Origin of the sequence: Mammaliicoccus sp. RAM2 (assembly GCF_045897195.1) — a bacterium.
GTDB lineage: Bacteria > Bacillota > Bacilli > Staphylococcales > Staphylococcaceae > Mammaliicoccus > Mammaliicoccus sciuri.
The window spans coordinates 230,687-288,357 of record NZ_JBJNWI010000002.1 but is presented as its reverse complement, the minus strand read 5'-3'; the positions used below and the strand labels follow the sequence as shown (position 1 = coordinate 288,357).

The following is a 57,671-nucleotide window of genomic DNA, read 5'->3' as shown; positions in this document are numbered from 1 at the left end:
GTATCGCTCAATTTCAGTCCATAGTTTAATTAATAACAGTTGATAATAATCTTCGTAACCATATTTGATTTGATATCGATGCAGTAAATAATGAATCATATTTTTATATTGCTTATAATAATGTTCAAATTTGTGTTGTTTCATGTTGTCCTCTTTGGTGAGCATGCACACGGTTATTTCCGGATAAACGCATTGTAAATAATAAATAAGCACTTTAAAAATCAGTTATATATTAAAAAAATGGACAAACTTTAAAATAGAACATAATTTATGAGATTATTTTGAAAAAATAAAGACTTTTTCTCGAAAATATCTTATAAAAACATAGATTGAAATGATTTACATTTTCGCTTCAAACGTGTATATTTGGTTATATATATGGACATATGTTTTATTGGGGCAAAGATTAGGAGGCTCATCATATGGATTACGAACATCTAAATTTAGAACACTTTTTTGCAAGAAATAATGACTTGAATACGATAAGAGATAACGCAGATTTTGTAATGATTAACAACGTAAACAGATTTATGAATTATAGAAATGGCGAAGAAGAGGGTACAATCAATTTAAGCCACTATAACTATAAGAATAGATCAGCGGCAATGTCATTTATATTTATGAATTATTCAACTTATAAATAAGCAAACATACTTTCAAAGCATGTTTGCTTTTTTTGTTGAAATATAATAGTAATTAAAACGTAACATTCTTATTTTTGAATAATAAGCTCTTATCCTATAGAATATAAAGAGTAAACTTTAATACAATTGTAAAAATTAGGTAATAAATTATGATTGATGGTGGTTTACAAATTTAGAGGTGAAACGATGAAAAATGCCAGGCTAGAAACCATTAAAAATTTAGTCATATTATCAATAGTCTTGTTAGTTATTGTTGGCCTGTTTTATTATTTGATTTCAGATCATTTAAAATTTTATGAAGTAGATAAACAAGAAGATAATGTAGAAGTTCCATTAACTTTAAGTAAAGCAGTAAATAAACAATATAAAAATGATACGAAAATGCAAGTAGCAACAGAGTCAGGCAATTGGAAAAATGCAACACGAAGCGAAATTTATGAAGTGATGGATGTAGAAAAAATCTTAAATGATAAAAAACAAGTATATCAATTCTTGAACTTATCAGAGTATCAAGGAATTGAAGAAAAACGAATTCATCATATGTTAAGAAAACAAGAAGTATTAGAAAATTATACAACAGAATTTTTAAATGCTGCTAAGAAAGAGCATGTTAATGAAGTGTATTTAATTTCTCACGCTATATTAGAAACAGGTAATAACAAAAGTGAGTTAGCAAATGGTGTCATGTTAACCGACAAAGGGAAAGTAACGAAATCTAAAGAAGAATCTGATGGTAAAAAGTATTATAACTTTTATGGTGTCGGTGCCTTAGACAGTGATCCTATCGGAACTGGCGCAAATTATGCTAAAAAAAGAGGCTGGGATACACCTCAAAAAGCCATATCAGGTGGCGCGAAGTTTATACATGATCATTATTTATCAAACCCAGAGCAAAATACATTATATAGTATGAGATGGAACCCAGAGAAACCTGGCGTACATCAATACGCAACAGATATCAAATGGGCACAAAGTAATGCACGTATAATAGCAGATTTCTATAACGAACTTAAAACAGAAGGAAAGTACTATATCGTATATAAATACCAAGATACAGATAAGTCACTTTCAATCAAAGCATTAGATGAAAAATTAGATAAACAAGAAGAAAAATAGTAATTAAGAAGACTCGAGACACTTGTCTCGAGTCTTTTTTGTGAAATGAGTATAGAAGTAGTCGTAATGGAAGACTGTTATAAGCAGATTTGGTGAGAAGTGTAAATACTGAGTGTGTTAGTAACACTTCAGTCGAGTTTTGTAATTAAGGCCATCCGTAGTAACAGTTCAGCTTACTTTTGTAACTATAACGGTCCGTAGTAACACTTCGGCTGACTTTTGTAACTAACACCCCTGTTATGAACAAGTTTGGCGAGAAGTGTTCACAAGGCACCCGTTACGAACAAGTATAGCGAAAACTGTTCATAAGGCACTCGTTATAAACAAGTTTAGCGAAATATGTTCACAACACACCTGTCCAAATCAAAAAAGACTCGAGGCATTTACCTCGAGTCTTTACTAATTATGATGCTTTATCTGAACTGTTAGATGAACTACTGCTTGATGAGCTAGATGATCCGCCTTGTAAATCTTCTATCTTTTTAGCGTCTTTTGCTTCATCTGGAATCTTAATTTCATCAATTTCGTTTAACTTATTATAAGTGACGTTTGTCTTCATATCAGCAGTTTCGTCATCTTTAGTTAATTTAGCATTTAATTTGTATGAATCAATTTGATTATCTTTATTTACTTTCAATATAGCGTTACCTTTAACTTTATCAACTTGTGATTCAAATTGCTCTAGTTGATCTTTGTTACCTGAGGCGTTTGCTAATTTAGTGAAATCTTCTTTGTTTTTGATGTCATATGTAAGTTCATATCCATCGTCAACTTTCTTAGCTTTCGCATCTTTAAAAGCATTTAAAGTTTTAGCGTATTTTTCATAATTTAATTGATCTAGAGAACTATCGATATTCATATTTTCTACTTGAGAAGATAAGTCTACCCATTGGTCATCTACTTTAGCAATCATTTTATCGCCTTGTACATAAATTGACATTTTCTGACCAGCTTGGTCCATATCTAATTTTGCTGTTTCTTTTTCATCAACATCCATGCCAACTTCTACAGTTTGACTATCTTCGCCTTTAGCAGAAACTTCGATTTTGTTATCAGTGTGATAGCTTTTAACATCTTTAGCATTGCTTTGTAAGTCTTTTACGACTTGACTAGAACTTTTAGTGTCATCTTTCTTTTCTGATTTTGTATCAGAATCTGAACTGTCTGATCCATTTCCACATGCTGCTAAAATAAGTGTTGATGATAAAAATAAACTTCCAAGTATTCTATATTTCATATTACTTCCTCCTTTGTTTTAACTATACTAACACTATGCAATTCATAATAGCAAAAATTATATAATTACATAAGTTATTAATGTAAATTATTTAAGTTTTTTCTTAGGTGAAAGTATTAAAATAACAATAGTTGATACAATTACTTTTAATATAAATTTCATTTAATATCACTCCGAAAGTGTTTGAGGTTGTGGACCTTTTTGCTTTCTCTTTGTTGGGTCTAATTTCTTTTCAATAAAGCCTAATATTAAATCACTTAGTACTGCTAGTAAAGCGGTAGGGATTGCACCGGCTAAAATAAGTGATGTACCATCAGTAGCGTTTGTACCTCTAATAATGATATCACCAAGTGTAGAAGATCCAATAAATGATCCGATTGCAGTAACACCAATTGCAATAACGAATGCGATTCTTATACCCCCAATCATTACTGATAACGAAAGGGGAAGTTCAACCATCGTTAAGATTTGACGGGATGTCATACCCATACCTTTACCAGCATCTTTAATACTAGAACTTACGTTATTAATACCCGTATACGTATTTTTGATAATCGGTAACAACGCGTATAAGAATACTGTCATTACAACAGTGTTTGAACCAAGTCCCATCACAAGCATTAATATCGCAAGTAGGGCAAGTGCTGGGATTGTTTGAATAATATTAGCTAGCGAAATGACAAAGCCAGATAATTTAGAATATCTAGCAATGAAAATGCCTATTGGTATACCTATTATAACCGCAAATAACACACCATAAACAGAAATAAGTAAATGAGTTAGAAAAAGTTGAAATATATATCCACCATTTGTTGCGTAATAATCGACTAATTGTGACCATACATGATTATCAACCACTATTTCTCACCATCCTTTTCATCGTCAAAATAATTGTGCTTTTTAAGGAATTCCTCAGCTACTACAGCAGGTTCTTTAAGGTTATTATCTGCTTCGTAGTTTAATTTTTGCATTTGTTCTGTAGAGATTTTTCCTCTTAATTTATTCATTGCGCGATCAACGTAAGGTTTTTCTTTAATTAAAGATTTTGTAACTAATGGACTTGCATCGTAAGGAGGGAAGAAATTCAAGTCATCTTCAAGCACAACTAAATCATAGCTCGCAATTCTTCCGTCTGTTGTATAACCTAAAACAACGTCCATTTTACCTGTGTTTAACGCATCATATACAAGGCCAATTTGCATTGGACGAGTACGTTTAAAATCGAAACCATATTTTTCTTTAAATGCTGGGTATCCATCTCCAGGACGTTTCATCCAAGATGAGTCAACGCCAGCTTCTAATTTATTTGCTACTTTTTTCATGTCTGAAACTTTTTTCAGATTGTATTTCTTAGCTGTTTCTTTCGTAACCATCATGGCATAAGTATTTTCGAAACCATATGAACCATACCATTTTTGATCATAATCTTTATTGAACGATTCTCTTACTACTTTTAAAGCTTTTTTAGGATCAGTGATAGGGTCTTTACCCAATGCACCCGTTAAATCAGTTCCCGTATATCTAGCACTTGAAATGTTAACATCTCCACTATTTTGAGCATTAAATGTAACAGTTGATGATCCTAAATTATTGATAAGCTGTATATTATTTTCTTTTACGTTATCTTTTTTAGCTTCATGTTCTATCATCAATTTATCAATATGTCCCATAATTTGTGATTCACTTGTATTTTGCATACCTATTTTTATTGAGTTTTCATCACCTGAAGCGCCAAGAAAAGGTAATGAACATCCAGATAAAATGACAGATAAAGCCATGATAGGCAATAACAGTTTAAAATATCTATTCATGTTTATATTTCCTCCTTATCTTGAAACTTTTAACCCTTTAGGTGTAACCCATAGTTCAACTTTAGAAAGTACAAAGTCCATAATAAGCGCGATTAATGTAACACTTATGGCACCGCCAATAATTAAATCAGGTTGGTATAAGTTCAAACCATTAAAGATAAAGTCACCTAAACCACCAGCACCAATGAAACTTGCTAATGTTGCCCAACTGATTGCATAAACACTTGATAAACGAACGCCACTCATAATGACTGATATAGCAAGTGGTAATTCAATCATGAACATTTCTTGGAATTTTGTCATACCCATACTTAGTCCGGCTGCTTTAACATTTTTATCAACATTATTAATGCCGATATATGTGTTGTTTAAAATCGGTAATAAGATATAAATAAATAATGCTAAAATGGCAGGTAATTTACCAACACCTAAGAAAGGAATCATAAGTGCTAATACTGCTAATGACGGAACGGTTTGTAGAACACTTGCAATAGATAATACAACTTTGGCTAACTTTTTAGTTCGTGTTAATAAAATGCCAAGCGGTATCGCTACGATCATTGCTAAAAGTAAAGCTAATAATGAAATATAGAAGTGTTCCAGTGTCTTCTGAAGTAGTTCGTTTCCGTTAACTTGTAAGAATTCAATCACTATTTTTCACTCCTTATTTGATATCACTTTTTTCAGTTGCTTCTGTTTCCTCGGTTTGTCCCCATATAGAATCGTAAACAATATCTACTAAGCTTGCTCTTGTTATAACACCTTTTATGTAATATTGTTCATCAACAACAGGGATTAATCTCACATTTCGTTTTAAAATTGTACGAACAGAGTCTTGAAGCATCGTACCTGTCTTAACTGTATAAATATCTCGATGCATAATATCGATAATGTCTGATTTTTTACGATATCCTTCGTTTAAATCTTCAATATCAATATATCCAACAAGTTTACCTTTTACATTTGTAATAAATAGGGTATCTACGCGTCGCTCTCTCATAATTGAAACAGCTTCGTCTATTGTCTTCTCAGAAGTGATGGCAATTGGATCTTTCATTGCATCATCAACAACACGTATGTTAGGTCTATCTTGAATAAGTCTGTTTTGACCGATAAACTCGCGTACAAAATCATTAGCTGGATTTTTTAAAATATTGTTTGGTGAATCAAATTGAATGATTTCACCTTGAGACATAATACAAATTCTATCTGCCAATTTAATCGCTTCATCCATATCGTGCGTTACAAATATAATGGTTTTACCAAGTTTTTGTTGTAGTGTCTTTACAAGGTCTTGCAATGTATCTCTTGTAATAGGGTCTAAAGCACCAAATGGTTCGTCCATTAAAATGATATCTTGGTCTGCTGCAAGTGCTCTTACAACACCAATACGTTGTTGTTGTCCACCAGATAATTGAGATGGATATAAATCTAAATATGATTCTGGTAAGTCTACTAATTTGATAAGTTCTTTAGCTTTTTTCTCTTTTTCTTCTTTAGTCCATTTAAGTAATTTAGGTACTAAAACGATATTTTCACGTATCGTCATATGTGGCATTAAACCAATTTGTTGAATGACATAACCTATATTTCTTCTTAAATTAACTGGATTCATCTTGCTTAAATCTTTCCCGTCAAGCGTAATTGTCCCGCTAGTTGGCTCTATCATGCGGTTAATCATTCTTAAAGCAGTTGTCTTCCCGCTACCACTCGTACCTATAAAAGCGATAAATTCACCAGATTCAATTTTCATATTGATGCTGTCTACGGCTTTTTTTCCGCCACGATAAACTTTAGTTAAGTCTTGGATTGATAACATAATACTTCTCCTTTTTTTGAAATTTATAATAATGACGTTTATTATTATAACACAATAGTTGCATAATTATGAAAATCGCCCAAATCGTGTAATTTATGTTTATTGTTATTTAAAAAAAGGAATAAATAAAAAAAAGTGTGAATGAGACTAATGTTATATATAAAGACATGTTATGTTTTTCACATGTATAATAGATTTATAAAATTGAATGATTTTTGCATATTATGCATCGAGAGATTTGGAGGGGTTCAATTTGAAAGTAGCAATAATAGGAATGGGAACTGCTGGTGTTAGTACATTAAACCAATTAGCAAAACATAAAAAATTCAAAAAAATTACGGTAGATATATTTGATAGTGTCGAAGATATGGGTATGGGTAAGCCATTTCAAAATGATAGTGATCGATTACTCATTAACTTACCAGCTAATCAAATGTCTTTAAGTCCAGATGATACGAAAGATTTTAAGAAATGGTATAAGAAAAATGATGATTTTGACTATGGTAAAGCGAAATATTTACCAAGATTAGTATTTGGCCATTATATGAAGTCTATTTTAAATGACTTATTAAATAAACACGATAATATATTCGTACATAAGCATAAAGTTGATAGTTGCTATGTCGAAGAAATTAAAGATGAAAGAGGACAATATAAAATAGATGTCTGCTATATAGAAGATGATGAAGCGGTATGCCAAAAGTATGACTATGTCTTTTTGACTATTGGTACTTTACCTTATAAAGATCCGTACAATTTATCTGGATTAAAAGGGTATATTGAATCACCATATCCAACAATTAAAGCATTACGTGATGTTAAAGAAAATGATGATATTGCGATAATTGGAACAGGACTTAGTTCAATAGATGTCATTAGATTTGTAATGGAAAATCATAAACAACTTCCAATAACTGTAGCTTCAAGACATGCTCAATTTCCGACAGTTAGAGGTATTAAACATGAAATCAATTTGAAGTATATTACGAAAGATTCAATAGAAAAGTTAAAAAAGACGCATAAAGGTATCGCACCATTAAAAGAAATAGAAAACCTCTTTGCGAAAGAATGTGAATATCAAAATATTAACTTGAAAAAAATGCTTTATCGATTTAAAAAAGATAATGTAGCGAATATGAAATATGATTTAAGACATGAAGATGAAGTAGGGCATTTTCAATCATTTGTTGAAGAAGTAAAACATCATATGATTCCAGTATGGAATGCCATGACAATCGATGATAAAACGACATTTTTAGAAAAGTATGGGCATCACTTTAAACGTAATGCGAATCCAATGCCTCAATCATCAGCTAAGCAATTAATCGAATGGATTGAAAATGGAGACATTGTCGTTAAAGAAGGATTAGAAAATGTACGAAAATATTACGGTAAATTTAGAATTAAATATGAAGGCGAACAAGAAGAAGCAAGTTATCATTATGTTATTAATGCGACTGGTCCTAAAAAACATTTATCAGAATTGACAGAAGAAGAGCATTTTATTAAAGGATTAGAGAACAAGCAAATTATAGCTGCACATCCATTTGGAGGGATTCTAGTAATGCCATATTCAAATGAAGTTATTAGCCCTAAATTCGGTACAATGCCTAATTTAAAAGTGATTGGACAATTAACAAGTGGTGTTAATTTTGATGTAAATGGCGTTTCATTATTAGTCGATCAATCCGTAAGAGCCGTAAATGATTTATACGTTGAATTAGAAGAAAGAAAAAAAGTTAAAAAGGCGAAATCTAAAAAGAAATAGTATAGAGGAAGTTGAAATGTAAGCTTGAGACAGTGTTTAATGTCTCAAGCTTCATTTTATGTACGGATGATTGGGTAGTTAGAAGCAGTTTTGGTACAAAGTGCAAATACTGGTGTCGTTATCAGCATTTTAAAACCATCACACAAATACAAACTATATAAATTTAACTTCTTCATTTGTAATTCTTAGTGAAATGGTATAGAATGATGTCATCAGTGATTACTGATATATAATTTAATAATATATTCTTTCGGGGCAGGGTGAAATTCCCAACCGGCGGTATAATAGCCCGCGACCCATAAGTGAATTTTCATTTATGGCTGATTCAGTAACATTCTGAAGCCGACAGTATAGTCTGGATGGGAGAAAGAATAGACGACAGCGTATGCTATACGCTTATTTCGTTATACTTAAAATGTTAAAGTCTTTTTTCATAAAAGGCTTATTTCGTGATACATTTTTACTCCCAACCACCGAAAAGTGATTTTCGGTGGTTTTTATTTTTAGGAGGTAAAGAAATGAATCAATATTTAGATTTTGCAATTGATTTAGCTGAACGTGTACAAGGACAGACGGGTACGAATCCTTCTGTTGGTGCAGTTATTGTTAAAAATCATAAAATCATAGGTTTTGGTGCACATTTAAAAAAAGGTGAAGCACATGCTGAAATACAAGCTTTAAAAATGGCAGGTGAAGAAGCTCAAGGTGCAACAATATATGTTTCTTTAGAACCTTGTTCACACTATGGTTTAACACCACCATGTGCTAAAGCGATTATCGACAACGGTATTCAATCAGTTGTATATGCAGTCAAAGATGGTTCTCTTAAAAATAGTGGTCATGAAATGTTGTACGAAGCTGGAATAGATGTAAAACATGAGCCTTCTAAAAGAGCAGAAGACTTATATGAGGCATTTTTTCATCAACAACAAACGAATTTACCATTTATTACTTTGAAAATTTCTACGAGTCTAGATGGTAAAGTTGCGACAGATTACAAAGAAAGTAAATGGATTACATCTAAAGAAGTTAAACAAGATGTATTAAAATTGCGCTCACAACATGATGCAATTATTACAGGTGGGATGACAGTTCGTGAAGATAATCCATTATTAACTACTCGTAATTCCAATTTAAGTAATCCAACTAGAATTGTTTTAACAGAGCAATCACACTTTGGTGGTGATTATGAAATATTCAAAGATGAAGATAATCCTGTTATTGTTGTAACGAGTTCGGAATCATTTCACACGTACGAGTACCAGCATATTAAAGTTAAGAACAGTGATTTATCAAATTTAAAAACGATTATAAAAGATTTATATGAAGATGGATATGCTCAAGTGATGGTTGAAGCAGGTCCTAAACTTGTAAGTCAGTTTATTGAACAAGACTTAGTAGACCAATTAATTATTTATCAAGCCCCGAAGATGATTGGTGGTCAAGGAAAATATCAATATTATCAAACGCAAGATGTCGTTCCTTTATCCAATAGTAAATTATTTCAAATTATATCAACAGAAATCATTGGTGGAGATCTTAAAATAACATTAAGAAAGAAGTGACAAGATGTTCACAGGACTCATTGAAACAGTTGGTGTAATCAAGAATACAAGCACAAACCAAGGCGTTAAAACATTAACAATTGAAGCCACTGAAATAATGGATGATTTATCTTTAGGTGATTCCGTTGCTGTTAATGGTGTTTGTCTGACCGTTACTGAGAAAGCAAGTTCTACTTTTAAAGTGGAAGTGATTACTGGAACAATCTCAGTAACTTATTTAGAACATTTGAAAATGAATGACAAAGTAAATCTTGAAAGAGCGATGTTAGCAAATGGAAGATTTGGTGGTCATTTTGTAAGTGGGCATGTAGATGGTCAAGGCATTATTAAACATATTTCAAGGAGACAAGATGAATGGATTATTGAAATATCTACAGAAGCGCATTTATTAAATCAAATGATTGATAAAGGATCTATCACAGTTGATGGTGTTAGTTTGACAATTTTTAAATTATATCCTCAAAAATTTGAAATTCATTTAATCCCTGAAACGAGAGATCGAACAATCTTTGTTAATAAGAAACAAGGTGACAGCGTACATGTTGAAACGGATTTGTTATTTAAATATGTGCAGAAAGCAACAGGACAAAATCATTCAAATTTATCCGAAGAGAAATTACTTAATCTAGGATTTTAGGAGGCTATAACATGTTTGATAACGTAGAAGATGCCATACAAGAACTTAAAAGTGGTAAACCGATTATTGTAGTAGATGATGAAGATAGAGAAAATGAAGGTGACCTCGTCGCAATTTCTGAGTATTTAACAGCTGAAACGATTAATTTTATGGCTACACATGCGAGAGGTTTAATCTGTGCACCGATAAGCAGCGAAATTGCCCAACAATTTGGTTTGAAATTGATGACTGAAACGGGTGATAAATATAAGACTGCATTTACTGTAAGTATTGATCATGCATCAAGTACGACAGGTATAAGTGCTTTTGAAAGAGCGGATACGATTAAAGCATTAATTAATGAAACGTCACCAACAGCATTCGTTCAACCAGGTCATGTATTTCCATTAATAGCTAAAGACAATGGTGTTCTTGAAAGAATAGGTCATACAGAAGCTTGTGTAGATTTAGCGAAACTTTCTGGAGCGAAACCAGCTGGTGCTATTTGTGAAATTATGAATGATGATGGCACGATGGCTCGTAGAGATGATTTATATCAATTTAAACGTAAACATGGTTTATTAATGATAACAATTGATAAACTTGTAAAGTATAGAAAACGTCATGATCAAATTATTCATCTTGAATCTAAAGTTAAGTTGCCAACTTCATATGGTGAATTTGATATGTATGGCTTTACATCGCAATTAGATGATAAAGAATATATTGTCATTAGTTCAGGAGAAATTAAAGAAGGTATGAATGTACGTATTCATTCTGAATGTGTGACAGGTGATATTTTCCATAGTGCTAGATGCGATTGTGGAGAACAGCTTGAATATTCAATGAAATACATTCAAGAACATGGTGGCATGATTTTATACTTACCTCAAGAAGGTAGAGGAATAGGACTGATCAATAAACTTAAAGCATATGAACTTATTGAACAAGGTTATGATACGATTACAGCAAATGAAGCTTTAGGCTTTGAAGCGGATTTAAGAGATTATACTGAAGCGAGTCAAATTTTGAAATACTTTAATATAGAAGAAATTCAACTCATCAGTAATAATCCAGATAAATTTAATCAATTACAAGATTTAGGTATACGTGTTTCTAATAGAGTTCCAGTTGTCATTGAACCGAATGAAACAAATGCATCATATATCAATACTAAAAAGCATGAAATGGGTCATTTAATATAAAATAGAATGGAGTTTTTAAAATGAAATTTGAAGGTAAAATGGATGGATCACAATTAAAAGTAGCAATCGTCGTGAGTAGATTTAACGATTTTATAACAGGTCGTTTATTAGATGGTGCTAAAGATACTTTAATTAGACATAACGTGGATGAAGAAAATGTTCATGTAGCATATGTACCAGGCGCGTATGAAATTCCTTTAGTAGCTAAAAAATTAGCGAAGTCAGGGAAATACGATGCGGTCGTAACATTAGGCTGTGTAATTAGAGGGGCGACTACACATTATGATTATGTATGTAATGAAGTTGCTAAAGGTATTTCTAAAGTAAATGATGAAACAGATGTACCTGTAATATTTGGAATCGTAACAACAGAAACAATTGAACAAGCGATTGAAAGAGCAGGAACAAAAGCAGGTAATAAAGGTGGAGATGCTGCCTTAGCTGCAATTGAAATGGCAAACTTACTTAAAAATATTGAAACACAAATATAAAAACAAAGAAGCCAGGACAAGCGTTCTGGCTTCTTATGTATTATTTTTTCTTCGCTTTAGCGATTCCGCCTATACTTAATAAGGTTAAGCCAGCTATTACACTAGCTCCGATAGCGATTTTTCCTTTATTCTTTTCACTAAAGATATCTAATAACATTAAATTAATATTTTGTGGTCTTTCTGCTAATCTTCTCATGAAGTAACCGAACCAATCTTCCCCAAATGGTACGTACATACAGAAATTATAGCCTTCATTAGCGATTTGATATGCATAATCTGTTCTAAAACCATATAACATTTGGAATTCAAATGAATCTCTTGAGATGTTATGATCTTTAACAAATTGTTTAACATGATTAATAACATTATGATCGTGTGTTGCAATTGAAGTGAATGCTTTAGCAGTTAATAATCTTTTTTCAATCAATGCTATATAATTTTTGTCAATTTCTTCTTTAGTTTGATAAGCAATATGAGGTGCTTCCTTATATGCACCTTTAACTAATCGTAATCGCACATCATCGTATTTATCCATAATATTCATAGCATCAAATAAGTATGCTTGAATAACAGTCCCTACATTTTTGAATTCACCCTTAAGTTTATCAACTATTTCCGTAATACCAACTAAATCTTCATATTTTTCAGCATCTATGTTCACAAATGTATTTCCGTATTCATGAGCTTTTAACAAAATTTCTCTCGTATTTTGATAAGCAAACTCTCTATCAATATTGAGACCTAATTGTGTAAGCTTAATCGAAACATGCGCATCAATATTAGCATTGTAGTTTCTTCGCATAATTTCAACAATATTTTGTTGAGCTTCTAAAGCTTCTTGACGTGATGTTACGAATTCCCCTAAATTATCTAACGTACATGAAATTCCCTTCATATTTAATCTTTCAACTGTATCGATTGTTGAATCAATATCAACGCCCGCTACGACCTTGTTTGCACCTAGTGCAGGACCCATTTTCTTAGCTGATTCATTCATGAATTTGTTGTTAGATAATGCAATAAAAAAATCTTTTACGACAGGCATAGCAAGTCCTCCTTAAATATATTTATTCATTTAATTTATTTTATCATGGAAATACAAATTTAGTTAAGCGTTTACATTTTTAATATAATGTAAAATTATACTAATTATGAATTCTGACACGAAAAAGAACGCCCCCGTAAGGCGTTCCATAATATTGACAATATTTTGTCCGAAATTAAAAATTATATACATGTATATTATTGTAGTTTAATTGGATTTGTATAATGCCTTTGAACAATTAAATCTTAAACGTATTTAGGATTTTCTCCATATTTGTTTGGTGCTTTATGTCCGTCACCACATGCCATAAGTAGAATTCAAGATTTAAAAATAAACAAATAATCAATAAGACGGCATATAGTACAGTCATAGAAGTACTTGTAACTGAATCTTTAAATAAACTATATAAAATATCTAAAATAAAAGTAAGTGCATATGTAATAGTAAAAAAGAAACTGATTGGGAAAATCAGTTTCTTTTTTAATTCATTATTATTTAAATTTTTTTAATATTGCTTATTATGGTTTAGGGGGTTGATTGATTGACTTGCTCATAGTTTGGTGAAATGGGTTCTGCTGCTATGCTAATTGCATGTGGTAGAAATGTGAATATAAACAAAGAAATAATTATTTTTTTAAAGAAATGCATTTTATCATGCTCCTTTAAAGGCGTCTTATGTTACATCTTTAAAGTAACACGACAATATGAATTGATTGCTAATTCAATGTAAAGATTTAATGGCTATTAATGTTAATTTTATGTTAAGGAAAGCAATGAATCTTTATAATATCTTAATAATTATAGCTGGTTTATCGTGATACAATTAATGTATTAGAAATGACTGTAAAGGAGAAATCGGGATGTTTAGGGATATGGCATTTTATATGTTTGGGAAACCTTTAGATAGTTTCGTGCAATTGTTTATTTTTGAGCCAATTGTGATTGGTATTATAGCAATTTTAGTGGCGATGATTACTAAAAAGTCATGGACAGTTTTTGTTACAATCATTGCTTTAAATATTATTGATAATTTCTTACTCGTTAACTACCACTTTAGTGGGGCAGGTATAGGCACAATATTAGTTCAGAATGTTGTCTTCTTCTTTGAGAAGTTCTTCTCAATGTTTTATGAAATTATTATCGCTTATATCGTTGTAAAATTACCGTTTATGCATAGCAAATTTAAAATAGCGTAACAAAAAAGGATTGGGACATTGCGTCTCAATCCTTTTTATTATTTATTGATCTGCTTTATAAATCTCAGCTTTTTCAATATAAGATGCATTGATTCTTTTTAATTCATTATAGTCATCTTCTGTCAATTCTCTAATGACTTTTGCAGGACGACCAAATGCTAACGTATGTGGTGGGATTTTCTTTCCTGTTGGAACGAGTGATCCAGCACCGATAAATGCATATTCTCCAATTTCTGCACCGTCAAGAATAGTTGAATCCATTCCGATTAACGCGTGCTTGCGAATAATACTAGAATGTAATGTCACTTTATGACCAACTGTTACAAAATCTTCTATTATAAGTGGTTGATTAGGGCTTTGGTGTAAACAACATAAATCTTGGATATTAACACCTTCACCTATAATTGTAGGGGCAACATCACCTCTAATAACTGAGTTGAACCATACTGAGCTTTTAGGACCGATTGTAATATCACCAATTAAAGTTGCATTTTCAGCAATATAACAGCTTTGATCGATTTGTGGTTTTTGACCTTTAAAAGATTTAATCATTCAAGATTCTCCATTCTTTTGAAAAATTTTGTTATACTAAGTTTAACAAAAAAGTAGCTATATAGGTAAAAGGAGTAATATATTATGTGGAAATGGGAAACTGAGAAAGAAGCTAAAGGAATTGTAGTAATTGTACATAATATGCTAGAACATACAGGAAGATACGCATACGTAATCACTAAGCTACGACGAGAAGGTTACCATGTTATTATGGGTGACTTAAAAGGACAAGGACAAACTTCCCGTGTACATAGAGGACATGTTGATAAATTTGAAGAATACCATGAACAAGTACTTGAATGGATATCTATTGCAGAAGAATATCACTTACCAGTATTTACGTTAGGTGTTGGTTTAGGTGGACTTATTCTACTTAATTTATTAGAAAAAGTAGATTTAAAAGTAGAAGGCGTACTATTGATTTCACCATTAGTTGCTTTTCAACAAAATATTTCAACAAGACGTAATTTCTTAGCTTCAAGTTTCGGTACAGTTGCGAAAGATGCTAAGTTTGATACGGGCATTAAAGTAGAAAGCTTAACAAGAAACAAAGAAGTAATAGATGATACGAATAAAGATGCTTTAATGTTAAATAAAGTGAGTTACCACTGGTACAAGACTATCTTAGAAACAATGAAAGCAACAATGGAAAATATTCACCACATATCTCCAATTCCTACATTACTTATGCTAGGTACAGAAGATAAAATAGTAGATACAGAATCAATTCGTCAAATCGGTAAAACAATCAATACTAACGAATTATATTTTAAAGCTTGGCACGGACTTAATCATGAAGTACATAATGAACCAGAACGCGAAAATGTAATGAAATATATCATATCATTTATGAATAATCGCATTCACTACGTAGGATTACTTATTGATGATGAAACTGAATAATTTATAAAATATAATGCAAACAAGCTTAAACGATACTATATCGGGTATATAACCCATATAGAGAGCGTTGGAGGCGAGTTTATGACAGAAAAAGTAAATAACGTAAGTGATTTAATTTTATTAGATGATATCCAAAAAAATATAAATATTATTTTTTATAAAATTGAAGAAAAGTTTGATATAGAAAAAGAAGAGTTTCTTACATTAATCATGTTATGGAATAACGGATCGATGAGTTTGAAAGAGTTGGATGGTTATATAGATATTAAGCCATACAAACGAACAAGATTATACAATAACCTTGTGAAAAAAGGATGGATTAAGAAAGTGCGCCCAGAGAATGATGAAAGAACTGTAATTGTTGAAGTGAATAAAGACTTCGAAGACAAGAAAGATGCAATTATCGATTTCGCTTGTGAAGAAATCAAAAATAGAAAAGAACATTTTGAAAAACAATTTGAGTCAATCGTTAATACTTGTAATATTTAATTAAAACGCAAACCTGTTGAGTAGGTTTGCGTTTTGTCATTAGATTGAGAAACATGTGAGTTAAAGAGGGAATAAACACACGAGATTGTGAAAGATGTGAGTTAAAGGTGAAGTAAGCACACGAGTCGTGGCTTAAGTATTGAATAAAGCCAAGAGATGAACCAAGTCATGGCTTAAGTGCTGAATAAAGCCAAGAGATGAACCAAGTCATGGCTTAAGTCGAGAGTAAAGCCAAGAGATCGACCAAGTCGTGGCTTAAGTCGAGAGTAAAGCCAAGAGATTGACCAAGTCGTGGCTTAAGTCGAGAGTAAAGCCAAGAGATGAACCAAGTCATGTCTAAAGTGATGAGTAAACCCAAGAGATCGACCAAGTCATGGCTTAAGTACCGAATAAAGCTAAGAGATGATCCAAGTCATACCTTAACCACCGGATATATCCAAAAACCTCCAATATCACATAAAAAACGCAAACCCATTCCCAAGGTTTGCGTTCTGTCATTTCACTCATTTTTATCTTTTTTCAATTGCTATTATATATGGTGGATTGTTTTTTTGATTTATAAATTGATAGTGGAGCACGTGTGCTGATTGTTGATCTATTGAACTAACATGATTGATGACTTCGTTAGATTCTATCTGTCCTTCTGGGTGTCCTGGATATACGACTAATACGATGATGCCATTTTTACTTGTCATTTCGAATAGACTTTCAATTGCTTTAATTGTTGTCGGTGCATTCGTTGTAATATGTTTATCGCCTTTTGGTAAATAGCCTAAATTAAATATTGATGCGTCTATTTGCTCATGACGTTCTTTTATTATAGGTGCTGCATTTTCGTGACCTGTTTGATAATAATGAATATTACTATATGCTTCTGTTTTGATTTTAGTATTATTAATGGCTTCTTCTTGTATATCGAACGCGTATACTTCGCCGTTTGGAACTTGATTAGCAAGGAAAAGTGTATCGTTGCCATTCCCACATGTTGCATCAACTACGATACTTTTATCCGTTATATGTGTTGCTATTAAATCTCTTGCGAATGGTAAAATTCCTTGAACAATCATTTTTGAACTTGTTCTGCTTTCTTGAATTTAGATCCTTGCATTGTGCCGCGTTCTTTAAGTTCATTGTCTATAGCATTAAGGACTTCCCATTTATTTACACTCCACATAGGTCCAACCATTAAATCGATAGGGCCATCACCTGTAATACGATGAATGATCATTTCTTCTGGTAAAATTTCTAATTGGTCACAAACGAGTTGCGTATAATTATCTTGAGTCATGAATTCAAGCATACCTTTTTCGTATTGTTTAACCATTGGTGTACCTTTAAGTAGGTGTAACAAATGAATTTTAATCCCTTGAACGTCCATTTGTGCGACTTCTTTTGCTGTTTCCATCATCATATTGTAATCTTCACCAGGTAAACCATTAATGATATGTGTACATATATTGATATTGTGTTTTCTTAATTTAGCAATACCTTCGTAATAGCATTTCATATCATGTGCACGGTTAATTAAATCTGAAGTTTCTTGGTGAACGGTTTGTAATCCAAGTTCTACCCATAAATATGTTCTTTCATTTAATTCTGCTAAGTATTCTACAACATCATCTGGTAGGCAGTCTGGTCTTGTTGCAATTGATAGTCCAACTACATTTTCTTCTGATAAAGCAGCTTCGTATTTTTCTCTTAATACTTCAACTGGCGCATGCGTATTTGTAAAAGCTTGAAAATAAGCGATATATTTTCCTTCGGACCATTTTTCATGCATTTTGTCTTTAATTTCTTTAAATTGTACATGGATTGGTTCTGCACGGTTACCTGCAAAGTCTCCACTCCCGGCTGCTGAACAAAATGTACAACCCCCATGTGCTACTGTGCCGTCACGGTTTGGACAATCAAATCCACCATCTAATGCTATTTTAAAAATCTTCTCACCAAATTTATTTCTTAAATGATAATTCCATGTATGATATCTTTTGTTATCAAATGCATAACGGAATTGTTCTGTCATTATATTTCACATCCTGTTCTACAAACTTATCTAAAGCATTTTAACATATAATATTGAACTTTTGCAGAAAAAGGTTTAGACTATTAAAATTGACAAAATTTGAGAGGAGGTTGAAATCCTTGAGAATGCCGAAAATTGTTAAAATGCTCATCATAGGAATGGCGATCAATATTACAGGATCAAGTTTCTTATGGCCACTTAATACAATATATATGAATGAAGAATTAGGTAAGAGTTTAAGTACAGCTGGTATCGTTTTAATGATTAATGCATTCGGGAGTGTAATCGGGAATTTATTAGGCGGAAGTTTATTCGACAAAATTGGTGGGTTTCGTTCTATAATTTTTGCCTCTATTTTAAATATTTTAAGTTTAATCGGGTTAAACTTTTTAAATGATTGGCCATGGTATCCGTTTTGGCTTGTGATACTTGGTTTCGGTGGAGGCGTGATTGTGCCAGCTATTTATGCAATGGCTGCTGCAAGTTGGCCAAACGGAGGACGCACAACATTTAATGCAATTTATCTTGCTCAAAACTTAGGTGTTTCTATTGGAGCTGCAGCAGGTGGGTTTGTAGCGGACTTTAGCTTTAATTATATTTTTATGGCGAACTTACTACTATATGTCTTATTTATCATAATTGCTTTAAAATATTACAACATAGATTTAGATATTCATTTGAAAAATGATGAAGGCATCACGAGTGCTATGCAAGTTAAAGATAAAAGTAAATTTACTGCACTTATACTTCTATGTGTTATGTTTAGTTTATGTTGGATTGGTTATGTTCAGTGGCAAACGACAATTGCGACTTATACACAATCAGTTGGTATATCCTTGAAACAATATAGTTTCCTTTGGACAATAAATGGTGTATTGATTTTAGCAGGACAACCTTTAATTGCACCGTTTATCAATAGATTCAAAGAGAAATTGAAATTACAAATGTTTATAGGGCTAACGATTTTTATTTTAAGTTATGTGATTACAAGCTTTGCTGAACAATTTACAATGTTTGTTGTAGGGATGGTTATTTTAACATTTGGAGAAATGTTTGTATGGCCAGCAGTACCTGCAATTGCAAATAAATTAGCACCTAAAGGCAGAATGGGTGCATATCAAGGTATTGTAAACGCATCTTCAACAATAGGAAAAGCATTTGGGCCAGTTATAGGTGGCGTAATAGTTGATATGTTTGATATGAAAATGATGTTTTACAGTATGATATTACTTATTTTAATAGGTTATTACTTTTTATACATTTATGATAGAGGTATTTCAAAGCAAGATACATGATATTAACAAATAAGACTTGCAAAATATATTGAAATTGCATAATATTAGGTTGTATATAAGAAAAGTAGCTTTAATGCGAATCTTAAGAGAGTCAGTGGTGCTGAGAACTGATGATATCCATTAAGTGAACTTATGAACGATTCATTATTTATTAAAAGCAATCTTAAACCATATAAATGAAGCGCACTTAATTGTGAATTCTGGGTGGTACCGCGGCATATTTATTCAAGTCGTCCCAACTGTTATGATGGTTGGGATGGCTTTTTTTTATTTTATAGGAGGAACGAACAAATGAATTATAATCATCAACAAATCGAAAAGAAATGGCAAGATTTTTGGGCAGCTAACAAAACATTTAAAGCTAACGATAATCTTGGACAAAAGAAATTTTACGCTTTAGATATGTTTCCATATCCATCTGGCGCTGGTTTACATGTAGGACATCCTGAAGGTTATACTGCTACAGATATCGTCTCAAGATATAAAAGAATGCAAGGGTATAATGTACTTCACCCAATGGGATGGGATGCATTTGGTTTACCAGCTGAGCAGTATGCTATTGATACAGGGAATGATCCTAAAGAATTTACAGCTAAAAATATAGCGACTTTTAAAAGACAAATTCAAGAGCTAGGTTTCTCATATGACTGGGATAGAGAAGTGAATACAACTGACCCAGATTACTATAAATGGACACAATGGATTTTCATTCAATTATATAATAAAGGATTAGCATATGTTGATGAAGTAGCTGTAAACTGGTGCCCAGCGCTAGGTACAGTGTTATCTAATGAAGAAATTGTTGATGGTGTTTCAGAACGTGGAGGACATCCAGTTGTTCGCAAACCTATGAGACAATGGGTATTAAAAATCACTGAATATGCGGATCGTCTATTAGAAGATTTAGATGAATTAGATTGGCCAGAATCTATTAAAGATATGCAAAGAAACTGGATTGGTAGATCTGAAGGTGCTGAATTAAAATTTAATATTGATAATACAGATTTATCATTTGAAGTATTCACAACTCGTCCAGATACGATTTACGGTGCAACTTTTGCTGTACTATCACCAGAACATCCTTTAGTAGATTTAATTACGACTGAAGATGAAAAAGAAGCGGTTGAAGCATATAAATTAGCAGCTTCTCGTAAATCTGACTTAGAAAGGACAGATTTAGCAAAAGATAAAAGTGGTGTATTCACTGGAGCATTTACGACAAACCCATTCACTGGCAAAAAAATGCCGATTTGGGTTGCAGATTATGTGTTAATTAGTTATGGAACAGGTGCTGTTATGGCAGTTCCAGCACATGATGAAAGAGATGCTGAGTTTGCAGAGAAATTCAATTTAGATATCATCACTGTATATGATGATGATGGTAAAATGATTGATTCAGATGCATTAAATGGCTTAACAAAAGAAGAAGCAGTACCTAAAGCGATTGAATTACTTGAAGAAAAAGGTATCGGTCATAAAAAAGTAAGCTATAAATTAAGAGATTGGTTATTTAGTAGACAACGTTATTGGGGTGAACCAATTCCAGTTATACATTGGGAAGACGGTACAATGACAACAGTTCCTGAAGAAGAACTTCCACTAATTCTACCTGAAACAGATCAAGTTAAACCATCAGGTACAGGAGAATCACCTTTAGCTAATATTGATGAATTTATTAATGTTGTAGATCCTAAGACAGGTATGAAAGGGCGTCGTGAAACGAATACGATGCCACAATGGGCAGGTAGCTGTTGGTATTATTTAAGATATATCGACCCACATAACGATGAACAATTAGCTGATCCTGAAAAACTTAAACACTGGTTACCAGTTGATTTATATATCGGTGGTGTAGAACATGCAGTGCTTCATCTATTATATTCAAGATTCTGGCATAAAGTGTTATACGATATCGGTGTAGTTCCAACTAAAGAGCCTTTCCAAAAATTATTTAACCAAGGTATGATTCTTGGTGAAGGTAATGAAAAAATGAGTAAATCAAAAGGTAATGTCGTTAACCCTGATGATATTGTACGTTCTCATGGTGCTGACACATTACGTCTATATGAAATGTTCATGGGACCTTTAGATGCTGCAATTGCATGGAGTGAAAATGGACTAGACGGTTCACGTCGTTTCTTAGATAGAGTATGGCGTTTATTTGTTACAGAAGAAGGGAAAATTACGGATAAGGTCGTTGAAAACGAAACACCAGACCTAGATAAAGTCTATAACCAAACAGTTAAAAAAGTAACTGAAGACTTCGATACACTAAACTTCAATACTGCAATCAGTCAAATGATGGTATTCATCAATGATTGTTATAAACAAGATCAAATCAGCAAAGCATATGCTGAAGGTTTTGTAAAAATGTTATCACCAATTGCGCCACACATTTCTGAAGAATTATGGCAAAAACTTGGTCATAACGATTCTTTATCTTATGAAGAATGGCCAACATTTGATGAGTCACTACTAGTAGATAACGAAATAGAAATTGTTATCCAAGTTAACGGTAAACTAAAAGACAAAATCAAAATTTCTAAAGATTTAACTAAAAATGAAATGGAAGCAGTAGCAATGGATAATGAAAAAATCAAAGAAGCGATTGAAGGTAAAACAATCCGTAAAGTGATTGCAGTTCCACAAAAGTTAGTTAATATCGTAGCAAATTAATCAATTAGGAGTGTTCTAGTTATGAAAGAAATTACAGTAACAGAATTAGCAAACAAAATTACATCTAATAATCCAATTAATATAGTTGATGTGAGAGAAGATCATGAAGTAGCATTAGGTGTAATCCCTGGCGCTAAGCATATTCCAATGGGAGAAATTCCAAATGAATTAAATCATTTCTCTAAAGACCAAACATATTATATTGTTTGTGCAGGTGGCGTTAGAAGTGCTCGAGTAGTTGATTATTTAAATGACCACGACATTGATGCAGTAAACGTAGAAGGCGGCATGAATGAGTGGGGCGACGATGGTTTAGAAAACAAAAGAGTTTAATGAAGAAATAAATAAGGCTGAGACATTTAAAATGTCTCAGCCTTAAATAATGTGTGAATATAATATAGGTTAAAGTTAGTAACAATTCCAAGTAGTTTTGTAAATAAGGAGGCCACATAACAAACACCAAACTATATACATTCTATAGAATTTTAATCATTAAATTGTGCGGCATTATAGCCTGCTACATACCCAGTGACAAGAGCGCTCGTAATATTATAGCCACCTGTATACCCATGGATATCTAGTACTTCACCTGAGAAGTAAAGCCCAGCACATATTTTGGATGCCATTGTATTGGGTTCGATTTCTTTAATATTAACACCACCACCTGTTACAAAAGCTTTATCAAGTGGGAGTGTACCATTTACTGTGAATGTAAATGATTTAAGGTTTTCCACGAATGTTCGGATGGCTTGTTGGGATAGGTGATGGTATGTCACATCTAAATCAATACTTGACTGTTGTACGATAAAATGTAAATATCTTTCTTGGACTAGTCCTTTTAGTGCATTTTTAATCGCTTTATTTGGTTCGTCTTTTAGTTTTTTTACAATTTGTTGTTCTAAGTCATGTGTTTTGATTTCTGGAAAGGCATCTATAGACACCTGTATGTCTGTTTTCTTTTGAGATTTTTGTTCTTTATACACAAATTGACTACATCTTAATGCTGCAGGTCCTGAAATACCAAAATGTGTAAATAACATGTCCATTTGATGTGTGATTCTAGGTTTACCATTTTTTTTGAGTACGGATAGTCCAACATTTTGTAAACTTAATCCTTGTAGTGTTTTGTTTTTAATGAATGGTTCACTTGATTTGATCGGTACTTCTGTTGGAAATAGTTCTGTTATAGAATGTCCTAAATTCTCAGCGAATTTATACCCATCTCCTGTCGAACCAGTATGTGGCACACTGCAACCACCTGATGCGATGATAACAGCCTTTGAAGGAATAAATGTACCATCTTGTAGTGTGACGCCTGTTATTCGTTGATTTTCACTTTCAATAGATGATACTGTAGTTTCTTGGCGTATTTCTACACCATTTTGTTTAATGGAATCAACTAGTGCATCAACAACATCTTGAGCGCGATTAGAAACAGGGAACATTCGACCGTGATCTTCTTCTTTTAATTGTACAGATCTAGATTCAAAAAATTGTATAATAGATTCATTGTCGAATGTTGAAAATGGACTATATAAGAATTTTCCATTACCAGGAATGTTTTTTATAATTTCTTCATAAGGTAAGCGGTTCGTAACATTACATCTACCGCCACCAGATATGCGGAGCTTTCGTCCTAAGCCTTTTTTCTTTTCGAGTAGCAAGACGTTTTTACCATTTGAACTTGCACTATATGCGGCCATTAAACCACTAGGTCCAGCGCCGATAATTATTGTATGATACATAAGTTACCTCCATAAATCGATGTAATAATATTTTAACGAATAATGTGTCTTTAAAAAAGTAGTAGAATAGAAATAAACCTGTTATTATTAAATTTAAAAGTAAATTAGATAGGGATGAAATTATGTCAGAAAGTAAAGCGCTAGTAAGGGGAACCTTCCTGCTTACTGCAAGTATTTTAATAACAAAAGTAATTGGTATTCTTTATTTAATACCTTTTTACGCTATTATAGGCGATGAAAAAAATCTTGCCCCATTTACATATGCTTATCAACCATACACAATCATGATAACAATAGCAACTGCGGGCGTTCCTTTAGCAGCTGCGAAATATGTATCTAAATATAACGCATTAGGTGCTTATAAAGTAAGTAGAAAATTATACCGGTCAAGCTTTTTAGTTATGACAGTATCTGGATTTATCGGATTTTTATTACTTTATTTCTTATCACCAACTATTGCTCAATTAACATTAGCAAATAAAGGTGGCATAGAAGGCGGTTGGAGTATAGAAGATATTACAACTGTTATTAGAACAATTAGTTTTGTTGTATTATTTATTCCATTACTTGCAACATGGAGAGGTATCTTCCAAGGATTTAATTCAATGGGTCCAACAGCTGTATCTGAAGTAACTGAACAAGTAGCGCGTATCGCATTTATACTTGGCGGAAGTTATATTGTATTAAATGTAATGGACGGTTCTGTGTTAATGGCCAACCAAGTTGCAACATTTGCTGCAGGTATCGGTGCAATTATTGCATTATTGACTTTACTTTATTTTTGGATGAAGAGAAGACATTTAATAAAAGCAGAAGTTGAACAAGATACAAGTGATATTGATGTTTCGTATATCAAAATATATAAAGAAATCATTAAATACAGTATACCATTTGTAATTGTAAGTTTATGTTTCCCGATTATAAACTTAATCGACCAATTTACACATAATACTGGATTAGCGATGGCAGGTGTAGGTAGTGAATTACAAGATATTTATTTCACAATGCTGAGCATGACAACTAATAAAATTGTTATGATTCCAACATCTCTTGCAGCAGGATTTGCAGTGAGTTTAGTTCCATTTATTACGAACACATATAATTCAGGTAGAATTGATGCAATGCATCATCAAATTAGAAAATCATTAGGCGTATTGCTATATTTAACAGTTCCAGCATCACTTGGCATTATGGTATTAGCACAGCCTTTATATAATGTGTTCTATAGTTATAATCCAATGGGTACAGAAATATTATTCTGGTATGCACCAGTTAGTATTTTAATTGCATTATTATCAGTAACAGCTTCAATGTTACAAGGTATTGATAAACAAGCTTTAACAGTTTGGATCGTTATTGCTTCATTAGTCATCAAAGCAGTTATAAACTTACCACTAATTATGGTATTTCATACATTAGGTGCTGTCATCGGTACGGCAATCGCATTACTAGTAGCTGTTATATTAAATTGTGTCGTCCTATATAAATATGCAGACTTTAAATTTAATATCACAATTTACCATACGTTAAGAATTACTTTCTATACTATAATCATGGTATTATTCGTTGAGTTAAGTTTCTTTATTGTGTCACTAATCATTGATCCAACATCAAAATTAGGTGCGCTGATTACGTTAATTGTCGGTGGATGTGTAGGTGTAATTGTATATGGTTATTTAACAATGCGTTCACGTCTAGCGGATGAATTTTTAGGTGATTTGACTGCTAAAATTAGACGCAAAATTAAGTGGGTGTAAATGATGAGATTAGATAAATTTTTAGCAAATTCAGGTATCGGAACAAGAAAAGAAGTTAAAAAGTTTCTAAAGAAAAATCTTGTTTCCGTTAATGATGAGATCGTTAAGAAACCTGAAATGCATATTAATCCAGAAGATGATGTTATAACATTTGATGATATCCCGATAGAATATGAACCAGTTGTATATTTAATGATGAATAAGCCAGCTGGATTTGTTTCAGCGACAGAAGATGATGAACATGAAACAGTCATTGATATTGTCCCAGAATATATGCACTTAGATTTATTTCCGGTTGGTCGTTTAGATAAAGATACAGAAGGTTTATTACTTCTAACAAACGATGGTAAATTCTCGCATCAACTTATGAGTCCAAAACAAAAAGTTGCTAAAAAGTATTATGTTGAAGTGTCTGCTCACATTTCAGATGATGCAATAGATATTTTTAAAGCAGGAATAGATTTAGGTGACTTTACATCTTCTCCAAGTGAATTAGAAATTGTAGAAAATGGAGAAGAGTCTATAGCTTATGTTACGATTTATGAAGGTAAATTCCACCAAGTTAAGAGAATGTTTCATGCGATTGGTTGTGAAGTAACGTATTTAAAACGTGTTCAAATAGCTGATTTAGAACTTGATGAACGTTTAGAACTTGGTGAGTATAGGCATTTGTTAGAAGAAGATTTTAAACTTTTAAATTTATCTGTTTAAAATGTTTAGAAAGATTTTCTCGGGGTATTATAATAACTATTAATTAAATAGAGGTGGATACAAATGGCTAAAAAAGCAGGATTATTTAGAACGTTAGTAGTATTAGGTGGAACTGCAGCAGCAGTTGTCTTATCTAAAAAAGAAAATAGAGATAAATTAAAAAATGAATACGGGAAATATAAAGAAGATCCAGAGAACTACAAAGAAAATGCTAAGCAAAAAGCAAACGAACTAAAAGGTAAAGCACAAGACGAGTACTCTAAATATAAAGAAGATCCAACTTCTTATAAAGAGTCAGCTAAAGAAAAAGCGAAAAATGAATTCCAAAAAGCAAAAGAAGATCCAAAAGGTTATGCATCAAATGCTAAATCTCGTCTAAAAAAAGAAGATGAAGATCCAACTGAACAAAGAGAAGCTAAATTTGATGATGAAGGCGGAACTGCAAACAACAATTTAAGAGTTGTTACAGAAGAAGATTTGAAGAAATAATTTCTCCTTATGTTCAATATTGACTAAAACTAGGGCAACTTATTTGTCCTAGTTTTTTTGTTAACAACTTTCATCTTGTCGGGAAATAATAAGATTCAAAAAAATATTTTTATATAAGACTTTAGTCGTACGTAAAAGGAAATAACTTTATGTATAAAAAAATAAAAATTTATCGGTAATTCTATTTCATATTTACAAAAATATCATGTATTATATAGATAACTATTCAAGTTAAGAAAGAGATGATTTTCGATGTGGAGAAATAAAATTAAAGAATATGAACAAGATATTATAAATGATTTAAAGGGGCTATTAAGCATCGAAAGTGTTAGAAATGATGCAGCAAGTACATACGATGCGCCAGTTGGACCAGGTCCAAAAGAAGCGTTAAATTATATGTACAAGTTAGGAGAAAGAGATGGATTTTCTCATGTTGATATAGATAATATTGCAGGTAGAATTGAAGCGGGTAAAGGTGATGATTTATTAGGTATACTTTGCCATGTTGATGTTGTGCCAGCAGGTGCTGGATGGGATTCTAATCCGTTTGAACCTGTAGAAACTGAAGATGCAATCATTGCAAGAGGTACACTTGATGACAAAGGACCAACAATTGCAGCATACTATGCCGTTAAGATACTTGAAGATATGAAAGTCGAATGGAAAAAAAGAATACATATTATTGTAGGTACTGACGAAGAATCTGATTGGAAATGTACAGATCGTTATTTTGAAACAGAAGAAATGCCTTCTGTAGGTTTTGCACCAGATGCAGAATTCCCTTTAATTCATGGAGAAAAAGGGATTGTAACATTCAACATCACTCAATCTGGATATGTGGAAGATAATGATGAGCCTGAAGTAGAGCTCAAAGCATTCTTCTCAGGTGAAAGATTAAATATGGTACCAGATACTGCTCAAGCTAAATTACTTATAAAAGAACAAATGACGAATGTTGTTCAGAAATTCGAATCATTTTTAAATGAACATGAGATTGAAGGCGAAACGACAATTGATGAAGGTTTCTTAAACATCGTTGTTCACGGTAAATCAGCTCATGGTATGGATCCTACATTAGGAGTGAATGCTGGCTTATATCTTATTCAATTCTTAAATGAATTAAATTTAGATAAATACGCGAGCTCATATGTGAAATTTGCAAATGAATATTTAGTTGATTCTCCAAAAGGTGAAAAAATGGGTATGAAGTTTGCTACGGAAGAAATGGGGGAAGTGACGACTAATACAGGTATTATGAGTTATACAGATGTAGATGGTGGTCAATTTGGTATTAATTTAAGATATCCCGAAGGCTTTAATTTCGACCAATCAATGTCTCGTTTTTCTGAAGAAGTGAAAGAAAAAGGCTTCGAAATTGAAATGGATAAACACCAAGTTCCGCATTATGTAGATAAAAACGATCCATTTATCGAAAAACTATTATCAGCATATCGCAATCAAACAGGTGATCAGTCCGAGCCATTTACAATCGGTGGGGGGACATATGCTAGAAACTTAGATAAAGGTGTGGCATTTGGTGCCATGTTTAAAGAATCTGAAGATTTAATGCACCAAAAAAATGAATATATCACGAAAAAACAATTATTTAATGCAACTGCAATTTATTTAGAAGCTATATACAATGTCTGTGTAAAGGGTGATGATGAATGAATTATATTTATATAAATGATGAGTTTGTTGATGAATCTGAAGGTAAGATTAGCTATTCTGATAGAGGTTATAACTTTGGTGATGGCATATATGAATACATACGTATATATGAAGGCAAGGTATTCACATCTAAAGAGCACTATGAAAGATTATTTAGAAGTGCCAAAGAAATTGGACTTAATTTAGACGCATACTCTGTTGAAGGTTTAACAGAAGTGACGAAAGAATTAGCAGCAAAGAATAATGTTGTAAATGGTGGCGTGTATATTCAAGTGACACGTGGTGTTGCGCCTCGAAATCACCCGTTTCCTGATGCTAGTACAAAACCTGTATTCTCAGCTTTTTCTAAAAGCTATGACAGACCATACGACGAATTAGAAAATGGCGTTAAAACTATAACAGTTGAAGATATCAGATGGTTAAGATGTGATATTAAGAGTTTGAACTTATTAGGTAACGTGTTAGCAAAAGAGAAAGCTACACAAAATGATGCAGCTGAAGCGATCATGCATAGAGGTGAAACAGTTACTGAAGGTAGTTCAAGCAATGTTTATGCGATCAAAGGTGGCAAAATTTATACACATCCTGCAAATAATTTAATTCTTAATGGTATTACTAGACGTGTTATAAAAGAATTAGCTGACGATTTAAATATTCCATTTATTGAAGAATCATTTACATTAGATTTCTTAAATGATGCTGATGAAGTGATTATTTCAAGTACATCTATTGAAGTAATGCCAGTTGTGCAAGTAAATGATCAAAAAATAGGTGACGGAAAAGTCGGACAAATTACGAAGCAATTACAAAATGCATTTAATAATTATATAGAGTCAAAATCATAAAAATTTTTTAGTGTAATTTTAATATCTTAAGTAATTCAAGTGGATACTGAATTTATAAGACTTATTGTATATGAATAGGTTCAAAATACTCCAAAGTTTTCATTTATGAGGTTGAAATCTTAACCGAAAGATAATAAAATTTATATCAAGCGCACTAAAATTACAAAAATAAAACAAAAATTTTTAAGATTAAAATATGACTCTTGAAAAACAATATTCTTGAGTCTTTTTCTTTTTCTTTAATTGAAAGTGAGGTGGATAGGTTGGAACATTTTTATCAGTTAGGATGGACATTAGACTCAGCAGGTGGTGCATCTGGTGAAGCATATATGGCAGAACAAGATGGCCGCAAGCTCTTCCTAAAACGTAATTCAAGTCCTTTCTTAACAGCGTTATCTGCTGAAGGTATCGTACCAAAATTAGTTTGGACTAAAAGAATCGAAACAGGAGAAGTTGTGACTGCACAACATTGGAAAAATGGTAGAGAGTTAGTCCAAGATGAAATGAATTCTAACCGTGTTGCCAAACTTCTGAAAAAAATACATTCTTCTAAACAATTATTAAATATGCTTAAACGTATGGAAATGAAACCTATGCATCCAGAGATTTTATTTAATAAAATTAACAGCTCATTGTCACGACATGTATTGTCTAATCGCACTGTGAGAAAGGCATTGTTATATCTAGAAGATAACATGCCAACATTAGACAGTAGATTCTATACAGTCATACATGGAGATGTAAATCACAATAATTGGCTTTTATCTGATCAAGACGAACTTTTCTTAGTAGATTGGGAAGGTGCAATGATTGCTGATCCTGCTATTGATATCGGAATGATATTATATACTTATGTTGATGAGAAAGATTGGTCAGATTGGCTAAGTATGTATGGCATTAATGATACGCACGATTTAAAGAAACGTATGAAGTGGTATACATTAATTCAAGCTATCGCAATGGTAGAGTGGTATGAAGAGAAAAAACGTTATAAAGATATGAATGATTGGTTACACTTCTTAAATGAAGTGATGACAAGAAATGTATTTATATAAGGAGTAACTTTGAATGAGAATGAGAAATAAACCTTGGGCTGACGATTTCTTAAAGGATCATCCCAATATAGTAGATGTAGATCTTAATCATCAATATAAGATGGCAGAATGGTTTGATAAAGATCAACCCATTCATATTGAAGTCGGAACTGGTATGGGTAGATTTATTACTGAGACTGCTAAACAGAATCCTAATATCAATTACGTAGCAATTGAAAAAGATAAAAATGTTATGGTCCGTGTTCTTGAAAAAGTTAAAGAAATGGAATTAAACAATATTAAATTGATTAATCAAGATGCTAAATTATTAACAGAGTATTTTGTTGAGAATGAAGTTTCTAGAATTTATTTGAATTTTTCTGATCCATGGCCTAAGACAAGACATGCTAAAAGAAGATTAACTTTTTCTAGCTTTTTAGAAATTTATCAACACATTTTGAATAAAGATGGGCAAATACATTTCAAAACAGATAATCAAGGGTTATTTGAGTATAGTTTAGAAAGTATGTCTCAATATGGTATGTCATTTGATTATATTAATTTGAATTTACATGAAGATGAGCCTGAAGATAATATCCGTACTGAATATGAAGATAAATTCTCTAGTAGAGGCTTTAGAATCTATCGTATGGAAGCAAGTTTTAAATAAGGAAGTTGGAATCGCTTTTGATTCTAACTTCTTTTTTTACGTCTTTTTTAACTAATGTGTTGTAGTAATCATGAAAGATGTTCATTACTCTAATTAGTGATAAAATAATAATAAATGATTGGAGGGGAATTTCTTGTTAAATATAGGTGAATTTAAATTATATCCATTACAAGGTGGTATTACTCAAATGGATGGTGGTGCAATGTTTGGTGTGGTCCCAAAAGCGTTGTGGAGTAAAAAATACCCACCTAATGAACTTAATCAAATACCTCTCGTAACACATCCAATATTCGTTCAAACAGATGAACACAATATAATAATTGATGCTGGGATAGGTAATGGTAAATTAACGGACAAACAAAAAAGAAACTATGGTACAACTTATGAAAGTGATATAAGTAACTCATTAAAGCAATTTAATTTGACCATTGATGATATTGATATAGTTTTAATGTCTCATATGCATTTTGATCATGCTTGTGGCCTGACAACTACAGATGGTCAATCAGTATTTAAAAATGCAACAATTTATACAACACAAATTGAATGGAATGAATTGAGAGCCCCAAATATAAGAAGTAGCGCTACATATTGGGAACAAAATTATAAAGGTATTGAACATCAAGTCGTAACATTTGTGGATTCGATGGAAATCGTTCCAGGTATTAAAATGATACATACTGGTGGTCATAGTGCTGGTCATAGTGTCATTGAAATTGAAAGTAATGATATGAAAGCTGTGCATATGGCTGATATCTTGCCTACATTAGCTCATCTTAATCCTTTATGGGTTACAGCCTATGATGATTATCCAATGGATTCCATAAATGCTAAGGAGAGACTTTTACAAAGATATATTAAAGAAGATTATTGGTTCGTGTTCTATCATGATGCCAATTATTTTGCGCTCAAACTTGATGAACAAACGAAGGGAATTAAAAAAGAAATGAGAAGGGATGATTTAATTGAAATATAATTTTGATGAAGTGATTGATAGAAGGGGAACAGCAACAGTAGCATATGATGGACAACGTAAAGTTTATGATTATGAGAACTTAGAACCATTTTGGATTGCAGATATGGATATTAAGACACCTGATTTTATTATCAACCATTTGAAAAACAAATTAGATCAAGCACATTTCGGGTATTTAGTGTGGAAACAAGAAGCATACTTAAGTGCGATTAAAAATTGGTACAAAACGAGATTCTCTGTAAATATCCAAAAGAATGATATATATTATGTTCCGAGTATTTTGTTTACTGTAACTGAAGTTATACGTGAGTTTACGAAAGAAGGTGAAGGTGTGTTAATACATACACCTTCATATAATGCCTTTTTAAATTTAATTGAAGGTAATAAAAGAGTGGCCGTTGAATCTCCATTAGTTGCAACGGATAATGGTTATGAGCTAGATAAAAAACAATTTGAAGAAATGGCAGCACGTGATGATGTTAAAGTGTTAGTACTGTGTAGCCCTCATAATCCAACAGGTAAAGTTTGGACGAAAGAAGAATGTGCATTTATGAAAGATGTGTGTGAAAGATATGGTGTCTTTATTGTTTCTGATGAAATTCATATGGATTTTGTGAGAAGTGAAAATGGATTCTATTCCATGACAAATGAAATGACTTTAGATTCTCCAATTCTTGTTGTCACTGGTTTAGGTAAAACATTTAATTTAGCAAGTTTAGCAAGTAGCTATATGATTACAAAACATCGTTATTTCACATTACAATTCAATCGTAAATTGGCTACATATTATGGATTGTCAGCTGCAAATACATTGGCTGTTGAAGCAGTTAAAGTAGCCTATAATGAAGCAAGTGAATGGGTAGATCAATTAAATAATCATATTGAAAAAAATATGACTATCTTAGATGAATTTATTAAAAGTGAAATGTCTGATCAGTTATCGTTTATCAAACCTGAATCGACATATTTAGCTTGGGTAGACTTTTCTAAAAGTGGTTACATAGAAAGTGATGTTCAAAAAGCATTGCAATCTGTAGGGAAACTTGCAACAGGGATCGGCCATTCCTACGAGCTCGGAGAAAGTCATCATTTCAGAATGAATTTAGCTTGTAGCGAAGAAAAATTAAGAAGTGGTTTAGAATCTATTAAAAAATCATTCGATGCACTAGATCACGGTGAAGTTGAATAATTTTCAGTTAAAAAAAGAGTCTGAGGTTTAAATTAATCACTCAGACTCATCTTTTTAAGCTTATTAAATTTCAAATATATCAATAACTTGGCCATTAAAGGCATCGGCGATAAATTCATAGTGAACTTGTTTACCATCATTATTAACGGTAATACCACCATGTACAACTTTAGTTTCAATGCCGAATTTTTGGTAGGTCTTTGGGATATGTAATATATAAGAGGCTTCAACATTATTAAATTGTGCTTTGACTTGTTTAAGGATTTCTTCACAACTATATGGCTTATATTGCTTAGCATATAGGATAGAAGCAACAATACCTATACCAGTAAAAACGGACAATAATAAAATGAAAAAGCGTAACTTATTGTTCTGCATGACCATGCCTCCTTCTATTTAAGTTAAGTTTAACACAAAGACTGAATGATAGATAAATATTTCAATAAGGAGATTTACAATGACACAAATTAGACAAGAAACACTTAATAGAATGAAAGTATTAACAGAATTACATGCTGTACCTGGATTTGAAAATGAAGTACGTGAATATTTAAAAGAAAAAATGGCACCATTTGTTGATGAAATTATCGGTGATAATATGGGCAGTATTTATGGTGTGAAAAAATCTAAAAAAGAAAATGCTCCTAAAGTATTAGTAGCAGCTCATATGGATGAAATTGGCTTTATGGTTACTGAAATGACAAAAGAGGGTATGTTAAAGTTCACACCACTTGGCGGTGTGTCATCAGATGTATGGTTATCACAAACACTACAGTTAAAAACTCGTGACGGTAAATACTATAACGGCGTAGTTGGCAGTATCCCTAAACATTTTAGAACTGGTAAAGAGTCAGGTGTATCTATTGAAGATATGCTTTTAGATGTTGGCGCAGAAAGCATTGATCAATTAAAAGAAATGGGCATTAAAATTGGTGATACAATTGTTCCAAGTACGAATTTTGAACAACTTACAGAGAATAGAATACTCGCTAAAGCATGGGACAATAGATATGGTTGTTTAGTTGGATTAGAGTTATTGGAAGCCATTAAAGATGAAGAGCTTGATGTCGATTTATATGTAGGTGCAAATGTTCAGGAAGAAGTTGGTTTAAGAGGTGCTTCAGCAAGTGTGAATTTAATCAAACCAGATTTAGCATTAGTTGTGGATTGTTCACCTGCAAATGATATGAAAGGACATGTCGGCTTATCTGGTGCTTTAGGAAAAGGTGTATTAATTAGAATATTAGATCGTACGATGATTTTATCTGAAAGAATGAGAGATTATTTAATTGAAATGGTTGAAGAAAAAGAAATTAATCATCAATACTTCCAATCACCAGGTGGTACTGATGGTGGAGAAATTCATAAAGCTCTAACAGGTATCCCAACTGCGGTAATAGGTGTTTGTGCTAGATATATCCATACAAGTAAAGCTATTTACGATGCAAGAGATTATGAAAGTGCAAAATTATTACTTAATGAAATCGTGTTAAATTTAAGTTCAGAAAAGATTGAATATTTGAAATTTAAATAGTCCAGATTTTAGTAATTGACAGTAGTTGTAATTCGGTCTAAAATATGTTTATTCCGATTTGGATACTAAGAATAGAGGGATGTATATATGAAAAAGGGTATATTTTTAATTATTGCATTAATTGTTGTGTTAGCTGCATGTGGAAACAGCAACGACAAGAAAGAAAGTAGTAAGAAAGATGATAAAACAATTGTAGTAGGTACAGAAGGAACGTATTCTCCATTTAGCTTTCATGACAAAAATGATAAGTTAACTGGATATGATGTAGAAGTAACAAAAGCAGTTGCTAAAGAAATGGGATACAAAGTTGAATTTAAAGAAACACAATGGGATTCAATGTTTGCTGGGTTAGATTCAGGACGTTTTGACATGATTGCTAACCAAGTTGGTATCAACGATGAAAGAAAAGCAAAATATAAATTCTCAGATCCATACACTTATTCAAAAGGTGTATTAGTAGTAAATGAGAATAATAAAGACATTAAATCATTCGACGACGTTAAAGGTAAAAAATTAGCACAAACTTTAACATCTAACTATGGTAAACTTGCAAAGTCTAAAGGTGCAGATATTACTAAAGTAGACGGCTTCAACCAAGCGATGGATTTATTACAATCAAATCGTGTTGAAGGTACTTTCAATGATAATGTTTCGTATTTAGATTATAAAAAGCAAAAACCTAACGCTAAAATAAAAGCAATTCAAGGTGATGCAGAACAAAGTCAATCTGCATTTACATTTAGTAAAAAAGAAGATGACAAAGTGATTAAAGATTTTAATAAAGGACTAAAAACTTTAAAAGATAATGGCGAATTAGAAAAAATAAGTAAGAAATGGTTTGGCGCTAATGTTTCAGAGCCTAAATGATGAGCAACTTCATGCATTAAATGCTGCCAAACAAGCATTTCTACCGATGTTAGAGGGTCTAGTTAAATATTCTATTCCTATTACTTTAGTTACTTTTGTGCTTGGTTTAATCTTGGCATTAGTTACAGCATTAATGCGTATATCAAGTAGTAAAGTCCTAAAAGGGATTGCACGTTTTTATGTTTCAATCATTCGTGGTACACCTATGATTGTTCAATTATTCATTATCTTTTACGGAATCCCTGAGATTGGTAGATTGGCAACAGGAAATGCAGACAATCAATTGACTTTGTCACCTGTCATAGCTGCGATAATTGGCCTTTCTCTTAATGTAGGTGCATACGCATCTGAGATTTTAAGGGGTGGAATTATGTCTATTCCGAAAGGTCAAACTGAAGCTGCCTACTCGATTGGTATGAATTATAAACAAACTGTACAAAGAATCATATTACCTCAAGCAATTAGAGTTTCAGTACCTGCATTAGGTAATACATTCTTAAGCTTAATTAAAGATACGTCTTTACTTGGGTTTATTTTAGTAGCAGAAATGTTTAGAAAAGCGCAAGAAGTAGCATCTACAACATATGAATTCTTAACGATTTATTTACTAGTAGCGATATTATATTGGATTGTATGTTTTATCATATCAATCGTTCAATCTTACTATGAATCTTATATTGAAAGAGGGTATCGATCATGATTGAACTTCAAAATATTAAAAAATCATTTAATGATAAAGAAGTCATCAAAGGGATTAATCTTTCAGTAGATAAAGGTGAAGTGATTACTTTAATTGGAAGATCAGGTTCTGGTAAGACAACTTTATTGAGAATGATGAATGCATTGGAAATTCCGACTGAAGGTACTGTAGTTGTTAATGGCGAAACGTACACAGCAGATAATAAGAAGTCACAAATTAAAGTACGTAAACAATCAGGTATGGTGTTTCAAAATTACAACTTGTTTCCACATAAAACAGCAATTGAAAATGTTATGGAAGGTTTAATTACTGTTAAAAAAGTAAATAAGCAAAAAGCATATGACGAAGCACTTCAACTTTTAGAAAAAGTAGGATTAGAAAGTGTTAAAGATCAAAGACCTCATGCTTTATCTGGTGGTCAACAACAACGTGTGGCGATTGCTAGAGCATTGGCAATGAATCCTAAAGTCATGTTGTTTGACGAACCGACATCAGCATTAGACCCAGAGTTAGTGAATGATGTATTAAAAGTTATTAAAGATTTAGCTAATGAAGGTATGACGATGGTCATTGTTACACATGAAATGAGATTTGCAAGAGAAGTTTCTGATAGAATGATTTTTATTCATGATGGTTTAATTGGTGAAGAAGGTAAACCGGAAGAGATGTTTACTCAACCGAAGACAGACGCATTGAAGAAATTTCTAAATGTTATAGAAGTATAAAGTTTCTAAATACACATGTTATTATTTTAATTTAAATAATGACACGTGTATTTTTTATTGTATAATCCATTTAAGGAGTGTGAATAAATGGAACGCGTAAAATCTTTTTTTAATCGAACAATTATAGATGGTTTAAGTTATATGGCTTTAGGTTTGTTTAGTACATTAATTGTTGGACTTATTATTGAAACTTTAGGCCAATCATTAAATACATATTTTGATACATCAATTATGATAGAAATAGGCAAGTTAGCTCAAACTTTAACAGGTGCTGGGGTAGGGGTAGCAGTTAGTTATGGTTTAGGCGCATCACCACTCATTATATTTACAACTGCAGTAACAGGCATGTATGGATATGAACAAGGTGGCGCTGTAGGAAGTTATTTATCTTCAGTATTTGCGAGTGAACTCGGAAGATTATATTCAGGCAAAACTAAAATAGATATTATTTTATCACCGATTTTAACGTTATTTATAGGTGCAGCTATTGCAAAGTTTATAGCGCCTTTTATCGATGCATTTATGAAAGCATTAGGAAATTGGATACAATTAAGTACTGATCAACAACCTTTATTAATGGGGATATTCGTTAGTCTTATTGTTGGTCTTACACTAAGTAGTCCAATCTCAAGTGCGGCTTTAGCGTTAATGCTCGGCTTAAGTGGAACAGCGGCAGCAGCAGCTACGATAGGTGGATGTTGTCATATGATCGGATTTGCAGTAACAAGCTATAAGGATAATGGTATTTCAGGCGTTATTGCACATGGTATTGGTACAAGTAAACTTCAAATTCCAAATTATTTAAAGCGACCCTTTATATTAATACCACCAGTCGTAGCAAGTATTGTTGTAGCACCAATTATGACAGTCTTTTGGCCAATGGAAAATAATGCTGCTGGTGCTGGAATGGGTTCAAGTGGACTTGTAGGGCAAATTATGACGATTAAAACAATGGGTAGTACGACAGAAGTATACTTACAAATTGCTTTCTTCCATTTCTTATTACCTGCAGTAATCAGTTTATTTGTTTATCATTTGTTGAAGAAGTATCATATAATTAAAGATGGTCAACAAACATTAATGATAGGAAGTGCAAAGAAATGAAACAATTAACGTCAATCGAAGAATACAAATCATTGATTAACGAACCCACAATATTTATGTTCACAGCATCTTGGTGTCCGGATTGTCATTTTATAGATCCTGATTTACCTGGACTTGAAGAGAAATACAATCAATATCAATTCGTATCAGTTGATCGTGATGAATTTATTGATTTATGTCAAGAAGTTGATGTTATGGGTATTCCAAGTTTTATTGCTTATAACAACGGTCAAGAACTTGGTAGATACGTTGGTAAAGAAAGAAAAACAATTCCACAAATTAGCGCATTTATTGATGGATTAAATAATTAAAATTATATAAAAAAAGCAGGTCGAAAAAAGTTTCTTTTATTTTCGAATTACCTGCTTTTTTATTTTATTTAACTTCATTTAAATATGTTTATCACTGTTACATAACTGCGATTTGTTGTAAACTATATAGAGGTATAAAAATAGGAGTGTTAAGTATGAATGTCTTTCAAATGAGAGATTTATTAAAAGACCGATTGAAAACTTTAGATGCAAATTTTAAGTTTGATAGGGAAAATGAAAGTTTAAGAATTGAACGTACTGATAATCAAAAAGGGCTTTCAGTTAAATTAGCTCCGATTATTGCTAAATATAAAAATAACGGTAATAAAACAATTGACGAAATTGTTTATTACGTCACTGAAACAATAAATGCAATGCAAGATGAATCCAATAAAGAAATTAATAAAATTGAAATCTTGCCTGTCATAAGGTCTACTAGTTTTCATAAAGAAACGAAAGAAGCTACACCTTTTGTCATTGATGAACATACAGCTGAAACAAATATATATTATGCGCTTGATTTAGGTAATACTTATAGACTAATAGATGAGTCTATGCTCAGTGAACTTAATTTAACGAAAGAACAAATTAAAGAGCAAGCGTTATTCAATATTAAAAAGAGAAAAACAACTTACAAGTCTGATGAAGTTCAAGGCAATACATTCTATTTCATTAATACGAATGACGGATATGATGCTTCACGTATTCTCAATCAGACATTCCTAAAAGATGTTTATCAAAATATTGAAGGGGAAATGTTATTAGCTACACCTCACCAAGATGTACTGGTGATTTGTGATATTAAAAATGAAATTGGGTATGATATTGTAGCGCAAATGACGATGCAATTCTTCCAAAATGGCTTAGTGCCAATAACATCATTATCATTCTCTTATACACCTGATAAACCTTTGGAACCAATATTTATTTTAGGTAAAAATCACTCTCGTAAGAGAAACCAAGAAGTTATTGAGCGATTAGAAAAAAATAGAGAAATATTTAAAAAAATGAAAAATAATCAAAAAAGATTGTAAGGAGTAGGAGAAATGAATTTATTTTATAATAAAAATGGTGTTGGCGATGTATTAATGGTTACTTTAGAACCTTTATTTGAAGAATTAGAATATGATTATCAAAATGATTTAACAATTATTAAAAGTGAAGATAAAATTGTTGGATTTAATATATTCAATGCTTCTAAATATGTTCAAATAGAAGGCAATGGCAATATTAAAGTTGAAGAGAAACACATTAATAGTATTCAAGACTTACTAGAGAAAAGTAATATTAATTATAAATTAGTCGTTGATTTATCTCCTAAGTTTGTAGTAGGATACGTATCTGAAAAATCAAAACATCCTGATGCAGATAAACTATCAGTATGTAAAGTTGATGTTGGTAATGAAACATTACAAATTGTATGTGGTGCTCCAAATATTGATCAAGAACAAAAAGTTGTTGTTGCTAAAGTAGGAGCCGTAATGCCTAGTGGAATGATTATTAAAGATGCAGAATTACGTGGTGTTCCTTCTAGTGGTATGATTTGTTCAATGAAAGAACTTGATTTAGAAGGTGCTCCAAAAGAAAAAGGTATAATGGTACTAGATGATAGTTATACTGTAGGAACACCATTCTTTGAAGACGAAAGGTAGTGAACCTATGAGTTGGTTTGATGATATATTCGGGCAATCGAAAAATGAACAAAAAAATGAAAAGCAAAAAAGCGATCAAGTGTCTTTTGATCATCATCCAGATGACGATTCAACTAATGAAGAAATTTATAGAAGACCTAAAGGCAAATTTAGATTTCCAATACAAATGGAATATGAAGAACAATCTAATGAAGAGCACCATCAACATGATAATGAAACAAGTCAACGAGAAGAGAAATATCATGATAGTAGATTTTATGATGAAAGCTCAGCTTCTTTTCCAACAAATAGAAGAAGACGTAGAAGAAATCGTAATGTGGATGCATATGAACCTGCTAAGAAGTCAAGAAGTTATGATCAGGATGTAACACATCATTACGATACGAAAAGTAAACAATCTTCTCAACGCTACGACAACAGTAAACGTTATAATGATGACTATCAATTTGAAGAAAGATTGAATGCATTACATCAACCAAAATTTAAAGCTTCTGAAGTGCCTTCAGCAATATTCGGTATGAGAAAACAAAAAGAAGTTCCTAATAGTGGTTTGAAAGATTATTCAACTAAATCAGATAATGATACTGAAAAAGAAAATAAACGTAAACCAAGTAGTGAAATCGTACAAGAAGTCCCTACTTATTCAAAGACGGATAATACGATTAACATTGAAAATATTTATGCTTCACAAATTGTTTCTGAAATTAGAAAAGAACGCGAGAAGAAACTTCAAAAGAAAAAACAATTTGAAAAAGCTTTAAGAGAAAAAAGAGAACAAGAACTTAACAGTCTTGATTCAGAAGAAACAAAGTCACAAATTAAAAACCAAGACTATTACTTAAAACAACAAGCTTCATATATTAAAAAAGATCCAAAAGATTATCAAGACGTGGAAGATGAATTGCAAGATGAATTACAAAATGACATACCCCAAGAAGAATCAAGCGACTCTCAAGAAGAGACGGTTAATTCTAATGCGTTACAGCCAGACGTCAATGATTTAACTACATATGAATTTAAAGAGATAGACTTAGATTTTGATGATACAGAAGATGACATTAAACAAGACAATGTTGATGATATCATTGAAGAAGTTGAGACTGAACATGAAGAAGACAATTCAACTCATGATTCAATTGAAGAGGAATCTTCAGAGGTTGAAGAAGTAGAATCGAGCAATGTAGTAGAAGACATTAGTGGAGCCGAAAATATTACTGAAGCTGAAGCAATACAACATTTTGAAGAAGATAATGAAGTTTCAAATGAAGAAGTTATCGAACCATCAGAAATAATAGAGACGCATGATTCTCTTGAAGAAGATGATCATGCATCGATTACACAATCTGATCAATTTGTCGAGGATGATATACATTTTGAAGAAGTAGAAGATTCTGAAGATGAAGAAATAGAAAAAATCGATCATGCTGAAGAAGTATTAACATTTGATGAAAATGAAGAAGATAATAATGAAAACTTATTCGAGTCTGATCATTTTGAAGTGGAAAGTGATACAGAAAAACAAGAAGCGGATAATGTTATTGCAGAAGAAGAATCAAATAATAATCCAATAGAAACTGAAGACACGATTCAAGAACCTGAAGAACCTAAAGAAACAACTTCTCACGAACCTATCTTGAAACCTAAGTCTGTTAGAAAGTCTTCACCATTTAACGTGATGATGACACCTTCAGATAAACGCAAACATCAAGCATTTAAGAATTCATCAAATATCAACAAGACGCAAACATCTAACATTCAAGAAACAGAAAATGAAAACAACACTGAACAAAATGAGTCTAACCAAGCTGTTAAACGTAAAGGACCATCTTATGTACTTCCACCAGTATCTATATTAGATGATCTAGTTGAGGAAGAAGATAATAGTGAATGGTTAGAGGAAAAGAAAAAAGAACTAGATGAAGCTTTTTATCATTTTAATGTGCCTGCACATGTTGTCAATATGATACAAGGGCCAACTGTTACAAGGTTTGAATTATCTGTTGAAAAAGGTGTTAAAGTATCTAGAATTACTGCGTTGCAAGATGACATTAAGATGGCATTAGCTGCTAAAGATATTCGTATTGAAGCGCCTATTCCAGGTACAAGTTTAGTAGGTATCGAAGTGCCTAATCAAAGTCCTAAAAAGATTCCATTAGGCCAAATGATCACGTCTAAACCTTTTCAACAAGCAGAAAGTAAACTGACTGTAGCAATGGGCTTTAAAATTAATAACGAACCGCTATTAATGGATATTGCTAAGACACCTCATGCGCTCATTGCTGGTGCAACAGGTTCTGGTAAGTCAGTATGTATTAATGCTATCTTAACAAGTTTACTTTATAAAAATCATCCAGATGAGCTGAAACTATTACTGATTGATCCGAAAATGGTAGAGCTTGCACCATATAATAATTTGCCGCATTTAGTTGCGCCAGTTATTACGGATGTTAAAGCAGCAACTGCTAGTTTAAAATGGGCAGTTGAAGAGATGGAACGTAGATATAAGCGTTTTGCTGAATTACATGTCAGAAATATTACTGCATTTAATAAGAAAGCAAATTACGAGCAAAGAATGGCAAAAATCATTATAGTTATAGATGAGTTAGCTGATTTAATGATGATGTCACCTCAAGAAGTTGAACAATCTATTGCTAGAATTGCACAAAAAGCTAGAGCATGTGGTATACATATGATTCTTGCGACACAACGACCATCCGTCAATGTGATTACAGGTTTAATTAAAGCAAACGTACCAACAAGAATATCATTCATGGTATCGTCTTCTATTGACTCTAGAACAATTCTTGATGTTGGTGGAGCAGAGAAATTACTTGGTAATGGTGATATGTTATATCTTGGTAACGGTATGAATAAACCGATAAGAGTTCAAGGTGCATTTGTATCAGATGATGAAATTGATGAAACAGTAGAAAATGTTAGTAGTCAAATGAAACCTAATTATCTATTCAAAGAAGAAACATTGTTGAAAAAGGTAAATGAACAACCTGCTGATGCACTATTTGATGAAGTTTGTGAATTTATGTTAAACGAAGGTCATATTTCAACTTCACTTATACAAAGACATTTCCAAATTGGATATAATAGAGCAGCGAGAATGATTGATAATCTTGAAGAGAGAGGTTATATATCAGGACCTAATGGCTCTAAACCAAGAGATGTACTTATTACTAAAGATATGATAGAAGAAAGAGAAACTAACATTTAAGAAATAGAAGGAGTGACATGAAATGACATTATTTCATTTTGTCGGCATAAAAGGTGCAGGTATGAGTTCACTTGCACAAATCATGCACGACATGGGACATAAAGTACAAGGTTCTGATATAGAGAATACAGTATTTACTGAAATAGCATTAAAAAATAAAGGCATTAAAATATTACCTTTTGATGTAGAAAATATTCAAGAAGGCATGACTGTTATAGCAGGTAATGCCTTTCCAGATACACACCCTGAAATAGCAAAAGCTTACGACATGGGACTTGAAGTAAAAAGATATCATATATTCCTAGGTGAATTTATGTCTCAATATACATCAGTCGCTGTTACAGGTGCACACGGTAAAACATCGACAACTGGATTATTATCACATGTCATGAATGGTGATCAAAAGACATCATTCTTAATAGGTGATGGAACAGGTATGGGATTACCTGATAGCTCATACTTTGCTTTTGAAGCTTGTGAATATAGAAGACACTTTTTAAGTTATTATCCAGATTATGCGATTATGACAAATATTGATTTTGATCATCCAGACTATTTTAAAGATTTACAAGACGTAACAAATGCATTCCAAGAGATGGCTAGTAATGTAAAAAAAGCAATCGTTGCTTGGGGACATGACGCTGAACTTAGAAAAATTAAAGCGGATGTTCCAATTTACTTTTATGGTTTCGAACACGACAATGATGTCTATGCTGAAAATATTCAAACGTCTTCTAAAGGTACAACATTTGATGTATACTTCAAATCTAAAAACGAACTCATAGGTACATTTACAACACCTATGTATGGTGATCACCACGTTCTAAATGCATTAGCTGTTATTGCAATTTGCCATTTAGAAAAACTTGATATTGAAAATATTAAAGAAGCATTATTAACTTTTGGTGGTGTAAAAAGAAGATTTAGTGAAAGTTTTTACGATAATCAAATCTTAATCGATGACTATGCTCACCATCCGAGAGAAATAAATGCTACAATTGAATCAGCTAGAAAAAAATATCCTGAAAATGAAGTAGTTGCAGTATTTCAGCCACATACATTTTCAAGAACAGAAACTTTCTTAAACGAATTTGCTGAAAGTTTAAACCTTGCTGATAAAGTATACTTATGTGACATCTTTGGTTCTATTCGAGAACAACAAGGTGAGCTGACAATACATGATTTAAAAGCATTAATTCCTAATGCGGATTTAATTAGTGAAGAATCTGTTTCTCAGCTACAAAAGCATGATAATGGTGTTATACTATTTATGGGTGCTGGAGATATTCAAAAAGTTCAAAAAGCCTATGTTACTTCACTATCACATTTAATATAATATGTTTATACTTTAATAGTGAGGGTATTAAATATTAGTAAATCGAATAAAGAATAGTTTTATAATTATTAGGAGGCGTTCAGTATGGATTGGATTTTACCAATAGCAGGCATAATTGCTGCGGTTGCATTTTTAATTATTTGTGTTGTCTTAGCACTATTTTTAATGCAATTATTAAAAACAGTTAAAGGAATTAATGAAACTTTAGATGGCATTCAAGGCCAAATACAAGGTATCACTCGTGAATCTACAGATTTACTTCATAAAGCAAATCGTTTAACTGAAGATATTCAAGATAAATCATTACGCTTAAACTCAGTAGTAGATGCAGTTAAAGGTGTAGGAGATTCTGTACAAACACTTAATAATTCAGTAGATAGAGTTACAAACTCTATTACACACAATATCTCACAAAATGAAGATAAGATTTCTCAAGTTATTCAATGGTCAAATGTTGCAATGGAAGTTGCAGATAAATGGCAATTAAGAAGAGATCGTAGAAGTAATGTATCGTACAAAAATAATGTAAATGCTTCTAAAGATTTTGAAGCACAAGTGCCGAAAGACTACAATGAAAAAACAACATCAGGTGACAACTTAGATGAAGATAAAATTGGTGCAGGCTTGAAAAAATAAAGTGCATGGAAGTAAATAACAATCTTTTCAGGCTGAGGCATATAAAAAATGTCACAGCCTGATTTCTTTAATAAAATTAGGGGGAAAATAAAATGGAAAACAAATACAATAGAGATTTATATACACATGGTCTAGAAACATATGAAGCTGAATATGAAAAAAATACAAACGGTAGAGATTTTGTATTTGGTGTAGTATTAGGTACAGTAGTAGGTGGAATTGTTGGTTTATTACTAGCACCTAAATCAGGGAAAGAACTACAAGATGATTTAAGTGAGAAATCAAACAAAATTATCGATGACGTTAAAACTAAAACTGACGACTTAAAAGTTCAAGCTCAATCTAAAGCTGAAGAAATCAAAACACAAGCTGAAGAAAAGAAAGAAGAAGTCAAAACTAAAGTTGAAGATAAAAAAGCACAAGCGAGCGAAAAAGCAGAAGAAGTGAAAGCTAAAGCTGCTGATAAAAAAGAAGAAGCTAGTCAAAAAGCGGAAGAAGTAAAAGCTAAAGCTACAGATAAAAAAGAAGAAGTTAAAACAAAAGCTTCAGAAAAGAAAACAGAAACTAAGAAAAAAGCAGAAGAAGTAAAATCTAAACAAGCTGAAAAGAAAGCTAACAAAGGCGTTGTAACAGCTGACGATGTAGGCGATGAAGAATTAAAAGCACAAAAAGGTGCGATTAAATCTGAAGTAGAAAATGAAGACTTAAAAGGTCCAAAAACAGTTGTAGAGAAAAAAACTTTCGATAAAAAATAATAAATAAGTGATGTATAACGCATATTATTTGTACTACCGAAAAGTTATAACATAACTTTTCGGTAGTTTTTTATATTGTAATGAACACCATTATAAATTAAAATATACTTTATTAGTCTGATTAGTAATAAACTTTAATATTTTTGAGATATTGGGGTTGAATCAGATCATTTTAATTGTTATACTAACATCTAATTACTTATATATTTTATCGCTTTAAAGTATGTGAGTTAAATTGTTTACATGAGGTGAAAAGGATGTCAAATGAATTAGAGAATTTAAGAAAAAGAATTGAAGGTATTAATGATGAAATTTTAGCTTTATTACAAGAGCGTGGTACTTTAGCTAAAAAAATTGGTGAAGAAAAACGTAAACAAGGTACTCAAGTATATGATCCACAACGTGAAAAAGAAATGTTAAATCATTTAATTGATAATAACCAAGGACCATATAACGACAATACTATTAAGCAATTATTTAAAGAGATCTTTAAAGCTTCTACTGACTTACAAAAATCTGAAAATGAAAAACATTTATATGTTTCTCGTAAATTAAAACCAGAAGATACTATTGTACAATTCGACAATGGTGCAATTATTGGCAATAATAAAAAATCATTCGTATTCGGGCCATGTTCTGTAGAATCACAAGAACAAGTTGATACTGTTGCGAAAGAATTAGCTGATAGAGGCGAAAAATTCATTAGAGGTGGCGCATTTAAACCACGTACTTCTCCTTATGACTTCCAAGGTTTAGGTGAAGAAGGATTAAAAATTCTTAAAAATACTAAAGATAAATACGGTTTAAATATCGTAAGTGAAATTGTAAATCCTGCACACTTTGAAATGGCTGATGAATACTTAGATGTATTCCAAATTGGTGCAAGAAACATGCAAAACTTTGAGTTATTAAAAGAAGCAGGTAAAACAAACAAACCTATCTTATTAAAACGTGGTCTTTCTGCAACTATCGAAGAATTCATTTACGCTGCAGAATATATTCATTCACAAGGTAACAATAATATTATCTTATGTGAACGTGGTATTAGAACATATGAAAAAGCTACAAGAAACACATTAGATATTTCAGCAGTTCCAATTTTAAAGCAAGGTACACATCTACCAGTTATGGTAGACGTTACGCATAGTACTGGTCGTAAAGACATCATGCTACCATGTGCTAAAGCTGCATTAGCAGTTGGAGCTGACGGTGTAATGGCAGAAGTACATCCTGATCCATCAGTAGCGTTAAGTGACGCTGGACAACAAATGGACTTAAATGAATTTGACGCATTCTACAAAGAAATCGTTGAAGCTGCTAAATTATACGAAAAATAATTTTCATATACATCGACTGGCGAAAAGTTATCATAACTTTTCGCCAGTTTTTATGTTGTAAATCAATACATGTTCGTTTGTTTTCTGAAAAACTATTTACAATTTACACAATACTCAAAAATATTAGAGCAATTGTATCGACAACACCTCTATAATCTTTTATAATTGTTAATTGTGAGTTCGCTTTCATATATTTTGAAAACATTATGAAAACGTGCTAGAATAAAGTAGAAAACGTTTTCAAGATAGGAGGATATTATGACTGTAACAATATATGATGTTGCAAGAGAAGCAAAAGTATCAATGGCAACAGTTTCACGTGTCGTGAATGGCAACCAAAATGTAAAGCCTTCAACACGTGATAAAGTAAATGAAGTAATTAAAAGATTAAATTATAGACCTAATGCTGTAGCTAGAGGTTTAGCAAGTAAGAAAACAACAACTGTTGGGGTAATTATTCCTGACATTTCAAATGTTTATTATTCTGAATTAGCTCGTGGTTTAGAAGATATTGCTACTATGTATAAATATCATACAATCATTTCAAATTCTGACAATGATAGTGAAAAAGAACAAGAGATATTTAATAATTTATTAAGTAAACAAGTTGACGGCATTATTTTCTTAGGTGGTACTTTAACAGATGAAACAGTAGACCTTATTGATAAATCATCAGTACCAGTAGTCGTATCAGGTACGAATGATAAAGACTCTAAACTTGCTTCAGTTAACATTAACTATACAGAAGCTAGTAAAGAAATTGCTGAGTCATTGATTAAGAAAGGTGCTAAGAAATTTGCATTTGTAGGTGGAGGATATTCAGAAAAAGCGCAAGATGATGCTTTTAAAGGATTAGAACTTGCACTTCAAGAAGCTGGACTTGAAATCGAAGACAATGCTAAATTTGTTGGTAATGAAACATATAAAGATGGTAGTCGTGCTTATGAGGCTGTTTCTCAAGATAAGCCGGATGTTATTTTATGTATTAGTGATGAACAAGCAATTGGTATTGTACACGCAGCACAAGATGCAGGCGTTAATGTACCAAATGATTTACAAGTTGTAAGTTTCAATAATACAAGATTAGTTCATATGGTTAGACCTCAATTATCAAGTGTGACACAACCATTATATGATATTGGTGCAGTTGGTATGAGATTATTAACTAAATATATGAATGATGAACAAATTGATGAACCTAATGTGATTTTACCTTATAGAGTAGAATATAGAGGTACAACTAAATAATATAGAAAGACGAGAGCGGGACAGAAATCTAATTTATATAAAATGATTTCGTAGTCCCGCCCCGGCAAGGATGACTAGAGTTGAAAAAAGCTTGGTACAAGCGCATTTCGGGTTCAGACATCTACTGCCAAGTTGCAAAAAGAGACTGAGACATTACATTATGTCCCAGTCTCGTCTTTTTTAACATTTAATCAAACCAATCTAATATTCTTAGTTTAGTATTATTATTTTTTTCTGTTATTTCTTTTCTTCTAGGTATGTCAGTATAGTCTTCTTTTTCATCTATCCAAGTTGAAGGTAGTGGTAATGGTGCGTGTGGTTGGTATTTTTGTAACCATGAATCTGGTATTGATCCTTGAGGTGTTTCTAGGTCATTTAGTGCAAACCATACATGTGACCACGCTCTAGGTACAACGCGCCATATATTATAGCCACCGCCTCCAATCATAATGATTTTGCCATCACAATATTTATCAGCTAAACCTTTAACGATATATGGTATTTTATACAATGTATCAAGTGTGCAACTTAAATGTGTGAGTGGATCTAAATAATGTATATCCACACCATTTACACTTAGTATGACATCTGGTTTATATGCTTTACAAACTGCTTCTACTGTATCTTTAAAAACGTCTATGTATGAATCGTCTTCTGTATAAGCATCTAATGGTACATTGACAGTCGTTCCAAATCCTTTGCCATCACCGCGTTCTGTTAACGCACCAGTGCCTGGAAATAAGTATCGACCAGTTTCATGTATAGAATAGTTCATGACATCTTCGTTTGTATAAAATGACCATTGTACGCCATCGCCGTGATGTGCGTCTGTATCAATATATAAGACACGTTGATTATACTTTGATTGCATGTATTGAATGGCAACAGCACTGTCATTATATATACAAAATCCGCTCGCTTTACCTTTAAAGCCATGATGTAAGCCACCGCCAAGATGGCATGCTCTTGTTGCTTCTCCAGTCATAACGGCATCTACTGCACTTAAAGTTCCACCAACAACACGTGCACTATTTTCATGCATATTTATAAATTGTGGCGTGTCTTCAGAATTTAATCCGTATTTATCATATTCTTTTAATGGTAAATCACCATTACCAGCTTTCTTTATTGCTTCTATATAATTTGGTTCATGTACGAGTTGAAGTTCTTCATCAGTCGCTACCCGAGGTGAAATAATATGTGCTTCGGTTAATACACCTAAATCAAAGAGTAAATCAGTTGTTAATTTAAGTCTCATTTGATTGAAAGGGTGACTATCTGAAAAACGATATTTCAATAAATCTTCAGAATATACATATTTAACATTAGTCATTTTTTATACCAAACGGATAGATGACATGGTAATCTTGTTCTTCTAATAATTTGTATATTTTCTCTGGATTCATTGATTTCACTCGTAACATCAGGTATCTCTTATTAATATCTTGTTGATCTGCATAAGCCAAAACGTTTAAGATATCAATATTTTGTTCTTTAAATATTCTAGTAATATCATGAAGTGCGCCAACTTTATCATCAATATGTACTTCAATAATAGAACCAGGCATAGTCACACCTGTAAGTTCTAAAAATGTATTGAGCATGTCTTTTTGGGTAACGATACCAATTACTTTATTATCTCGAATAACTGGAATTGAACCAATAGACATTTCATAAAAATCTAGTGCAATATCTTCTACGAAATCAAGTGGATGGCAACGTATCACATTACGTCTCATTATTTTTGAAACAGATAATGACAAACTTTTGTTGGGCTCGTCATCAGATAATATACTAGGCAGAGCCATTTTTATATCTCTATCAGAAATAATACCGAGTAAATGATCTTCTTCATCAACAATCGGTAAATGTCTAATTTCTTTTTGTGTCATTAATACTAAAGCATCTTCAATAGATTTATCACTTTGTATTGTTGTACAAGGTGATGTCATAATTTTTTCAACTAACATAAATTCAAACCTCCTCTAAAAGAAAAATCTATTCATAAATCTGAGTTTATCAAATGCTTCCATTTGTTCTTGTTGAATATTTTGTCCAATCCTTGCCATTAGGCTATTAGCTGGATGACTAATTATTTCAGGGTCGTCTGTTGCAAACACTTCTAATCCACCTTCAGCCATCATTTTATGCATGATTTTTTGATATTGATAAACATCTAAACCACTGTTTTTTAAATCCCAATGCCAATAATATTCAGTTGTAATGACGATGAAATCTTCCATTTCAGGCGCTTTCATAGCAAGTTGAAGCATTTTTTTACCTAGACCATAGTTACGATAATCTAAAGACAATTCAACAGCACCTAACTCTAGAATATACGGTAAATTACCATCTGACCATCTTTCTAATGGGTCAGGGTATAAGTATGTCGTATAACCGATAATATGTTGATCAATACGTGCGATAATTATTCTTCCTTCAGGTAATTCAGCAATTTCAATAATGGCTTCAAATTGTTCTTTAGATACTCTAAAACTATTGAGTCCTTCATCAAAAGTCATGTTTCGTAATTGATCTGGATGTACAGGTCCTTCAACGATAATATCTGTGTCTTTATCATAGGGGACAGTTTCAGATATAAAAGTCTTCTTGAATTCCAATGTTGTACCTCCTTTCATTAAGTATGATATTCTATATTTGCAATATGTATTTTGAATAATCAAATTTTTTTGAAAAGTATCATCTATTTATATTATAATGTAAATAGGCTTTATTGAAAACGATTACATTCATAAAAGGGGAGATTTAAATGAAAGTCGAAGTTTACGAAGCATTAAATGATTCTTATAACCTTGCTGATTATGATGAAACAGTAAAAAATCATAATTGGAAAGATATCGAAAAGAATTTCAGTTGGAGTGAAACTGGAAAAATAAATATGGCTTACGAATGTATCGATCGTCATGTAGACAATGGTAAAGGGGACAAAATTGCACTTCATTATAAAGATAGCAATAGACAAGATAGTTATACATTTAAAGAATTACAAATCGCGAGTAATAAAGCTGCAAATGTCTTGAAAAATGAAGCGAATGTACAAAAAGGTGATAGAGTATTTATATTTATGCCTAGAACACCTGAATTATATTTCTCTTTATTAGGTACTTTGAAGATTGGGGCTATCGTAGGACCATTATTCGAAGCTTTTATGGAAAAAGCAGTTAAAGACAGATTAGAAAATAGTGAAGCTAAAGTGATCATTACGACGAATGATTTAGTTGGTAGAATTCCGAAAGATGAATTACCAAACCTTGAACATATTGTCGTTGTAGATGACGAAGTAAGTGATGAATACATTGATTTCAATCAATCATTTGAACAAGCAAGTGATGAATTTGATATTGAATGGTTAGATAGAGAAGATGGTTTAATCTTACATTATACATCAGGTTCTACAGGACAACCTAAAGGTGTATTACATGTTCAAGAGGCTATGATCGTACATTATATATCTGGTAAATATGTATTAGACTTTAAAGAAGATGATGTTTATTGGTGTACAGCTGACCCAGGTTGGGTAACAGGCACATCATACGGTATCTTTAGTCCTTGGTTAAATGGTGTTACAAATTGCATTGTCGGTGGAAGATTTTCGCCTGAAGGTTGGTATGACTTTATTCAAACATATGGCGTAACAATTTGGTATACAGCGCCAACAGCACTTCGTATGTTAATGGGTGCTGGTGATGATGTTGTTAGTAAGTATGATCTTTCATCATTAAGACATGTGCTTTCAGTTGGTGAACCATTAAACCCTGAAGTTATTAAATGGGCACATAACGTATTTAATCATAGAGTACATGATACATGGTGGATGACTGAAACAGGTGGACATATGATTGTAAACTATCCTTCTATGGATATACGTGCTGGTTCGATGGGTAAACCATTACCAGGTATTGAAGCAGCAATTGTAGATGATCAAGGTAATGAATTACCACCGAATAGAATGGGTAACTTAGCCCTTAAAAAAGGTTGGCCATCAATGATGAGAACAATTTGGAATAATCAACCTAAATACGATTCTTACTTTATCAATGATGAGTGGTATGTTTCAGGAGATTCTGCATATAAAGATGAAGATGGTTATTACTGGTTCCAAGGTAGAGTTGATGATGTAATTATGACTGCTGGTGAACGTGTAGGTCCATTTGAGGTTGAATCTAAACTCGTTGAACATCCAGCTGTTGCTGAAGCGGGTGTTATCGGTAAACCTGACCCAGTAAGAGGTGAAATTATTAAAGCATTTATTGCTTTAAGAGATGGCTATGAAGAATCAGACGAACTTAAAGAAGAAATTAGAAAGTTTGTTAAAGAAGGATTAGCTGGTCATGCAGCACCTCGTGAAATTGAATTTAAAGATAAATTACCTAAGACACGTTCAGGTAAAATTATGAGACGTGTACTTAAAGCTTGGGAATTAGATTTACCAGCAGGTGACTTATCTACGCTTGAAGATTAATTTAAATAAAGTTCACGTCATATAATTGGCGTGATCTTTTTTACGGGAAATTTGAATAAAAGTAACTTACATATCGACTTTTATAAGTGAATTGTATATCCTAATAGTGTTAGGATATGTCATTTAATATTTAATTTGTAATATAAATTTAAGGAGTGAACGATGTTGAGTCATTTATCAGATTTAGAAATTGCAAAACAAAGTACTTTAAGACCAATTAGTGAAATAGCTGAGAAGGTGGGAATTTCTCATGAAGCTTTGGAACCATATGGTCACTACAAAGGAAAAGTTGATATTACAAAGCTAAATAATCTAGAGGAAAAAGGTAAAGTTGTTCTTGTAACAGCTTTAAGTCCAACGCCAGCAGGTGAAGGGAAATCAACGGTAACAGTTGGATTAGCAGATGCCTTTAATCAACTTAATCAAAATGTAATGGTTGCATTAAGAGAACCTTCACTTGGACCTGTATTTGGTATGAAAGGTGGCGCAACAGGTGGTGGTTATGCACAAGTTTTACCAATGGAAGAAATCAATTTACATTTTAATGGTGACTTACACGCGATAACGACTGCTAATAATGCGTTGTCAGCTTTTATCGATAATCATATCTATCAAGGTAACGAACTCAATATTGATTCTAGACGAGTTGAGTGGAAACGTGTACTTGATATGAATGATAGAGAGTTACGTCAAGTCGTAGTTGGTTTAGGTGGCCCGACAAGAGGTGTACCAAGAGAAGATGGTTTTGATATCACAGTTGCATCTGAAATAATGGCTATATTCTGTTTATCAAACGGCATTAAAGATTTAAAAGAAAATCTAGCTAACATTACAATTGGCTATAATGTCGATAAGCAACCAGTAACGGTTCGTGATTTAAAGGTAGAAGGTGCTTTAACACTTATTTTAAAAGACGCGCTAAAACCTAACATCGTACAAACGATAGAAGGCACGCCTGCATTAGTACATGGTGGACCTTTTGCGAATATTGCACATGGATGTAATTCAATTATTGCAACGAATACTGCTAGAAAGTTAGCGGATATCGTCGTAACAGAAAGTGGATTTGGTTCAGATTTAGGTGCAGAGAAGTTTTTAAATATCAAAACACGTAAAGCTGGATTTGATCCAAGTGCAGTTGTAATAGTCGCAACTATTCGTGCGTTAAAAATGCATGGTGGCGTAGCAAAAACTGATCTTAAAGAAGAAAATGTTCAAGCTGTTCAACAAGGTATCGTAAACTTAGAACGACATGTCAATAATATTAAACAGTTTGGCGTTGAGCCTGTTGTAGCAATTAATGCGTTTATTCACGATACAGATGACGAAGTACAAGTTGTCTTAGATTGGTGTAAAGAAAATAACGTAAAAGTTGCTCTAACAGAAGTTTGGAAAAATGGTGGAGAAGGTGGCGTCGAACTCGCTAAAGAAGTATTAAAAGTATTAGAAACGCCACAATCATTTAAGCCACTTTATGACTTAGACTTATCTATAGAAGAAAAAATAGAAACAATTGTTCAGAAAGTATATGGCGGTAGATCTGTTAAATTTAGTGATAAAGCCTTAAAACAATTGAAGACAATTAAAGAAAACGGTTGGGATGAATACCCAGTTTGTATGGCGAAAACACAATATTCATTTACAGACGATCCAAAAGAACTTGGTGCACCAGTAGACTTCGATATAACAATAAGAGAATTATCACCAAGAACTGGCGCAGGATTTATCGTAGCATTAACAGGGGACATCATGACAATGCCAGGTTTACCAAAGAAACCAGCAGCATTAAATATGGATGTTAACGAAGACGGTTCTGCAGTAGGATTATTCTAAAAAAATATGACTTTATAGAAAACTGTTGAGACAATAATGGCTGTCTCAACAGTTTCTTTGTTTATAAAATATTTAGGGATATGTAGAGAATGAGTTTTTAATTACAAAAGTCGGTCGAAGTGTAAATAAAGGTGTCCATAGTAACAAAACTCGGTCGAAATGTAACTAAGGCAAATCTTTCATTAAATCATACCCAACAAAAAATAACACCTCATTTTCACTGAAAATGAGGTGTTATAAACGAATTATCTAATTATTGCCACTTGGTGGTGCGGTGCTTGTACCACTGGATGGCTTGCTATTGCTGTTTGAATTACTATCTTTATTACTGCTTGATTTATATGACCAAGCTTCTTTAGAATTTTTAGATACGCGTTCTTTTGGCTTAACTTTTGAAGATGTGTTTTTATCAATTGCTTGTCCTAGTCGTTTTAATACATAGTCAGAATTAATATCTTTATTCGAAGTATCGACTTTATCAGATATTAATGTAGAAGATTTAGATTCACCACTACTACAGCTTCCTGTAGAATTTGTGTATTGGCAAATTGTGTCTTCTTTAACTGTGCTAGGTCTAGAGAATTCACTATCGTATCCTAATTTTTCTCTATCTGTAGAAGATAATGCATTAACCATATCTCTCCACATAAATAATTGATAATGACTGTCTTCATCAAATGTTATTGGTTGGTCGTAACCCATCCATATACCAAGTGTAACTTTTGGTGTATATCCTACAAACAGGCTATCTTTAGCATCTTGTGATGTACCTGTTTTACCAGCCCAGTTACCGTCAAATGAATTCTTAATTTGGTAACCAGAACCGTCATCAAGAACACCTTCTAATATACTTGTTGTTAAATGTGTTGTTGATTCACTAAAGATACGCTTAGGATCTTTTTTGTGTTGATAAATCACTTCGCCATCTCGTGATTTAATAGATTCAATCATGTAACTTTCATTATATTCACCTTTATTAGCTAAAGTACTGTAACCATTCACATCTTGTTCTAACGTGAAGTCTGCTGTACCAAGTGTTAAAGCTAAACCATCTTGGATATCTTTAGGTACGGTCATACCCATTTTATTTAAGTTTTCCCATGGTTTGTAGTCTTGAACATTGCTATACAATCTTAAAGTACTTAAGTTTAAAGAGTTTCTTAATGCATAATCTGCTGTTACCGGCCCAAATTCTCTTCTATCATAGTTATCAGGAGAATAACCTTGGAAGTCGAATTTTTTATCTAGTAGGGCAGTGTTTGGTGTGATTAATCCATTTTCAAATGCAGGCGCATATGTGAGTAATGGTTTCATTGTTGAACCTGGTGAACGTTTAGCACTTGTTGCGTGATTGATTTGTGATTTTTCGTAATCTCTACCACCAACGAACGCTAGAATTTTACCAGATTGGTTTTCTTTTAATAATGCGCCGACTTCATGTTGGAAATCTTTAGAAGCTTTTTTACCTTCACTGTTTGTATAACTTGCTTCTCTATCCCATGAGTAGCTACCAGAATTATCTTTAACTTCTTGAAGTTTGTCATACATATCTTTATCAATCGTTGTATCTACACGGTAACCTTCAGTTCGCATAGCTTGATTAGCTTTTTCAGTGTATTTCGTCATAAGAACAGGTGTTTGATCAAGTTCTTTCTTAGAAATATTATCTTCTTTAGCTAAATGATATTTAAGAATATCAACAGTACGTTTTTCTACTTCTTCTGTTAAGAATGGATATTTCTGATTAGGTTCTTCAACCTTATCAACAAATGATTTCTTGATGTCGAATTTTAATGCTTCATCGTATTCTTTTTTCGTAATTTTTTCTTCTTGATACATTCTTTTCAGAACATAGTGTTGACGATTGATGCCGTATTTCAAGGATTCATCATCTTTCAAATCACCATTAGGCAAGAAAGGTGTGTATGTGTAAGGATTCTGTGGTAATCCAGCAAGATATGCTGATTGTGCAACGTTTAAATTCTTAGCTGATTTACCAAATACACCTTGAGCAGCAGCTTCAATACCCGCTATATTAGAACCATTTGAATTTCTACCGAATGAAACAACGTTCAAGTAACTATCAATAATTTCTTCTTTTGATAAGTTCTTTTCAACATTCATTGAAAGTAGCATTTCTTTTGATTTACGTTCAAATGATGTTTCATTTGTTAAAAGTTGGTTCTTAACAAGTTGTTGCGTTAATGTACTCCCGCCAGAAGAATTAGCACTGCCAAGCACTTCTTGTACAGAAGCTCTTATAAAAGCCTTTGGTACAATACCATTATGGTTATAGAAGTCTTCATCTTCTGTTGATATAAGTGCATTTTTAACATTCTTACTTATGTCTTTCCCTTTAATAACATCCCTTTGGACATGACTTTTT

The 57,671-nt window shown here is 32.3% G+C and carries 54 protein-coding genes and 1 riboswitch (2 of these 55 running past the window's edge); of the genes, 38 read left to right on the top strand and 16 right to left on the bottom strand.

Annotation, left to right across the window (positions count from 1 at the left end):
• On the bottom strand, positions 1–144 hold the beginning of the coding sequence (locus ACJTHF_RS04580; protein WP_107603218.1) for a sigma-70 family RNA polymerase sigma factor. The gene continues 333 nt to the left of window position 1, outside the view; 144 of the gene's 477 nt are visible here — the first part of the coding sequence; it begins with the start codon at positions 142–144; its stop codon lies off the left edge, out of view.
• Positions 145–422: 278 nt separating this feature from the next.
• Between ACJTHF_RS04580 and ACJTHF_RS04575 the strand changes: the two genes are divergently transcribed.
• Both ACJTHF_RS04575 and ACJTHF_RS04570 read left to right on the top strand, forming a co-directional pair.
• Entirely contained in the window at positions 423–644 is a 222-nt protein-coding gene (locus ACJTHF_RS04575) for a hypothetical protein (RefSeq protein ID WP_025905232.1), read from the top strand.
• A gap of 186 nt (positions 645–830) precedes the next feature.
• Positions 831–1,760 carry an N-acetylglucosaminidase gene (locus ACJTHF_RS04570; RefSeq protein ID WP_048539530.1) on the top strand — a complete coding sequence of 310 codons (930 nt, stop codon included), beginning with the start codon at positions 831–833 and terminating at the stop codon, positions 1,758–1,760.
• Between the two features lie 403 nt (positions 1,761–2,163).
• On the opposite strand, the gene ACJTHF_RS04565 is transcribed toward ACJTHF_RS04570, so the two are convergent.
• The 5 genes from ACJTHF_RS04565 to ACJTHF_RS04545 all read right to left on the bottom strand — a co-directional run bounded on the left by ACJTHF_RS04565 (position 2,164) and on the right by ACJTHF_RS04545 (position 6,627).
• Complete coding sequence (locus ACJTHF_RS04565; protein ID WP_232157096.1) at positions 2,164–2,997, bottom strand: DUF6612 family protein; 834 nt, start codon at positions 2,995–2,997, stop codon at positions 2,164–2,166.
• A 168-nt stretch (positions 2,998–3,165) separates the two neighbouring features.
• Positions 3,166–3,855, bottom strand: a complete 690-nt coding sequence (locus ACJTHF_RS04560) for an ABC transporter permease (protein ID WP_058592000.1) — start codon at positions 3,853–3,855, stop codon at positions 3,166–3,168.
• Positions 3,855–4,808, bottom strand: a complete 954-nt coding sequence (locus ACJTHF_RS04555) for an osmoprotectant ABC transporter substrate-binding protein (RefSeq protein WP_058592001.1) — start codon at positions 4,806–4,808, stop codon at positions 3,855–3,857. The genes ACJTHF_RS04560 and ACJTHF_RS04555 overlap by 1 nt, the downstream gene beginning before the upstream one ends.
• A gap of 15 nt (positions 4,809–4,823) precedes the next feature.
• Positions 4,824–5,459: an ABC transporter permease gene (locus ACJTHF_RS04550; protein WP_025905237.1), complete on the bottom strand. Its 636-nt coding sequence runs from the start codon at positions 5,457–5,459 to the stop codon at positions 4,824–4,826.
• A 13-nt stretch (positions 5,460–5,472) separates the two neighbouring features.
• Entirely contained in the window at positions 5,473–6,627 is a 1,155-nt protein-coding gene (locus tag ACJTHF_RS04545) for a betaine/proline/choline family ABC transporter ATP-binding protein (RefSeq protein ID WP_048539534.1), read from the bottom strand.
• A 253-nt stretch (positions 6,628–6,880) separates the two neighbouring features.
• On the opposite strand from ACJTHF_RS04545, the gene ACJTHF_RS04540 reads away from it, so the two are divergent.
• The 5 genes from ACJTHF_RS04540 (at position 6,881) to ribE (ending at position 12,272) form a co-directional block, all read left to right on the top strand.
• The gene (locus ACJTHF_RS04540) at positions 6,881–8,395 is read left to right on the top strand and encodes an FAD/NAD(P)-binding protein (protein ID WP_078355926.1); all 1,515 of its coding nucleotides are present in this window, start codon (positions 6,881–6,883) and stop codon (positions 8,393–8,395) included.
• Positions 8,396–8,637: 242 nt separating this feature from the next.
• Positions 8,638–8,770, top strand: a riboswitch (FMN riboswitch).
• Positions 8,771–8,913: 143 nt separating this feature from the next.
• Positions 8,914–9,960 carry a bifunctional diaminohydroxyphosphoribosylaminopyrimidine deaminase/5-amino-6-(5-phosphoribosylamino)uracil reductase RibD gene (gene ribD / locus ACJTHF_RS04535; protein ID WP_078355925.1) on the top strand — a complete coding sequence of 349 codons (1,047 nt, stop codon included), beginning with the start codon at positions 8,914–8,916 and terminating at the stop codon, positions 9,958–9,960.
• A gap of 4 nt (positions 9,961–9,964) precedes the next feature.
• Entirely contained in the window at positions 9,965–10,597 is a 633-nt protein-coding gene (locus tag ACJTHF_RS04530; protein ID WP_078355924.1) for a riboflavin synthase, read from the top strand.
• An 11-nt stretch (positions 10,598–10,608) separates the two neighbouring features.
• Positions 10,609–11,781: a 3,4-dihydroxy-2-butanone-4-phosphate synthase gene (ribB, locus tag ACJTHF_RS04525; RefSeq protein ID WP_078355923.1), complete on the top strand. Its 1,173-nt coding sequence runs from the start codon at positions 10,609–10,611 to the stop codon at positions 11,779–11,781.
• A gap of 20 nt (positions 11,782–11,801) precedes the next feature.
• Positions 11,802–12,272 carry a 6,7-dimethyl-8-ribityllumazine synthase gene (gene ribE / locus ACJTHF_RS04520; RefSeq protein ID WP_058592006.1) on the top strand — a complete coding sequence of 157 codons (471 nt, stop codon included), beginning with the start codon at positions 11,802–11,804 and terminating at the stop codon, positions 12,270–12,272.
• 40 nt (positions 12,273–12,312) lie between these two features.
• On the opposite strand, the gene ACJTHF_RS04515 is transcribed toward ribE, so the two are convergent.
• The gene (locus tag ACJTHF_RS04515) at positions 12,313–13,317 is read right to left on the bottom strand and encodes a proline dehydrogenase family protein (protein WP_048539540.1); all 1,005 of its coding nucleotides are present in this window, start codon (positions 13,315–13,317) and stop codon (positions 12,313–12,315) included.
• 860 nt (positions 13,318–14,177) lie between these two features.
• Between ACJTHF_RS04515 and ACJTHF_RS04510 the strand changes: the two genes are divergently transcribed.
• Positions 14,178–14,513, top strand: coding sequence for a hypothetical protein (locus ACJTHF_RS04510; RefSeq protein ID WP_048539542.1), 336 nt, complete (start codon positions 14,178–14,180; stop codon positions 14,511–14,513).
• Between the two features lie 42 nt (positions 14,514–14,555).
• Here the strand turns inward: ACJTHF_RS04510 and ACJTHF_RS04505 are convergent, their stop codons facing one another.
• Positions 14,556–15,065 (bottom strand): gamma carbonic anhydrase family protein, encoded by a 510-nt coding sequence (locus ACJTHF_RS04505; RefSeq protein ID WP_078355922.1) that lies wholly within the window; start codon positions 15,063–15,065, stop codon positions 14,556–14,558.
• Positions 15,066–15,149: 84 nt separating this feature from the next.
• Here ACJTHF_RS04505 and ACJTHF_RS04500 point away from each other — a divergent pair, with 84 nt between their 5' ends.
• Entirely contained in the window at positions 15,150–15,968 is an 819-nt protein-coding gene (locus ACJTHF_RS04500; protein ID WP_025905248.1) for an alpha/beta fold hydrolase, read from the top strand.
• An 81-nt stretch (positions 15,969–16,049) separates the two neighbouring features.
• A complete protein-coding gene (locus tag ACJTHF_RS04495) occupies positions 16,050–16,457 on the top strand; it encodes a transcriptional regulator, SarA/Rot family (protein ID WP_025905249.1) in 408 nt (135 codons plus the stop codon).
• Between the two features lie 509 nt (positions 16,458–16,966).
• Here ACJTHF_RS04495 and ACJTHF_RS04490 read toward each other — a convergent pair.
• Both ACJTHF_RS04490 and ACJTHF_RS04485 read right to left on the bottom strand, forming a co-directional pair.
• Entirely contained in the window at positions 16,967–17,524 is a 558-nt protein-coding gene (locus ACJTHF_RS04490; RefSeq protein ID WP_048539545.1) for a class I SAM-dependent methyltransferase, read from the bottom strand.
• Positions 17,521–18,480 carry a TIGR01212 family radical SAM protein gene (locus ACJTHF_RS04485; protein ID WP_048539546.1) on the bottom strand — a complete coding sequence of 320 codons (960 nt, stop codon included), beginning with the start codon at positions 18,478–18,480 and terminating at the stop codon, positions 17,521–17,523. Before ACJTHF_RS04485 ends, ACJTHF_RS04490 begins: the two co-directional genes overlap by 4 nt.
• A gap of 119 nt (positions 18,481–18,599) precedes the next feature.
• Between ACJTHF_RS04485 and ACJTHF_RS04480 the strand changes: the two genes are divergently transcribed.
• The 3 genes from ACJTHF_RS04480 (at position 18,600) to ACJTHF_RS04470 (ending at position 22,784) form a co-directional block, all read left to right on the top strand.
• Positions 18,600–19,775, top strand: a complete 1,176-nt coding sequence (locus tag ACJTHF_RS04480) for an MDR family MFS transporter (RefSeq protein WP_078355921.1) — start codon at positions 18,600–18,602, stop codon at positions 19,773–19,775.
• A 291-nt stretch (positions 19,776–20,066) separates the two neighbouring features.
• Complete coding sequence (gene leuS, locus ACJTHF_RS04475; protein ID WP_078355920.1) at positions 20,067–22,451, top strand: leucine--tRNA ligase; 2,385 nt, start codon at positions 20,067–20,069, stop codon at positions 22,449–22,451.
• A 21-nt stretch (positions 22,452–22,472) separates the two neighbouring features.
• Positions 22,473–22,784, top strand: coding sequence for a rhodanese-like domain-containing protein (locus ACJTHF_RS04470; protein ID WP_048539549.1), 312 nt, complete (start codon positions 22,473–22,475; stop codon positions 22,782–22,784).
• Positions 22,785–22,936: 152 nt separating this feature from the next.
• Here ACJTHF_RS04470 and ACJTHF_RS04465 read toward each other — a convergent pair whose 3' ends face one another.
• On the bottom strand, positions 22,937–24,196 hold the full coding sequence (locus tag ACJTHF_RS04465; protein WP_078355919.1) for an NAD(P)/FAD-dependent oxidoreductase: 1,260 nt from the start codon (positions 24,194–24,196) through the stop codon (positions 22,937–22,939).
• Positions 24,197–24,318: 122 nt separating this feature from the next.
• On the opposite strand from ACJTHF_RS04465, the gene ACJTHF_RS04460 reads away from it, so the two are divergent.
• The 9 genes from ACJTHF_RS04460 to ACJTHF_RS04420 all read left to right on the top strand — a co-directional run bounded on the left by ACJTHF_RS04460 (position 24,319) and on the right by ACJTHF_RS04420 (position 33,538).
• Positions 24,319–25,953, top strand: a complete 1,635-nt coding sequence (locus ACJTHF_RS04460; RefSeq protein WP_049318619.1) for a polysaccharide biosynthesis protein — start codon at positions 24,319–24,321, stop codon at positions 25,951–25,953.
• A 3-nt stretch (positions 25,954–25,956) separates the two neighbouring features.
• On the top strand, positions 25,957–26,664 hold the full coding sequence (locus ACJTHF_RS04455; protein ID WP_058592092.1) for a pseudouridine synthase: 708 nt from the start codon (positions 25,957–25,959) through the stop codon (positions 26,662–26,664).
• 63 nt (positions 26,665–26,727) lie between these two features.
• Positions 26,728–27,153: a YtxH domain-containing protein gene (locus ACJTHF_RS04450; protein ID WP_048539552.1), complete on the top strand. Its 426-nt coding sequence runs from the start codon at positions 26,728–26,730 to the stop codon at positions 27,151–27,153.
• 252 nt (positions 27,154–27,405) lie between these two features.
• A complete protein-coding gene (gene pepV, locus ACJTHF_RS04445; RefSeq protein ID WP_232157097.1) occupies positions 27,406–28,824 on the top strand; it encodes a dipeptidase PepV in 1,419 nt (472 codons plus the stop codon).
• A complete protein-coding gene (dat, locus tag ACJTHF_RS04440; protein WP_048539554.1) occupies positions 28,821–29,669 on the top strand; it encodes a D-amino-acid transaminase in 849 nt (282 codons plus the stop codon). Before pepV ends, dat begins: the two co-directional genes overlap by 4 nt.
• Positions 29,670–29,932: 263 nt before the next feature.
• The gene (locus tag ACJTHF_RS04435) at positions 29,933–30,724 is read left to right on the top strand and encodes a phosphotransferase family protein (RefSeq protein ID WP_025905270.1); all 792 of its coding nucleotides are present in this window, start codon (positions 29,933–29,935) and stop codon (positions 30,722–30,724) included.
• Between the two features lie 13 nt (positions 30,725–30,737).
• On the top strand, positions 30,738–31,373 hold the full coding sequence (trmB, locus tag ACJTHF_RS04430; RefSeq protein ID WP_058611993.1) for a tRNA (guanosine(46)-N7)-methyltransferase TrmB: 636 nt from the start codon (positions 30,738–30,740) through the stop codon (positions 31,371–31,373).
• 133 nt (positions 31,374–31,506) lie between these two features.
• The gene (locus ACJTHF_RS04425) at positions 31,507–32,349 is read left to right on the top strand and encodes a YtnP family quorum-quenching lactonase (protein WP_232157098.1); all 843 of its coding nucleotides are present in this window, start codon (positions 31,507–31,509) and stop codon (positions 32,347–32,349) included.
• Positions 32,339–33,538 (top strand): MalY/PatB family protein, encoded by a 1,200-nt coding sequence (locus ACJTHF_RS04420; RefSeq protein WP_078355916.1) that lies wholly within the window; start codon positions 32,339–32,341, stop codon positions 33,536–33,538. The genes ACJTHF_RS04425 and ACJTHF_RS04420 overlap by 11 nt, the downstream gene beginning before the upstream one ends.
• Before the next feature lie 63 nt (positions 33,539–33,601).
• Here ACJTHF_RS04420 and ACJTHF_RS04415 read toward each other — a convergent pair whose 3' ends face one another.
• Positions 33,602–33,916 carry a hypothetical protein gene (locus ACJTHF_RS04415; protein ID WP_078355915.1) on the bottom strand — a complete coding sequence of 105 codons (315 nt, stop codon included), beginning with the start codon at positions 33,914–33,916 and terminating at the stop codon, positions 33,602–33,604.
• 79 nt (positions 33,917–33,995) lie between these two features.
• Between ACJTHF_RS04415 and ACJTHF_RS04410 the strand changes: the two genes are divergently transcribed.
• The 14 genes from ACJTHF_RS04410 to ccpA all read left to right on the top strand — a co-directional run bounded on the left by ACJTHF_RS04410 (position 33,996) and on the right by ccpA (position 48,969).
• On the top strand, positions 33,996–35,072 hold the full coding sequence (locus ACJTHF_RS04410; RefSeq protein ID WP_078355914.1) for a M42 family metallopeptidase: 1,077 nt from the start codon (positions 33,996–33,998) through the stop codon (positions 35,070–35,072).
• An 87-nt stretch (positions 35,073–35,159) separates the two neighbouring features.
• Entirely contained in the window at positions 35,160–35,939 is a 780-nt protein-coding gene (locus ACJTHF_RS04405; RefSeq protein WP_058592018.1) for an amino acid ABC transporter substrate-binding protein, read from the top strand.
• A complete protein-coding gene (locus ACJTHF_RS04400; RefSeq protein ID WP_048539560.1) occupies positions 35,920–36,639 on the top strand; it encodes an amino acid ABC transporter permease in 720 nt (239 codons plus the stop codon). Before ACJTHF_RS04405 ends, ACJTHF_RS04400 begins: the two co-directional genes overlap by 20 nt.
• Entirely contained in the window at positions 36,636–37,364 is a 729-nt protein-coding gene (locus ACJTHF_RS04395) for an amino acid ABC transporter ATP-binding protein (RefSeq protein ID WP_048539561.1), read from the top strand. The genes ACJTHF_RS04400 and ACJTHF_RS04395 overlap by 4 nt, the downstream gene beginning before the upstream one ends.
• Positions 37,365–37,451: 87 nt before the next feature.
• Positions 37,452–38,468 (top strand): PTS transporter subunit IIC, encoded by a 1,017-nt coding sequence (locus tag ACJTHF_RS04390; RefSeq protein WP_078355913.1) that lies wholly within the window; start codon positions 37,452–37,454, stop codon positions 38,466–38,468.
• Positions 38,465–38,779 (top strand): thioredoxin family protein, encoded by a 315-nt coding sequence (locus ACJTHF_RS04385; RefSeq protein WP_037588574.1) that lies wholly within the window; start codon positions 38,465–38,467, stop codon positions 38,777–38,779. Before ACJTHF_RS04390 ends, ACJTHF_RS04385 begins: the two co-directional genes overlap by 4 nt.
• Before the next feature lie 155 nt (positions 38,780–38,934).
• A complete protein-coding gene (locus ACJTHF_RS04380) occupies positions 38,935–39,813 on the top strand; it encodes a DUF1444 domain-containing protein (protein WP_078355912.1) in 879 nt (292 codons plus the stop codon).
• 12 nt (positions 39,814–39,825) lie between these two features.
• Positions 39,826–40,431, top strand: coding sequence for a YtpR family tRNA-binding protein (gene ytpR, locus ACJTHF_RS04375; protein WP_058592020.1), 606 nt, complete (start codon positions 39,826–39,828; stop codon positions 40,429–40,431).
• On the top strand, positions 40,415–43,657 hold the full coding sequence (locus ACJTHF_RS04370) for a DNA translocase FtsK (protein ID WP_325878638.1): 3,243 nt from the start codon (positions 40,415–40,417) through the stop codon (positions 43,655–43,657). Before ytpR ends, ACJTHF_RS04370 begins: the two co-directional genes overlap by 17 nt.
• Before the next feature lie 22 nt (positions 43,658–43,679).
• Positions 43,680–44,993 (top strand): UDP-N-acetylmuramate--L-alanine ligase, encoded by a 1,314-nt coding sequence (gene murC, locus ACJTHF_RS04365; protein ID WP_048539565.1) that lies wholly within the window; start codon positions 43,680–43,682, stop codon positions 44,991–44,993.
• Positions 44,994–45,077: 84 nt separating this feature from the next.
• Positions 45,078–45,629: a DUF948 domain-containing protein gene (locus ACJTHF_RS04360; RefSeq protein WP_048539566.1), complete on the top strand. Its 552-nt coding sequence runs from the start codon at positions 45,078–45,080 to the stop codon at positions 45,627–45,629.
• A gap of 92 nt (positions 45,630–45,721) precedes the next feature.
• Positions 45,722–46,384 (top strand): YtxH domain-containing protein, encoded by a 663-nt coding sequence (locus ACJTHF_RS04355; protein WP_048539567.1) that lies wholly within the window; start codon positions 45,722–45,724, stop codon positions 46,382–46,384.
• Between the two features lie 257 nt (positions 46,385–46,641).
• Positions 46,642–47,721 (top strand): bifunctional 3-deoxy-7-phosphoheptulonate synthase/chorismate mutase, encoded by a 1,080-nt coding sequence (locus ACJTHF_RS04350; protein ID WP_048539568.1) that lies wholly within the window; start codon positions 46,642–46,644, stop codon positions 47,719–47,721.
• 258 nt (positions 47,722–47,979) lie between these two features.
• Positions 47,980–48,969: a catabolite control protein A gene (ccpA, locus tag ACJTHF_RS04345; protein ID WP_025905288.1), complete on the top strand. Its 990-nt coding sequence runs from the start codon at positions 47,980–47,982 to the stop codon at positions 48,967–48,969.
• Between the two features lie 187 nt (positions 48,970–49,156).
• On the opposite strand, the gene ACJTHF_RS04340 is transcribed toward ccpA, so the two are convergent.
• From ACJTHF_RS04340 to ACJTHF_RS04330, 3 genes are read right to left on the bottom strand one after another with little or no spacing between them, the layout of a single operon-like run.
• Positions 49,157–50,302 (bottom strand): acetoin utilization protein AcuC, encoded by a 1,146-nt coding sequence (locus ACJTHF_RS04340; protein WP_058592024.1) that lies wholly within the window; start codon positions 50,300–50,302, stop codon positions 49,157–49,159.
• A complete protein-coding gene (locus ACJTHF_RS04335; protein WP_075578034.1) occupies positions 50,295–50,939 on the bottom strand; it encodes a CBS and ACT domain-containing protein in 645 nt (214 codons plus the stop codon). The genes ACJTHF_RS04340 and ACJTHF_RS04335 overlap by 8 nt, the downstream gene beginning before the upstream one ends.
• A 15-nt stretch (positions 50,940–50,954) precedes the next feature.
• Entirely contained in the window at positions 50,955–51,590 is a 636-nt protein-coding gene (locus ACJTHF_RS04330; protein ID WP_078355911.1) for a GNAT family N-acetyltransferase, read from the bottom strand.
• 149 nt (positions 51,591–51,739) lie between these two features.
• Here ACJTHF_RS04330 and acsA point away from each other — a divergent pair, with 149 nt between their 5' ends.
• The gene (gene acsA / locus ACJTHF_RS04325) at positions 51,740–53,452 is read left to right on the top strand and encodes an acetate--CoA ligase (RefSeq protein WP_048539571.1); all 1,713 of its coding nucleotides are present in this window, start codon (positions 51,740–51,742) and stop codon (positions 53,450–53,452) included.
• Between the two features lie 165 nt (positions 53,453–53,617).
• The gene (locus ACJTHF_RS04320; RefSeq protein WP_058592094.1) at positions 53,618–55,285 is read left to right on the top strand and encodes a formate--tetrahydrofolate ligase; all 1,668 of its coding nucleotides are present in this window, start codon (positions 53,618–53,620) and stop codon (positions 55,283–55,285) included.
• 249 nt (positions 55,286–55,534) lie between these two features.
• On the opposite strand, the gene ACJTHF_RS04315 is transcribed toward ACJTHF_RS04320, so the two are convergent.
• Positions 55,535–57,671 carry the 3' portion of a transglycosylase domain-containing protein gene (locus ACJTHF_RS04315; RefSeq protein ID WP_407812562.1) on the bottom strand. The gene runs 323 nt beyond the window's last position, so the window shows 2,137 of its 2,460 coding nt (coding positions 324–2,460); its start codon lies off the right edge, out of view — the gene reads right to left on this strand; it ends in the stop codon at positions 55,535–55,537.

What these genes read in the sequence shown, in the direction of transcription:
- ACJTHF_RS04575 (WP_025905232.1), top strand. Translation starts at nt 423, where the DNA reads ATGGATTACGAACATCTAAATTTAGAACACTTTTTTGCAAGAAATAAT.
- ACJTHF_RS04570 (WP_048539530.1), top strand. Translation starts at nt 831, where the DNA reads ATGAAAAATGCCAGGCTAGAAACCATTAAAAATTTAGTCATATTATCA.
- ACJTHF_RS04565 (WP_232157096.1), bottom strand. Translation starts at nt 2,997, where the DNA reads ATGAAATATAGAATACTTGGAAGTTTATTTTTATCATCAACACTTATT.
- ACJTHF_RS04555 (WP_058592001.1), bottom strand. Translation starts at nt 4,808, where the DNA reads ATGAATAGATATTTTAAACTGTTATTGCCTATCATGGCTTTATCTGTC.
- ACJTHF_RS04545 (WP_048539534.1), bottom strand. Translation starts at nt 6,627, where the DNA reads ATGTTATCAATCCAAGACTTAACTAAAGTTTATCGTGGCGGAAAAAAA.
- ribD (WP_078355925.1), top strand. Translation starts at nt 8,914, where the DNA reads ATGAATCAATATTTAGATTTTGCAATTGATTTAGCTGAACGTGTACAA.
- ACJTHF_RS04530 (WP_078355924.1), top strand. Translation starts at nt 9,965, where the DNA reads ATGTTCACAGGACTCATTGAAACAGTTGGTGTAATCAAGAATACAAGC.
- ribB (WP_078355923.1), top strand. Translation starts at nt 10,609, where the DNA reads ATGTTTGATAACGTAGAAGATGCCATACAAGAACTTAAAAGTGGTAAA.
- ribE (WP_058592006.1), top strand. Translation starts at nt 11,802, where the DNA reads ATGAAATTTGAAGGTAAAATGGATGGATCACAATTAAAAGTAGCAATC.
- ACJTHF_RS04515 (WP_048539540.1), bottom strand. Translation starts at nt 13,317, where the DNA reads ATGCCTGTCGTAAAAGATTTTTTTATTGCATTATCTAACAACAAATTC.
- ACJTHF_RS04510 (WP_048539542.1), top strand. Translation starts at nt 14,178, where the DNA reads ATGTTTAGGGATATGGCATTTTATATGTTTGGGAAACCTTTAGATAGT.
- ACJTHF_RS04505 (WP_078355922.1), bottom strand. Translation starts at nt 15,065, where the DNA reads ATGATTAAATCTTTTAAAGGTCAAAAACCACAAATCGATCAAAGCTGT.
- ACJTHF_RS04500 (WP_025905248.1), top strand. Translation starts at nt 15,150, where the DNA reads ATGTGGAAATGGGAAACTGAGAAAGAAGCTAAAGGAATTGTAGTAATT.
- ACJTHF_RS04495 (WP_025905249.1), top strand. Translation starts at nt 16,050, where the DNA reads ATGACAGAAAAAGTAAATAACGTAAGTGATTTAATTTTATTAGATGAT.
- ACJTHF_RS04490 (WP_048539545.1), bottom strand. Translation starts at nt 17,524, where the DNA reads ATGATTGTTCAAGGAATTTTACCATTCGCAAGAGATTTAATAGCAACA.
- ACJTHF_RS04485 (WP_048539546.1), bottom strand. Translation starts at nt 18,480, where the DNA reads ATGACAGAACAATTCCGTTATGCATTTGATAACAAAAGATATCATACA.
- leuS (WP_078355920.1), top strand. Translation starts at nt 20,067, where the DNA reads ATGAATTATAATCATCAACAAATCGAAAAGAAATGGCAAGATTTTTGG.
- ACJTHF_RS04470 (WP_048539549.1), top strand. Translation starts at nt 22,473, where the DNA reads ATGAAAGAAATTACAGTAACAGAATTAGCAAACAAAATTACATCTAAT.
- ACJTHF_RS04465 (WP_078355919.1), bottom strand. Translation starts at nt 24,196, where the DNA reads ATGTATCATACAATAATTATCGGCGCTGGACCTAGTGGTTTAATGGCC.
- ACJTHF_RS04460 (WP_049318619.1), top strand. Translation starts at nt 24,319, where the DNA reads ATGTCAGAAAGTAAAGCGCTAGTAAGGGGAACCTTCCTGCTTACTGCA.
- ACJTHF_RS04455 (WP_058592092.1), top strand. Translation starts at nt 25,957, where the DNA reads ATGAGATTAGATAAATTTTTAGCAAATTCAGGTATCGGAACAAGAAAA.
- ACJTHF_RS04450 (WP_048539552.1), top strand. Translation starts at nt 26,728, where the DNA reads ATGGCTAAAAAAGCAGGATTATTTAGAACGTTAGTAGTATTAGGTGGA.
- pepV (WP_232157097.1), top strand. Translation starts at nt 27,406, where the DNA reads ATGTGGAGAAATAAAATTAAAGAATATGAACAAGATATTATAAATGAT.
- dat (WP_048539554.1), top strand. Translation starts at nt 28,821, where the DNA reads ATGAATTATATTTATATAAATGATGAGTTTGTTGATGAATCTGAAGGT.
- trmB (WP_058611993.1), top strand. Translation starts at nt 30,738, where the DNA reads ATGAGAATGAGAAATAAACCTTGGGCTGACGATTTCTTAAAGGATCAT.
- ACJTHF_RS04415 (WP_078355915.1), bottom strand. Translation starts at nt 33,916, where the DNA reads ATGCAGAACAATAAGTTACGCTTTTTCATTTTATTATTGTCCGTTTTT.
- ACJTHF_RS04410 (WP_078355914.1), top strand. Translation starts at nt 33,996, where the DNA reads ATGACACAAATTAGACAAGAAACACTTAATAGAATGAAAGTATTAACA.
- ACJTHF_RS04405 (WP_058592018.1), top strand. Translation starts at nt 35,160, where the DNA reads ATGAAAAAGGGTATATTTTTAATTATTGCATTAATTGTTGTGTTAGCT.
- ACJTHF_RS04400 (WP_048539560.1), top strand. Translation starts at nt 35,920, where the DNA reads ATGTTTCAGAGCCTAAATGATGAGCAACTTCATGCATTAAATGCTGCC.
- ACJTHF_RS04395 (WP_048539561.1), top strand. Translation starts at nt 36,636, where the DNA reads ATGATTGAACTTCAAAATATTAAAAAATCATTTAATGATAAAGAAGTC.
- ACJTHF_RS04390 (WP_078355913.1), top strand. Translation starts at nt 37,452, where the DNA reads ATGGAACGCGTAAAATCTTTTTTTAATCGAACAATTATAGATGGTTTA.
- ACJTHF_RS04385 (WP_037588574.1), top strand. Translation starts at nt 38,465, where the DNA reads ATGAAACAATTAACGTCAATCGAAGAATACAAATCATTGATTAACGAA.
- ACJTHF_RS04380 (WP_078355912.1), top strand. Translation starts at nt 38,935, where the DNA reads ATGAATGTCTTTCAAATGAGAGATTTATTAAAAGACCGATTGAAAACT.
- ytpR (WP_058592020.1), top strand. Translation starts at nt 39,826, where the DNA reads ATGAATTTATTTTATAATAAAAATGGTGTTGGCGATGTATTAATGGTT.
- murC (WP_048539565.1), top strand. Translation starts at nt 43,680, where the DNA reads ATGACATTATTTCATTTTGTCGGCATAAAAGGTGCAGGTATGAGTTCA.
- ACJTHF_RS04360 (WP_048539566.1), top strand. Translation starts at nt 45,078, where the DNA reads ATGGATTGGATTTTACCAATAGCAGGCATAATTGCTGCGGTTGCATTT.
- ACJTHF_RS04355 (WP_048539567.1), top strand. Translation starts at nt 45,722, where the DNA reads ATGGAAAACAAATACAATAGAGATTTATATACACATGGTCTAGAAACA.
- ACJTHF_RS04350 (WP_048539568.1), top strand. Translation starts at nt 46,642, where the DNA reads ATGTCAAATGAATTAGAGAATTTAAGAAAAAGAATTGAAGGTATTAAT.
- ccpA (WP_025905288.1), top strand. Translation starts at nt 47,980, where the DNA reads ATGACTGTAACAATATATGATGTTGCAAGAGAAGCAAAAGTATCAATG.
- ACJTHF_RS04340 (WP_058592024.1), bottom strand. Translation starts at nt 50,302, where the DNA reads ATGACTAATGTTAAATATGTATATTCTGAAGATTTATTGAAATATCGT.
- ACJTHF_RS04335 (WP_075578034.1), bottom strand. Translation starts at nt 50,939, where the DNA reads ATGTTAGTTGAAAAAATTATGACATCACCTTGTACAACAATACAAAGT.
- acsA (WP_048539571.1), top strand. Translation starts at nt 51,740, where the DNA reads ATGAAAGTCGAAGTTTACGAAGCATTAAATGATTCTTATAACCTTGCT.